Raw genomic sequence first — 55,771 nt, 5'->3', positions numbered from 1 at the left:
GTCCGCAACTCCCAGGTCACCGAGCACGCCGACGTCGTCTTCCCGGTGGTTCCGCCGGCGGAGAAGGACGGCACCTTCGTCAACTGGGAGGGTCGCGAGCGGCCGTTCCCGGTGGTGCTGAAGGTCCCGGCCGCGATGCCCGACGTCCGGGCGCTGGCCGCGCTGGCACAGGAGATGGACCGCTCGCTCGGGTTCACCACTCCGGCCGGGGCGAAGAAGGAGTTCGACGAGCTCGGCCGCTGGGACGGCGACCGCGCGCAGGAGCCGACGTACCAGGCCGGTCCGTCGCTCGGCGCCTTCGACTCCACCCGGCTGGCGACCTGGCGGATGCTGATCGACGACAGCCGCGCGAACGACGGCGAGCCGCACCTGACCGCGACGGCCCGGACGCCGGTCGCCCGGATCTCGCTCACCACCGCGCACCGGGTCGGTGTCGCCGACGGTGACGAGCTGGTGGTCAGCACCGACGCCGGGTCGATCCGGCTGCCGGTGGTGATCAGCCCGATGACCGACAACGTGGTGTGGCTGCCGACCAACTCGGCCGACTCGCACGTCCGCCGGTCGCTGCACGCCGACCATGGCTCGATCGTGACGATCGCCGGAGGGAACTCATGAACGAGCGAAGCGAGTTCATCATCAGGCGCAGCAGCCAAGGCTCATGCGCGCCCGCAGCGAAGCGAGGACGCGCATGAGCATGATCCCCCTCGCCACGCCGCCGGACGCAGGCTTCGGCAACGACCCGTGGTGGGTCATCGGCCTGAAGGTGCTGCTGGTCTTCGTCTTCCTGGTCGTGCTGACGCTGTTCAACATCTGGTGGGAGCGCCGGGTGGTGGCCCGGATGCAGCACCGGATCGGCCCGAACGTGCACGGCCCGCAGGGTCTGCTGCAGTCGCTCGCCGACGGCATGAAGCTGATGTTCAAGGAAGACCTGATGCCGAAGGGCGTCGACAAGCTCGTCTTCGTCGCCGCCCCGGTGATCGTGTCGATCCCGGCCTTCCTGACCTTCGCGGTGATCCCGTTCGGCCCGACGGTGAAGATCCCGTTCACCGACACCTACACCCGGCTGCAGATCACCGACCTGCCGGTCTCGGTGCTGTACGTGATGGCGGTCGCCTCGATCGGCATCTACGGCATCGTGCTCGGCGGCTGGTCGTCCAACTCGACGTACTCGCTGCTCGGCGGCCTGCGGTCCAGCGCCCAGATGATCTCCTACGAGGTCGGCATGGGCCTGGCGCTGGTGACGGTGTTCCTGTTCGCCGGCTCGATGTCCACCTCGGACATCGTCGCCGCGCAGGGCTCGAACCAGTCGATCAACCTGTTCGGGGCGGACATCCCGATCCCGGGCTGGTACGCGTTCCTGCTGTTCCCGTCGTTCGTGATCTACGTGATCTCGATGGTCGGCGAGACGAACCGGGCGCCGTTCGACCTGCCGGAGGCCGAGGGCGAGCTGGTGGCCGGCTTCCTGACCGAGTACTCGTCGATGAAGTACGCGATGTTCTTCCTGGCCGAGTACATCAACATGGCGACCGTGTCCGCGCTGGCGACCACGCTGTTCCTGGGCGGCTGGCGGGCGCCGTGGCCGATCTCGATCTGGGACGGCGCGAACTCCGGCTACTGGCCGGTGCTGTGGTTCGTCGGCAAGATGATGTGCTTCATCTTCTTCTACATCTGGCTGCGCGGAACGCTGCCGCGACTGCGCTACGACCAGTTCATGAAGCTGGGCTGGAAGATCCTGATCCCCGTCTCGCTGGGCTGGATCCTGCTGGTCGCCACCGTGCGCGCGGTCGGCCGGGAGACCACTTTCAGCAGGACGACGCTGCTGGTCGCGGCCGCCGTCGTGCTGGTGATCGCGGTCGTCACGATGTTCATCCCGCAGAAGCCGAAGCCCGAGAAGCTCACCGAGGACGACCGTGCGAAGGACTTCGACGCCTTCGCCGGTGGCTACCCGGTGCCCCCACCGCTCGTTCACACGGACAGCCGAAGCGAGTCTGACACCCGGAGCAAGGAAGGCAGCCGTGGCTAGTGTCAAAGAATCCCTCTGGGATCCGGTAGCCGGGTTCGGGGTCACCTTCCGGACGATGTTCCGCAAGGTGTTCACCGAGCAGTACCCGTTCGAGAAGAAGCCGACCGCACCGCGCTTCCACGGCCGCCACCAGCTGAACCGCTGGCCGGACGGCCTGGAGAAGTGCGTCGGCTGCGAGCTGTGCGCCTGGGCCTGTCCGGCGGACGCGATCTACGTCGAGGGCGCGGACAACACCGAGGGCGACCGCTTCTCCCCGGGTGAGCGCTACGGCCGCGTCTACCAGATCAACTACCTGCGCTGCATCCTCTGCGGTCTGTGCATCGAGGCCTGCCCGACCCGGGCGCTCACCATGACCAACGAGTACGAGCTGGCCGACCGCACCCGCGAGTCCCTCATCTACGAGAAGAAGGACCTGCTGGCGCCGCTGCTGCCCGGGATGCAGGAGCCGCCGCACGAGATGCAGCTCGGCAGCACCGAGAAGGACTACTACCTCGGGCTGACCGGCGCCGCCGCGCCGGCCGAGGGTGGTGACGCGAAATGATCGGCCTCGTCACCGGCGCCCAGGTGGCGTTCTGGATGCTGGCGCCGATCATGGTGCTGGCCGCGATCGGGATGGTGCTGGTCCGCAAGGCGGTGCACTCCGCGCTGCTGCTGGCCACCGTGATGGTCTGCCTGGCCGCGCAGTACGCCGCCCAGGACGCGCCGTTCCTGTTCGCCGTGCAGATCATCGTCTACACCGGCGCGATCCTGATGCTGTTCCTGTTCGTGCTGATGCTGGTCGGTGTCGACGCGAGCGACTCCCTGGTGGAGACGATCCGCGGACAGCGGCTGCTGGCCGGGCTGGCCTTCATCGGCTTCGGGGCGCTGCTGGTCGCCGCGGTCGGCAACGCGATCTACGGCAACCCGACCGGGCTGGCCGACGCGCAGCCGGACGGCAACCCGAAGGGGATCGCGCAGCTGCTGTTCGGCAAGTACGTGTTCGCCTTCGAGGTGACCTCGGCGCTGCTGATCACCGCGGCGCTCGGCGCGATGATGCTGGCGCACCGCGAGCGGCTGACCAAGAAGCGCACCCAGCGCGACCACGCCGAGGACCGGATCCGCAAGTACGCCGAGTCTGGCGTGCACCCGGGTCCGCTGCCGACGCCCGGCGTACTGGCCCGGCACAACGCCGTCGACACGCCGGCGCTGCTGCCGGACGGGTCGATCGCACCGACCTCGGTTTCGCGGGTGCTGCAGGCCCGTGGCACCGTGTTCCCCGAGTCCGAGGAGCGCGACGAGGTCCAGAAGGTCCGCGAGATCAGCGAGGGCGACCCGGGTGACCGGGTCCCGTCCGAGCCCGAGAGCACGGATCTCTCCGGATACGGCGAAGGAGACAAGCTGTGACCACCGAGCCGTACATCGTGCTTGCGGCGATCCTGTTCAGCATCGGCGCGCTCGGCGTGCTGGTGCGCCGTAACGCCATCGTCGTCTTCATGTGTATCGAGCTGATGCTGAACGCCTGCAACCTGGCGTTCGTCAGCTTCGCCCGCCAGCACGGCAACCTCGACGGCCAGATCGCCGCCTTCTTCGTGATGGTGGTGGCCGCGGCCGAGGTGGTCATCGGGCTGGCGATCATCATGGCCATCTTCCGCACCCGTCGCTCGGCCTCGGTCGACGACGCCAACCTGCTCAAGTACTGAGGTAATCACCGATGAGTCATGAGCTGATGTGGCTGCTGGTCGCGGTCCCGGCCGTGTCCGCGGCGATCCTGCTGCTCGGTGGCAAGGCCACCAACGCGTGGGGTCACCTGCTGGGGACGCTGGCGCCGCTGATCTCCTTCGCCTTCGGCGTCGTGCTGTTCTTCCAGATGCAGGGCCTGGGATCCGAGGAGCGGTCCGAGACGGTCCGGCTGTTCGAGTGGTTCTCGGTCGGCGGCATCACGGTGGACTTCTCGCTGCTGATCGACCCGCTGTCGATCCTGTTCGTGCTGCTGATCACCGGGGTTGGTTCGCTGATCCACATCTACTCGATCGGCTACATGGAGCACGACCCGCGGCGGCGCCGGTTCTTCGGGTACCTGAACCTGTTCATCGCGGCGATGCTGCTGCTGGTGCTCGCGGCCGACTACCTGCTGGTGTTCGTCGGCTGGGAGGGTGTCGGCCTGGCGTCGTACCTGCTGATCGGGTTCTGGCAGCACAAGGACTCGGCCGCGGTCGCCGCGAAGAAGGCGTTCGTGGCGAACCGGGTCGGTGACATCGGCCTCTCGCTCGCGGTGATGAGCATGTGGGCGCTGTTCGGCTCGTCCGCCTTCGTGACCGTCGACGCGGGCGCCGAGGGTCTGTCGAGCACCTGGGCCACGCTGCTCGGCCTGATGCTGCTGCTGGCGGCCTGTGGCAAGTCCGCGCAGGTTCCGCTGCAGTCCTGGCTGCTGGACGCGATGGAGGGCCCGACCCCGGTGTCGGCGCTGATCCACGCGGCGACCATGGTCACCGCCGGCGTCTACCTGGTGGTCCGCTCGAGCGCGATCTACGAGCACACCGAGGCCGCGTCAACCGCGGTCGTCATCGTCGGTACGGTGACCGCGCTGACCGGTGCGATCATCGGTTGCGCCAAGGACGACATCAAGAAGGCGCTGGCCGGTTCGACGATGAGCCAGATCGGCTACATGATGATCGCCGCCGGCCTCGGTCCGGTCGGTTACGCCTTCGCGATCTTCCACCTGCTCACGCACGGCTTCTTCAAGGCCAACATGTTCCTCGGCGCCGGCTCGGTGATGCACGGCATGAACGACGACGTGAACATGCGGCACTACGGGGCGCTGCGGAAGTACATGAAGGTCACCTACGTGACGTTCGCCTTCGGCTACCTGGCGATCCTCGGCATCCCGCCGTTCTCCGGCTTCTTCAGCAAGGACCACATCATCGAGGTCGCCTTCGCGGAGAACACCGTGGTCGGTGTGTGTGCGCTGCTCGGCGCCGGCATCACCGCGTTCTACATGACCCGGCTGATGATGATGACGTTCTTCGGCGAGAAGCGCTGGGAGAAGGACGTGCACCCGCACGAGTCGCCCAGCGTGATGACCGGTCCGCTGATCATCCTGGCGATCCTGTCGCTGGTCGGCGGTGCGCTCTACTTCGTCAACGACTGGATCGTCACCTGGCTGGAGCCGGTGACCGGATTCGAGGAAGCCCACCCGCCGATCAGCGCGCTGGCGATGACGGTGATCATCCTCGCGGTCGTGGTCGTCGGCGCTGCCATCGGCGTGCTGCTGTTCCGCCGCGACATCCCGCGGGAGGCGCCGGTCAAGGTCTCCCCGGCCACCACCTTCGCCCGTCGTGACCTGTACGGCGACGCGCTGAACGAGGCGGTCCTGATGCGTCCGGGCCAGTACCTCACCCGGACGCTGGTCTGGCTGGACAACCGCGGTGTGGACGGCCTGGTCAACGGGCTGGCCGCGTTGTTCGGCGGGCTGTCCGGCCGGCTCCGCCGGTTCCAGACGGGCTTCGTCCGTTCCTACGCACTCAGCATGGTCTTCGGCGCCGCATTCGTGGTCGTCGCCCTCCTCGCGGTGAGGTTGTCGTGAACATCGGTTGGCTGACCCTGTTACTGCTCCTGCCGTTCGTCGGGGCACTGGCGACGATGCTGGTGCCGGCGGCGAAGGCGCTGCTGGCCAAGCAGGTCGCGCTCGCGTTCTCGCTGGTCACGCTGGTGCTGACCGCGATCATCGCGATCGGCTACCAGCGCAACGGCGCCGCGGACTACGCCGAGACGCACACCTGGATCGAGCCGTTCGGCGCGCACTTCGCGCTCGGCCTCGACGGTGTCGGCATCGTCCTGGTGGTGCTGACCGCGCTGCTCACCCCCATCGTGATCATCGCGTCCTGGAACGACGCGCAGGACGGCCGCTGGTCGGAGAAGTCCTTCTTCGCCTGGATCCTCGGCCTGGAGGCGCTCTCGCTGGGCGTGTTCGCCGCCACCGACGTGTTCCTGTTCTACGTGCTGTTCGAGGCCACGCTGATCCCGATGTACTTCCTGATCGGCGGCTTCGGCGGGGCGCAGCGTTCGTACGCCGCGGTGAAGTTCCTGCTGTACTCGCTGCTCGGCGGTCTGCTGATGCTGGCCTCGGTGGTCGGGCTCTACGTGCTCTCGGCCCGCGCCGGCGACCCGTCGTACCTGCTCACCGACCTGATGAAGCTCGACATCAGCCAGAACACCGAGCGGTGGCTGTTCCTCGGCTTCTTCTTCGCGTTCGCGGTGAAGGCGCCGATGGTGCCGTTCCACACCTGGCTGCCGGACGCCGCCGCCGAGGCGACGCCGGGCACGTCGGTGCTGCTGGTCGGCATCCTGGACAAGATCGGCACCTTCGGGATGATCCGGTTCTGCCTGAGCCTGTTCCCGAACGCGTCCGAGTGGGCCACGCCGGTGGTGCTGGTGCTGGCGCTGATCTCGGTCCTGTACGGCGCCCTGGTGGCGATCGGCCAGACCGACATCAAGCGGCTGATCGCCTACACCTCGATCTCGCACTTCGGCTTCATCGTGATGGGCATCTTCGCGCTGACCTCGCAGGGCCTGACCGGGTCGACGCTCTACATGTTCAACCACGGCCTGTCCACGGCGGCGCTGTTCCTGGTCGCCGGGTACCTGATCTCGCGGCGCGGCTCGGCCCGGATCGCCGACTACGGCGGTGTCGAGAAGGTGGCCCCGGTGCTGGCCGGCACCTTCCTGTTCGCCGGCCTGTCCAGCCTGGCGCTCCCCGGCCTGTCGCCGTTCATCTCCGAGTTCATGGTGCTGGCCGGGACGTTCAGCCGGCACCGGGCGCTCGCGGTGATCGCGGTGCTCGGTATCGTGCTGGCCGCGCTCTACATCCTGATCATGTACCAACGCCTGATGACCGGGCCGGTCCGCGACGGGATCGAGAAGCTCAAGGACCTGAACGTGCGCGAGGTGGTCGCGATCGCGCCGCTCGCCGTACTGATCATCGGCCTGGGGATCTTCCCGAAGCCGGTGGTGGACATCATCAAGCCGGCGGTGGAGTCGACGATGCAGCACGTCGGCGTCACTGACCCGGCTCCGGAGATCCCCGTGACGGAGGGACAGAAGTGATCGCGCACGTGCTGCCGCTGGCGGACTTCACCGCGCCGAAGATCGAGTACGGCGAACTGATGCCACTGCTCGTCGTGTTCGGCGCAGCCTGCGCCGGTGTGGTCGCCGAGGCGTTCCTGCCCCGGCCGCTGCGGCACCTGGTCCAGCTGGCGATCACCGTCGTGGCGATCGTCGTGGCCGGGGTGCTGACCGCGATCCTGATGGCCGACAACACCGAACTGATCGCGGCGCAGGGTGAGATCTCGGTCGACGGCCCGGCGTTGTTCACCTGGGTCGTCCTGCTGGCGCTGACGCTGATCAGCGTGCTGCTGTTCGCCGAGCGGTCGGTCGACGGCGGACTGTCCGCGTTCGCCGGCCAGGCGGCCGCCGTACCGGGGTCCGAGGCCGAGCGTGAGGGTACGGCGGCCAGGGTCGAGCACACCGAGGTCTTCCCGCTGACGCTGTTCGCGGTCGGCGGCATGATGCTGTTCGCCGCGGCCAACGACCTGCTGCTGATGTTCGTCGCGCTCGAGGTGTTCTCGCTGCCGCTGTACCTGCTCTGCGGGCTGGCCCGGCGGCGCCGGCTGATCTCGCAGGAAGCGGCGATGAAGTACTTCCTGCTCGGCGCGTTCGCGTCGGCGTTCCTGCTGTTCGGGATCGCGCTGCTCTACGGGTACGCCGGGACGATGTCGCTCGGCGGGATCTCGGACGCGCTGGCGGCGCAGACCGGTGGCGACGCGATCCTGCTCGCCGGAACCGGCTTGCTCGGTGTCGGCCTGCTGTTCAAGGTCGGCGCTGTGCCGTTCCACTCCTGGACCCCGGACGTCTACCAGGGCGCGCCGACACCGGTCACCGGGTTCATGGCGGCCTGCACCAAGATCGCCGCGTTCATCGGGCTGATGCGGGTCTTCTACGTCGCCCTCGGCGGTACCCGCTGGGACTGGGCGCCGATGATGTGGATCGTCGCGATCCTGACCATGGTGGTCGGCTCGATCGTCGCGATCACCCAGACCGACGTGAAGCGGATGCTGGCCTACTCGTCGATCGCGCACGCAGGCTTCCTGCTGACCGCGTTCATCGGTCTGGCGCAGGCTGGGAACGGCGTCACCAGCGGGATCACCTCGACCCAGGCGGTGCTGTTCTACCTCGTCACCTACGGCTTCCCGACGGTCGGCGCGTTCGCCGTCGTCACGCTGGTGCGGGACGCCGGCGGTGAGGCGACGCACCTGTCCCGGTGGGCCGGGCTGGGCAAGAAGTCGCCGCTGCTGGCCGGCATCTTCGCGTTCTTCCTGCTGTCCTTCGCCGGGATCCCGCTGACCGCGGGCTTCACCGGGAAGTGGGCCGTGTTCAGCGCGGCCTGGGCCGGTGACGCGTGGCCGCTGGTGGTGGTCGCCGTACTGTGCAGCCTGGTCGCCGCGTTCTTCTACGTCCGGGTGATCGTGCTGATGTTCTTCTCCGACCTCCCGGCGGACGCGCCGGACGTGGCCCTGCCCGGGTGGCAGACCACGACCGCCGTCGCCCTCGGTCTCGCCGCCACGGTGGTTCTCGGCCTGGTCCCCGGACCGGTGCTCGAGCTGGCGGCCCGCGCGGGTGAGTTCATCCGTTGAGTCCGAAACCGCTGCCGGCCGAGAGCCTGGGCTTCGCGTTCGCCGACGAGGCGCTCGAAGCCCGGGTTCGTGCCGGGCTGGAGTCGGTCGAGCAGGCGCTGCGCGACTCGACCCAGTCCGAGGCGCCGTTCGTCACCGCGGCCGCGCAGCACGTCATGGTTGCCGGCGGCAAGCGGTTCCGGCCGCTGCTGGTGCTGCTGGCAGCCGAGTTCGGGCCGGAGCCGGCCGCTGACGACGTGGTGAAGGCGGCCGTCGTGGTCGAGCTGACCCACGTCGCGACGTTGCACCACGACGACGTGATGGACGAGGCGGCGCTGCGGCGTGGCTCGTCCACCGCGAACGCGGCCTGGGACAACTCGGTCGCGATCCTGTCCGGCGACTGGCTGTTCGCCCGGGCCTCCGACCTGGTCGCCGACCTCGGCCCGGAGGCGGTCCGGATCCAGGCCCGCACCTTCGGCCGGCTGGTAGAGGGCCAGATCCGGGAGACCCTCGGCGTCGCCGAGGGTCAGGACCCGCTGGCGCACTATCTGTCCGTCGTCGCCGACAAGACCGGCTCGCTGATCGCCACCTCCGCCCTCTTCGGCGCCCGGAACGCCGGTGCGCCCGACGAGGTCCAGGAGGCGCTGCGGGCCTTCGGCGAGGAGATCGGCGTCGCGTTCCAGCTGGCCGACGACATCCTCGACATCGCCTCGGAGTCCGGCCAGTCCGGCAAGACTCCCGGCACCGACCTGCGCGAGGGTGTGCCGACCCTGCCGGTGCTGATCTTCCGCGCCCAGGCCGACCCGTCCAACCCGACGGACGCCCGCCTGCTCGAGCTCCTCGACTCGGACCTGACCGACGACGCCCGCCTGGCCGAGACCCTCGAGCTGCTCCGCGCCCATCCGGCGTTCCGGCAGGCCGAGGACGACGTACGCCGCCGCGCGACCGACGCCCGCAAACTCCTCTCCCCGCTGCCCGAAGGCGCCGCCCGCGACGCCCTCGACTCCCTCTGCGACCTGGTAGTCACCCGCTCCGTCTGACCGACATGCGAACCGCCGGTCGGGGAACCCGCCCGCGGCTAGGGTCTGGTGGGTGAGCGAGCGCACCCTGGCCGGTGGCCGGTACCTGTTGAGTGATCGGCCGCTGGGCGTCGGTGGGATGGGGACGGTGTGGAAGGCGTTCGATCGCGTTCTGCAGCGTGAGGTCGCGGTCAAGGAGCTGCGGATTCCGGAGGGGTTGAACCCGGAGGAGCGCGAGAAGTTGCGGGCCCGGGCGCTGCGGGAGGCACGGGCCGCGGCGGGGCTGGACCATCCGGGGATCGTCACGATTCACGACGTGATCGACGAAGGTGGGCGGCCGTGGATCGTGATGCGGCTGCTGCCCGGGCAGTCGCTTGATCAGGGGGTGCGGGCCAACGGGCCTCTGAGCCCGCGGGGTGCGGCCGAGCTCGGGGTGCGGCTGGTCGAGGCGCTCGCCGCGGCGCATGCCAAGGGCGTGCTGCACCGGGACGTGAAGCCGCAGAACGTGATGCTGGGCGGCGACGGGCGCTGGATGCTGACCGACTTCGGCATCGCCTCGGTCGCAGGCGCCACGCGCACCCTGACCGGAACCGGGATCGTGACCGGCACGCTTGGGTACATCGCACCGGAGCGGTTGTCCGGCGGCGAGCCCGGCCCTGCGGCGGATCTGTGGGCGGTGGGTTCGACGCTGTACTTCGCCGTCGAAGGACAGCACGCGTACGACTACGACGACCTGCCCGCGATGATTGCCGCCGTACTGACCCGCGATCCCAACCCGCCGAAGCACGCCGGACCGCTCGCGCCGGTCATCGCCGGCCTGATGGAACGCGACCCGGCCAAGCGACTGGACACCGAGACGGCACGGAAACAACTACTCGCCATCGCCGGCGGCTACCCCACCTTCGAGAACCCGACTGCCCAGCTCCCCGACGCTGACAAACCCACCGAGAAGCACGCCCCCGGAGGCACCAGAGTGCTACCACCCGGCGGTGAGCCGGGGGCTGTTGTTGGTGGCGACCGTGTGGTGCGGGCGCTGACGTGGCTGCTGGGTGTGTTGAACGCCGCGATGGGGGCGCTACTGGCCCTGATCTTCTACGGTTTGTCGGACGGGATGCCGGTCTGGATTGCCGGCGCGCTGGCTGCGGCGATCGCGATCGGTGCAGGGATCGGAGCCTGGCTCGCGCCCGGCCTCGCGCGGCGGGTCGGTCTCCCCGCGGCATTGACCGGAAGCTCGGTGCTGATGGGCGAGTCGATCCTCGGCGCGGGCGCGTTGGCAGAGCCGGAACGGCCGATCGCCGCGGTCGTGCTGTCTGCGGTCGCCCTGGTGTCGTACACCGTCTGGCTTCGGCTGTCCCGGACTCTGCGACAGCGCATCGCGCCGACGGAGATGCTCAGCCGGGTGACCAAGATCTACCGAGCAACGGGCGTCGCCGGATTCCTGCTCGGCGCGGCCGCCGCGGTCGTCTACTTCTGGCTCGCCGAGACGCGGCACTTCGACGACAACTATGTCCTCAGGCTGCTCATCACGGCCGGCATCGTCGTGACCCTGGCCGCCCTGCTCGCGATCCCCGCCGTTCGATCCGCAGCGACCACCCCGGTGCGGCGGTCGACGCTCGCGGCCGCCGTCGTGGTCGCTCTCGTCATCCCGGTGGTCGTCGGCGTCCAGGCCACGGTGCGGTACCTCGACAGCCTGGACGACTTCACCGCCGTACCGGATGTCTGCGGGTCGTCCGTGCTGTCGGAGGACCGCGTCGCGGAGTTCGTCGCGGATCCTCCGGAGCCGGACAAGAACGCCTACGCTAACGAGATCTCCTGCCAGTGGCAGCGCCTCGACGACGAAGGTGAATACGGCAACGCCGCCGAGCTCTACATCAACGTCAAGAGGTACGACGACTCGAGCGCGGCCGCCGCCCGGCTGCAGGCCGAGCGCGACGACGCGGGTCGCGACGGCGACGCCGTCGACGAGGTGCAACTCGGCGACGACGCCGTTCGTACTACCGACGACGATGGCAGTGCCCCCGAGGACCTGGACGGCTACAGCTACCTGGTCCGCATCGACAACGTCGTAGTTCGAGCCGATGCCGATCAGGCGCAAGGGCTCGGACTCCCCGACTACGCCACCCTGGAAAAGCTGGCGACCGACCTAACCAGCGAGATCGAGAGCCGCCGGCCGAGCCGCTGAGAAATCCGGTGACGGCATCAATCCGGCACCAGCGCTATCAGGTCTGAGCTGACGGCCTGGGTTGGTGGCGCTGTGGCTCGTCGACCTGACGAGCTGGTGCCGAGCTCAGTGCCACGGTCCGACGGTTTCCGTGGGTGGACGGGGACGGGTGACTGGGCTTTCCCGCGCGCCCCAGATCGCCAGGCGGGCTACGCCTGGTGAGGTGACGGCGCCGAGGTCGGGCGCCCGGGTCGGGGATCGTGGCGCGGACGTGGCCGCGGAACTGATGTCATAGCGCGCCGGTTGGTAGTGGTCTCGGAGTACTTGTGCGGGAGTTGCCCAATCGGGACGGGACACGTGGACAACCTCGTCGACGATCTCGATGTGCCAGTGGCCGGAGTGCAGGTCGAGGTGGTGGCGCTTGCAGAGCAGGACGAGGTTGCCGACGGCCGTGTCACCTCCGTCGACCCAGTGAACGAGGTGGTGGGCTTCGCACTGGATGGGTGGTGCGCCACAGACGACGCAACCGCGATCACGGGCGTTCAACGCCAGTCGCATCGGACCGGTGACCAGACGCCTGGTGGTGCCGACATCGAGTGGTTGGGACTTCGAACCCAGCACCACCGGGATGACCTGGGCGTCACACGCGAGCCGACGGACAGTGGCCGCGGACAGCCCGTCGCCGAACACTGCGTCACCGATCGCACCGGCGGCCGCCGACCTGAGCGAGTCGTAGTCGATGGTGACGGTGAGGTGCGCTTTCGGTCCGTGCCCAGGGAAGTACCCACCGGCCGGATCGCCGCCCGTCGAGGTATCGCCGGTGCCGGGCCGGGGGCCGACTGTGCCGGCACCACTTCTCGGCATGCGGGCGGCTGTGGCGGGGGAGGTTGCCGCTTCGGCGTTGGTGGCTTCGCGGGTGATGGCGTCGGCGGCCTTCGCTTCGGTGGGTGCTGCGTTCAGGGCGTCGGCCGCGGTGGTTGTGGTGTGGTCAGCGCTGGTGCTGTCGGACGAGGTCGGCGTGCCGCCGCTGGTGTGGATGACGGCGGCCGCGGTGCTGAGGAGGTTGCTGAGGGCGTCGGCCTGGCGCTTGTCGCGGGAGCGCGGGTCCGGCTGGTCGTCGCAGGTCTTGCGAGGCTTGGCGCCCGCGTGGACGAGGGTGCGGAGGAGTTCCGCGTTCTCGTTGGCAAGGTAGCCACGGAATCGCACGCCCTTCTCGGCGGTGTGGAGGGTCAGTGACTCCCGGTGGTAGGCGCGCTGCTCGTCCGGTTCCGGGCCGTCGGTGTCGAGGACATTGCGCATCCGGTCGCCGGCGGCGCGGAGCTCCCTGGGGGTGAAGGTGCGGGCGAGCTTCACCAGTTGACGCGCGGCGGCCTGGACGTCCTCGACCGGGACAGAGGCCGAGACCTTCTCCAGGGCGGACACGATGGCCGCGGCCTGGGCCGGAGTCACCGGACGCTCGTGCCGCGGTCCCGGGCGATTGCTATCAGCAACCAACCCAGGGACCGTGGCCGTCTCGTCGGCAGCGGCCTCACCCGCGTCGACCTGGTCCTCGAAAGGGCGCGCCGGGTCTGCGAGGGCGTCGGCTACTGCGTCGTACTTGGGAAGGGTGGTCGCGAGTCGGAGGTCGTGGCGGGCCTGCGCGGAGTCGAGGCGATAGCGCGTCGACAGGAATCGGGCGGTGTCGCCGGCGCCGAGCTCCCTGGCGTACCCAGAGGCGTCGAGGTCGGCGATGAGCTGCAGGTAGTAGGTCTCCAGACGGTGGAGCTCGGCGACGGTCGCGTCGAGGCGCGACAGCTTCTCGCTGTCGGTCATCGACCAGGCGGGCTGTTCGCCGAGGATCTCCATGCCGACCACCCTAGACACATCGGCCGACACTTCTCAAAGCCAGAACTCCCTTATTTTGAAGGGATTCTTGTCCACAGGACATATCCCCAAGTTGTCCACAGAACTCAAGTCGCGTGCGCCGGCGGCCTGCTCGCTGGTAGCCGCTAGCGGTTCTGCCAGGTGGGGCTTTCGACGTAGTGGTTGTCGTAGAGGTTGCTGGTTTTGGCGAGCTCGGTTGGTGCGGTTTCACCGCGGTAGACCGACTCCAGCAGGCGGTAGTAGTCGAAGCGTGGCTTGGCGTGGGTGAGGACGAAGAGGACCTCGGCGTCCTCGGAGCCGGCTGCTTCGAAGGCGTGCGGTGTGTCCGGCGGTACGACGAGGAAGTCGCCCTGGGCCAGCGTGATCACGTCCTCGCCGGTGAGCACCCGGAGCGAGCCGGTCAGCACGAAGAACAGCTCGGCGGCCTCCTTGTGCAGGTGCGGGGGAGCACCTTCCTTGCCGGGCTTGAAGATCGACCGGTGGCTGGTCAGGTGCCCGTTCGTGTCGGGTACGTCGGCGAAGAGCGTGACACCGCTGGCGGACAGGACCTCGGCCTCGGCGGCGCGGATCAGGACAGGCTTCATGATGGTCTCCTACGAGTTAGTTGCTGACGGCATCGACGAGCGCCGGTGCCGGGTTCTTGCGGGCGGTGCGGGCGAGGAAGGCGGTCAGGACGACGCCGGCGGCGGCGATCAGTACGGCGACGCGCAGGCCGTGGGTGGTCGCCGTACGCAGGGCGTCGCCGCTGAGGCCGTCGACACCCCGATTGGCGATGGCCACGAGGACGGCGAGCCCGACCGCGTTGCCGACCTGTTGGCCGGTCGACGCGATCCCGGACCCGATGCCCTGGTACTCGGCGGCCACGCCCGTGGACGCGGCGGCGTACATCGTGGTGAACGCGCTGCCCTGGCCGAGCCCGAGGATCAACAGTGCCGGCACAAGGACGCCGTACGACGCCGTGGTGGAGATGACCAGGCCGAGGAGCGCGGTGCCGGTGCCGGCGACTGCGAGGCTGACGGCGAGCGTGCGGTGCAGGCCGAACCGGGTCGCCAGCCGCCCACCCAGGTTCGCGCCGATGAAGATCGCGACGGTGGGGACGAGGTACGCGAGGCCGGTCTCGAGCGCGCTGTAGCCGTGGATGTCCTGGAAGTAGACGGTCTCGAAGTACAGCAGCGGCCCGAGCGTCGCGGCGAACATCGTGATCACCAGGACGCCGGTGCGCAGGTTCCGCACCTTCAGCAATCCCAACGGCAGCAGGGGATCCGGCGACCGCAGTTCGATCACGACGAACGCCGTCAGCAGTACGGCGCCGACCGCAGCGGCGACCAGGCTGACGACGTCCCACCCCGTGGCCGGACCCTGAACCAGGGCGAACACGACTGCCGTGATCCCCGCCGTCGCCGTCACCGCACCCGGTACGTCGAACCTGCGGCCACTTCTCGCGGCAGCGTCAGCCGAAAGCAGGACGAACGCAGCGACCACTCCGAGACCGGCCAGCGGCACGTTCACGAAGAACACGGCCGGCCACCCGAAGGACTGCGTCAGCACACCGCCCAGCAGCGAGCCGAGCGCCATCCCGCTGCCCCCGGCCGCGCCCCAGATGGAGAAGGCCCGGTTGCGTTCCCGGCCCTCCTCGAAGAGCGTCCCGATCAGCGACAGTACGGCGGGAGCGAGGATCGCACCGCCGAAGCCTTGGACCGCGCGGGCCGTGACCAGCAGCCCGGGGTCCGTGGCGAACCCGCCGGCCAGCGACGAGACGCCGTACAGGAAGAGGCCGAGGATGAACATCCGGCGGCGGCCGAGCAGGTCGGACATCCGGCCGCCGAGCAGCAGGAAGCCGCCGAACGCGACCGCGTACCCGCTGACCACCCACTGCAGGTTGTGCGCGGCGAAGCCGAGCTCCCGGCCGATGTCCGGGACGGCGACGAACACGATGGTGTAGTCGATCGCGATGATCAGCTGCGCGAACGCGAGCAGAGCCAGCACAAAGGCCTTATTTTGGATATCAGACATCCAGAATCAACTCCGGCGGAAACGGTTGACGGCAAGGAAGGTTCAGGACTTGAGGTTGGCGAAGCGGGAGCGGGCGTTGCCGGGAGCCTCGGGGGACTGGCTCACCACCCGGTCGGCGATGTCCGCGATGCTCTGGCCGGCCAGCTCGCGGCGGTAGGCCAATTCGGCCGACCGCATCGCCTGCGAGACCAGGCAGACCTTCGTGTAGTCGGCCTTCGGGTCTGCGCCCGGACCGGCTTTCAGGATCTGCATGCACCGGAAGGCTTCGTCCGGCCCGTCGATGGCCACGACGATGTCGAGCAGCGAGATGTTGCGCGGGTCGCGGGCGAGCTGGAAGCCGCCCTTCGGCCCGGAGATCGAGGTGAGGATGCCGGCCCGGGTGAGCGCCTGGAGCTGCTTGTTCAGGTACGCCGTGGGAAGGTCGTAGAAGGCGGCGAGGTGCTTGGCGGTGACCGGCCGGCCGGGCAGCCAGCTGAGGTTCACGCAGCTGTGCATCGCCCATTCGACGCCCTCGTTCATCTTCATATCCTGGATACTAAATGTCCTGAATAGATGGAGTCAAGAGGCCCGGCGCCAGGACGCCGGGCCTCCTGGGCGTAGCTCAGCTACCCACGCGGCCGCCGTCGCGACGCCAGACGCAGGCGATCGCCGGGCGCGGGTAGTCGTGCGTGTGCGGCCAGGTCGAGGTCGGCTTCTCGAAGGTCGCGCCGTCGGTCTCGCCCGGGTGCTGGACGGCGACGAACGCGGTCTTGTCGTCCTCCGACACCAGCGGGCCGCAGGCCTCGGAAGCGAACGGCACGGACAGGAACTGCTTGACCTGGCCGCGGTTCGGGCCGGCCACCGGGACGGTGAAGATACCGTCGTTGGAGCCGAGCACGTTGCCGTCGGTGGAGATCCACAGGTTGCCGGAGCCATCGAAGGTGACGTTGTCCGGGCAGGAGATCGGGCTGACCTTGGACTTGTCGAAGCCGCCGAAGTAAGTCTCCTGCGCGGCCGGGTCGCCGCAGACCAGGAACAGGGTCCAGAAGAAGCCGGTCTTGGCCGCGTCGTCGGCCTCCTCGGTCATCTCCAGGATGTACCCGTTCCGGTTGCCGGACTGCTCCACCAGCGGAGCGCCGAGGCTCGGGCGGGTGTGCGACTTCGCCAGCGGGTTGGCCTCGTCGACCGGGAAGGTGCCGCCGCGGTTGGAGTTGTTCGTCAGCGCGGCGTAGATCCGGCCGTTCTTCGGGTTGCGCTCGATGTCCTCGGGCCGGTCCATCCGGGTGGCGCCGACCTTGTCGGCCGCGGTCCGGACGTCGATCAGCACGTCGGCCACGCTCATGCCGTCGATGAACGACTTCTTGTCCGTGGTCAGCGGGATCCACTGGCCGGTGCCGTCGTACACGCCGTCCGCGGCGCCGTCACCGGTGAACTTGGCGACGTACAGGGTGCCCTCGTCGAGCAGGCCGAAGTTCTTCTTCCGGTCGTTCTCGTCGTACTTGCCGGTCGAGACGAACTTGTAGATGTACTCGCCGCGCTCGTCGTCGCCGAGGTACGCCGCGATCCGCCCGTCGGCGGTGATCGTGATGGTCGCGCCCTCGTGCTTCATCCGGCCGAGCATGGTGCGCTTCTTCGGGGTCGACTTCGGGTCGTACGGGTCGACCTCGACGATCCAGCCGGCCCGGAAGACCTCGGTCGGCGTCTTGGTCAGGTCCCACCGCGGGTCGACAGTGCTCCACTCGCGGGCGGTCTTGGTCACCGTGGTCGGGACGCCGTACCGCTTGTAGCTGTCGACGTACTGCGCCGGGATCGCGCCGGTCACGTCGTAGTAGCCGTTGAAGTTCTCCTCGCCGGACAAGATGGTGCCCCACGGGGTGACGCCGCCGGCGCAGTTGCCGAAGGTGCCGTAGGCAACCTTCCCGACGCGCGGGTCGGCGGCGGCCGGGCCGGTGACCTCGAACTTGGAGTTCGCGGTGATCCGGCGGTTGTACTTCGAGCCCTGCTTGTCCAGGCGCCACTCGCCGCTGCGGCCGACCCGCTCGATCTGGACCACGGCCATGCCGTGCGCGGCCAGGCCGATCTTCGCGATCGTCTTCTGGTCGTACTTGCCGGTCGGGAACATCAGGTTCTCGTCGGTGTACTCGTGGTTGCACACGAGCAGCGCCTTCCGCTCGTCGCGGAGCGGCACGATCATCGTGTAGTCGTTGTTGTAGCCGAACTGCTTGGCCTGCGCCTCGGGGGTCTGCTTGTAGACGTCGAACTTCGGCGCACCGGCCTCGACCGGGTCGCCCCAGCCGATGATCACGGACTGCTCGTAGCCGCGCGGGATGACGATGTCGTCCTTGCGGTTCGGCGGTACGACGTCGTGCGTCAGCGCACCGGGCTTGCCGAAGCCGGGGAACGCGCCGTTGCCCGAGTCGCCGAAGCCGGCGCCGGCCGACTGGTCGGCGGCCGCGGGGGTCAGGTTGGCGGCGAGTGTCCCTACACCGGCGGCCGCGACTCCGGCGGCGCCGACCTTGAGGACGTTGCGGCGGGAGAACGCCGACCGCATCACGCTCTGGATGTGCTCGTTGCCGGAGGTGTTCGGCTCCGGGTGGTCACACTGGTTGGCGCACTTGAGCTCGCAGGTGCGGAAGCTTCGGGACCCGTGGCGGGTGCCGATCTGGCTGATCAGCGGCAGGAACTTGGTCACGCCCGGGACCCTAGGGAGGTCAGGCGGTGACTGAGTGAAGGTCAGGTGAACGTCGCAAGGCTTAGGTTGCCCTAAGTAGCAAGGAGAAGCCGAACAGTCACACTGCGGAAGCAGTCAGCGCGGTCCGCTCCAGCGACTGGATCCGGCGCCGGTGCATCATGCTGTCCCAGGTGAACAGCGCCAGCGCGAACCAGACCAGCCCGAACCCGGCCCAGCGCATCGGCGACATCGCCTCGTGGTACAGCAGCACCGCGAGCGCGAACTGCATGCTCGGCGTGATGTAGTTCAGCAGCCCGAGCGTCGTCATCGACACCCGGGTCGAGGCCGCGCCGAACAGCATCAGCGGGATCGACGTGATCGGCCCCGCCAGCATCACCACGATCAGGTACCAGGCGCCGTGGTCCGCGACCGTCGACTGGCCCTGCAGCCCCAGTACGACAATCGCCCCCAGCGCGACCGGTGCGACGGTCGCGGTCTCGATCGCCATCCCCTCGATCGCCCCGGCGCCGGCCTTCTTCTTCGCCAGCCCGTACAGGCCGAACGAGAACGTCAGGATGATCGCCACCCACGGCGGCCGCCCGTTCTCGATGGTCAGCCCGACGACCGCGAGGAAGGCGATCGTGAGCGCGGTCCACTGCCACCCGCGCAGCTTCTCCTGCAGCACCAGGACGCCGAGCAGCACGGTGAACAGCGGAGTGATGAAGTAGCCGAGGGACGTCTCCACGATCCGGTCGTTGTGCACACCCCAGATGTAGGTGCCCCAGTTGACCGAGATCAGCACCGCCGCCCCGATCAGCGGCCACCGCCGCCGCGGCTCCCGCAGCAACGCCTTCACCTGGCCGAACTTCCGCAGTACGACGACCAGCAGCGCGATGGTCACCATCGACCAGAGCACGCGGTGGGAGAGCACCTCGATCGCGCCGGAGTTGCCCAGGAGCTTCCAGTACAGCGGGAACAGGCCCCAGACCAGATAGGCGGTGAGGCCGTAGACGAACCCTCTCCGCTGCTCTGGCACGTGCTACACCCTATGCCTGCAGTCAGTGGCATCCAAACGGTTTGCTCATGACGTGAGACGGGGTGGCCGTGATCGGCCGCCGTCGCTGCGGACCGGCTGGCGTGATGGGGTTGGATAGAGAGGTGAACACGAGGAGGCACGCGTGGGTGTGAGGACCGGTCTGGTCTCGGTGACGTTCCGCCAGTTGCCGGCCGACGAGGTGGTGGAGGTCGCAGCCGGCGCCGGGCTGGCGGCCATCGAGTGGGGTGGCGACGTGCACGTGCCGCTCGGGAACCTGGTGACCGCCAAGCGGGTGAAGGCGCTGTGTGACGACCGTGGGCTCGCGATCGCGGCGTACGGGTCCTACCTGCGGGCCGGCAGCGTCGACCGCGAGGAGATGCGGTCCGCCGTCGCCACCGCCGAGGCGCTCGGCGCACCCCGGATCCGGGTCTGGGCCGGCAACGTCGGTACGGCGGACGCGGGGGTCGGCGACCGGATGGCGGTGACCCGCGGCCTGGCCGAGCTCGCGGACATGGCGGCCGGCTCCGGGATCGACATCGCGATGGAGTTCCACCGCAACACGCTGACCGACGAGGTCGACTCGACCATCACGCTGCTGCTCGACGTCGGCGCGCCGAACCTCAAGACCTACTGGCAGCCGCCGGTCGACCTGTCCGACGCCGCGTGCCTCGAGCAGCTCGAAGCACTCATGCCGTGGCTGACCACCGTGCACGTCTTCTCCTGGTGGCCGTCCAACAACCGCCTCCCGCTGTCCGGCCGCGAGTCCCTCTGGCGCCCGGTCCTCCACCGCCTCGCCGCCGAGGACCGCGAGATCAACGCCCTCCTGGAATTCGTCGCCGACGATTCCCCCGACCGATTGGCCAAAGACGCGGCAGACCTGCACTCCTGGATCTGAAAGGAAAGAAAGGGGTGTGCTCGACCGGCTGGTCACCACATTTGGTTGCCTGGGGTTTGTCAGAAAGTTTCGCTGAGGGGTGGTCAAGGGGTGGATTGTGCCGTAATGCTGGGCGCGACAGGTTCCTTCACCGCCCCGGAGGTGTCCGATGTCCCGACTCTTCAGCAAACCCCTGCCGCGGATCGCGGCGATCCTGATGTTGTTCGCGGCGATGCTGGCCGCGACGGTGACCACGCAGATGGTGACCGCCACCAAGGCCCATGCGGACGGTTGTTACACGTGGGGTCGCACGTTGTCGCAGGGGATGAGTGGCGAGGACGTGCGGCAGCTGCAGATCCGCGTGGCCGGCTGGCCCGGGTACGGCGGTCATCTGGCGACGGACGGTGCTTTCGGGCCGGCCACGAAGGCGGCGGTGCAGCGGTTCCAGTCGGCGTACGGGCTCGGTGCGGACGGGATCGCCGGGTCGGCCACGTTCAGCAAGATCTACTCGTTGCAGGACGACGACTGCACGCCGATCCACTTCACGTACTCCGAGCTGGACGACGGCTGCGGCGGATCCGGGTTCGACGGCGGGCCGCTGAGCGAGGCGGCGACCAAGGCCAACGCGCTTCAGACCATGTGGCAGCTCGAGGCGATGCGGCACGCGCTCGGCGACGCGCCGCTGAACGTCAGTAGCGGGTTCCGCAGCATCGCGTGCAACAACGCGGTCGGTGGCGCGAGCAACAGCCAGCACCTGTACGGCCGGTCGGCCGACCTGGTCGGCTCGCACTCGCTGTGCACGCTGGCCAAGCAGGCCCGCTACCACGGTTTCGGCGGCATCTTCGGCCCGGGCTACCCGGGTCACAACGACCACACGCACGTCGACATCCGCACGTCGAATGTCTGGGACGCGCCTAACTGCGGAGTTTGAGCAGATCCAGGAGTGAAACGCCGGCGGCCCGGTCCAGGTGGTGGGCAGTCAGCCCCACCTGCCGGGCCGCCAGCACATCCAGCTCGAGGTTGTCGCCGATCATCACCGTGTCGGCGGGCTCGACGCCCAGCGCCTGGCAGGTCTGGAGGTAGGCCTGCGGATCGGGCTTACTGACCCCGAGGCTCTCCGACGTGCAGACGACGTCGATCAGGTCGGCCAGCCCGATCGCGGTCAGCTTCGCGTTCTGCTGTTTCGTGGACCCGTTCGTCAGGATCCCGATGCGCATTCCGTTGCTGCGGGCAACCTCCAGTGCCGGCCTGGCGTCCGGGTAGGCGGCCCAGCTTGCCTGGTAGTGACGTAGGTATCCGGTGTAGATCAGGTCCAGCTCGTCGTCGAGCGCCGGGACCGGATGCCCGACCAACGGCAGGAAGTCGCGCAACCGCCCGCGGCGCTGACCCTGATGGGTGACCGTCCCGCTCAGCCACTGGCTGAAGTTGCGTTCCTCGACGACGAACCACTGCGCGACCAACTCGTCCGACGGAGTCCCGCCGAGCTCGGGCACCCAGCTGTTGATCGCCGCCGTGGACGACGCCGTGTGGTCGAAGAGTGTGTTGTCGAGGTCGAAGACGACCGCCTTCATGCCCGGACCAGGGAGTCGCGGTTGAGCTCGCGATGATTCGCGTACCCGGACAACGCCAAGGTGAGGTCGAGCTCGGCCAGGAAGCACCGCAGGACGTGCTCCACACCCGCCTGCCCGGCCAGCGCGAGCCCGTACAGCAGCGGTCGCCCGAGCAGCACCGCCTTCGCGCCGAGGGCGAGCGCCTTCGCTGCGTCCGCGCCAGTTCGGACACCGGAATCGAACAGCACGGTCAGTTGCTCGCCCACCGCTTCGGCGATCGCCGGCAGCGCGTCGAGTGAAGCAATCGCGCCGTCGACCTGGCGGCCGCCGTGGTTCGACACCACGATGCCGTCGACACCGTTCTCGGCCGCGAGCTTCGCGTCGTCGACCGCGGTGATGCCCTTGAGCACGATCGGGCCGTCCCAGTTGTCGCGCAGGAACGACAGTTCGTCCCAGCTCAGCCCGACGTTCGGGAACATCTGGGCCCAGTGCATGACCGCCGCGGCCGGGTCCTCGGCGACCGGCTTCACCAGCTTGGCCTGGAAGGCAGGGTCGCTGAAGTAGTTCGCCAGCCCCTCACCCTTGAGGAACGGCAGGAATCCGCGGTCCAGGTCGGCCGGGCGCCAGCCGAGGGTCCCGGTGTCCAGGGTGACGACCAGTACGGCGTACCCGCTGGCTTTCGCGCGCTCCAGGAAGCTCAGGCAGACGTCGCGATCGGTCGGCCAGTAGAGCTGGTACCACTTGCTGCTCGCCTCGATCTGCTCGAACGCGTGACTCGCCTGCGTCGAGTGCGTGTAGGTGAGCCCGAGCGCGTCGGCCGCCCGCGCGGTCGCCAGCTCACCGTCCGGGTGGGCCAGCGTCTGTACGCCGATCGGCGCGACCAGCACCGGCGCCGGCATCGCGGTACCGAGGATGGTGCAGGACAGGTCGCGCTCGGTGCTGCCGCGGAGCATCCGCGGCACCAGCCGCCAGCGCTCGAACGCGGCCTGGTTCGCCCGCGCGGTCGCGCCGCTGCCCGCGCTCGGCACGATGTACCCCATCGCCTCGGCGGACAGCTTCCCCGCGGCCTGGGACTCCAGCCGGGCCAGGTCCGTGGTGATCTCCGGCGTGATGCCTTGCAGCATGCCCTGCAGGTAGATGCCCAGCTGATGGTCTCCGAAGTTGCCCATGCCGGATCCTTGCATGGCCGGGCGGTCCGCACCACATGCGACAATCACGTGTGAACAGCTTGGTGACTCCTGACAGTCGTACGACGACGCGGCACGTCGGGCCGGCGTTGTTCGCGCTGGCGACCGGCGGGTTCGCGATCGGGACCACCGAGTTCGTCACGATGGGGCTGCTGCCGCAGATCGCCGACGGGATGAACATCTCGATCCCGACGGCCGGGCACGTCATCTCGGCGTACGCGCTCGGGGTCGTGGTCGGCGCGCCGGTGATCGCGGCGCTGGGCGCGCGGACCGGGCGGAAGCGGCTGCTGCTCGGGCTGATGGCGGTGTTCGTGCTCGGCAACGTGCTGTCCGCCGTTGCCTCCAGCTACGAGTTCCTGATGGCCGCGCGGTTCCTGACCGGGGTGCCGCACGGAGCGTTCTTCGGGATCGGCGCGGTGGTCGGCGCCTCGCTGGTGCCCACCCGGCGCGCCTGGGCGGTCTCGATGACCATGGTCGGCCTGCCGGTGTCGAACATCATCGGCGTCCCGGTGACCACGCTGATGGGGCAGAAACTCGGCTGGCAGGCGCCGTTTCTGGCCGTCGGTGTGCTCGGGCTGCTGACGCTGGTGGCGGTGTGGTTCTGGGTGGCGCCGCAGCCGATCGGCAGTGACGTCAACATCCGCAGCGAGCTCAGCGCGCTGGCCCGGCCGCAGGTGTGGATGGCGCTGCTGGTCGGCATGGTCGGGTTCGGCGGCATGTTCGCGACGTACTCCTACATCACCCCGACGATGACGGAACTGGCCGGTTTCTCCGCGGCCGCGGTCACCATCGTGCTGGCCGTGTACGGCGTCGGCATGACGTGCGGCACCGTGGTCGGCGGCCGGCTCGCCGACCGGGCGCTGATGCCGAGCCTGTACGGCGGCCTGATCGCGATCATGGTCGTGCTCGGCACGTTCGGCTGGCTCGCGCAGAGCAAGCCGGGCGCACTCGCCGGGGTGTTCGCGATGGGGTTCTCGGCGAGCATCCTGGTCCCCGCGCTGCAGACCCGGCTGATGGACGTCGCCCACGAAGGACAGTCACTGGCCGCCTCGCTCAACCACTCGACGCTGAACATCGCGAACGCGCTCGGCGCCTGGCTCGGCAGCGTCGTACTGGCTGCCGGCTACGGCTACGAGTGGCCCAGCCGCCTCGGCGCCGCCCTCGCCCTGGCCGGCCTGGTCCTCGCCCTGATCTCGGGTTTCATGGACCGACAGGGGACTCGCCTGAGGGCCTGATCACCAGCGACTTGGTTGAATCGGGGTATGGCGACCTTGGCGTTGAGCGCGGCCGACGAGGTACGGCGGCGCGGACTGCAGCAGATGCGGTCGGTGGCGTTGTCGTTGCTGGTGCTGGCCGCGGTGATCTACCTGGTCACGCTGCACCGCGACGGCGGCTGGGGCTACGTGAACGCGGCCGCCGAGGCCGCGATGGTGGGCGCGCTGGCGGACTGGTTCGCGGTCACCGCGCTGTTCCGCCGGCCGCTCGGGCTGCCGATCCCGCACACCGCGATCGTGCCGACCCGCAAGGACAGCCTGGCCGAGAGCCTCGAGCAGTTCGTCACCGAGAACTTCCTGTCCGAGGAGGTGGTGGCGGAGAAGATGCGCACCGCCGAGGTGAGCCGCCGGGCCGGTGAGTGGCTTGCCTCCGGCAACCATGCGGAGCGGATCGTGGCCGAGGGCGCGCGGACCATCGGCGCGGCACTGCCGAGGCTCGAGGACGAGGACGTCACCGCGTTCGTGCGCGGGTCGCTGCTGCCGCGGTTCGTGAAGGAGCCGCTGAGCCCGATCGCCGGCCACTTCCTGGAGTCGGTCGTCGACGACGGCGCGCACCACGCGCTGTTCGACCTGCTGATCGTCGAGGCGCACGACTGGCTGCGCGACAACCGGGACCTGCTGGCCGAGGTGGTCGGGCCGCGCGCGCCGCGCTGGTCGCCGCAGTGGGTCGACCGGCTGGTGATCGACCGGATCCACCGCGAGGCGCTGGCCTGGCTGACCGACGTACGGGACGACCAGTCGCACGCGGCGCGGAAGGCGATCGACCGGCTGCTCGGCCAGCTCGCCGACGACCTGCAGCACGACCCGGAGGTGATGGGTCGCTTCGAGGCGTTCAAGGCCCGGATGCTGACCCATCCCGACATGGGGTCGAGCCTGACTGCGGTGTGGGACGCCGTACGGACTGCGCTGATCGACTCGATCGCGGATCCCGCGAGCACGCTGCGGGTCCGCGGTACCAAGGCCCTGCAGGACCTGGGCGCACGGCTCCAGGAGGACGAGGCGCTGCGGTCGAAGGTGGACGACCGCGCGGCCGAGGCGGTCGGGTACGTGATCCGCACTTACGGCAGCGAGATCGTCTCGGTCATCTCCGACACCATCGAACGCTGGGACGGCCGCGAGGCCGCCGCCCGGATCGAGCTCCACGTCGGCCGCGACCTGCAGTTCATCCGCATCAACGGCACCGTGGTCGGCGCCTTGGTCGGACTGATCATCCACACAGTCAGTGAGCTGCTGTGACCTTCATCCCCGACTTCGGGGATTTTGAGGTTGCGTTCCTCGGTGTCGGTCATTGGGTGGCGGCGACGACGAGAAGGGAGGCGCCGACGGCGAGGTCGATGACGCCGCAGTACTCCGACCACGAGCGGTTGACCACCTTGTTGATGCGGAAGTGGTACGCGTCCCAGGCGCCATGACAGAGCCAGCCGAGGCCGGCCAGGAGGACTGAGCCGGTGGCGACGGTGAGGATCGTCATCGCGCCGAAGAACAGCATGCCGGCGGTCTCGAGTGTGAAGGTTGGCTCGGCGTAGCGGCGCCGTACGATCGCCCACACCCACAGCACGCCCAGCACGACCGTCATGCCGACACCAGGCGCGACCGCCCACACGTCCAACCGATCCAGTGTGTGGAAGACCGACGCCACCACACTCAGTACGGCGAAAGCGACCCAGGCGGTCCACGGACGCCCGATCGCGTACGCGAAGAGGTAGATCCCGGCCATGGTCGCGACGGCCGGCCCGAAGAACTCCGCCTCCCGATCCGTCACGATGATCAGCGCGAGTGCTCCGGCGATGGTGACCAAGGCCAGCGCGGTCGGCCACCTGGCCGTCAGCCCCCTGTTCGTCATGGCCCGATCCTCCGGAACACCCCCGGTCAAGGTGTCCGGCCCGCGTCGATCAGGTCCGGATCCCTGCGGAAACGGACCGGAATCCTGCGGTCAGCCGGCCCGCTCCCGCCGGTACGTCGACGGAGGTACGCCGTACCGGTCGAGGAACGCCTGGCGCAACGACTCGGTCGACCCGAACCCGCACTGCCGCGCGACCGCCGCGAGCGAAAGCTCCGCCGACACCACGAGCTGCGCGGCCGCCTCGGTCCGGACGCCGCGCACGTACTGCGCCGGCGTCCGCTCCACGTGGGTGAGGAACAACCGCGACAGATGCCGCTCGCTGACTCCGGCGAACCGGGCCAGCGCCGGCGTGCTCAGGTCGGTGCCGAGATGGCTGACGATATGGTCCCGGATCCGCCGTACCAGCAGGTCCCCGCTCAGCCGGGTCGCGACGAACATGCTCATCTGCGACTGCCCACCCGGCCTCTGGAGGTAGGCGACCGTGCCCATCGCGACCCCGCGGGCCAGCGCCTCGCCGTGGTCCTCCTCGATGAACGCCAGCGTCAGGTCCAGTGCACTCGTGACGCCGCCGGATGTCGCGACGTGGCCGTCTCGGACGTAGATGGGGTCGGCGTCGACCTGGACCTCCGGGTAGTTCGCGGCGAGGTGGTCGGCGTACATCCAGTGCGTAGTCGCGCGTCGCCCGGTCAGCAGGCCGGCCTCGGCCAGCACGGTCGCGCCGGTGCATGCTGACGAGACCCGACGGGCCAGCGCAGCAAGACGCCGTACGTGCCCGACCAGGCGGCGATCCGCCGCAGCCTTCTCATGCCCGAGCCCACCGGACACCAGCAACGTGTCGAAGGGTTCCTTGAACCGCTCGAGCGCCGCGTCGGCCTGCAGCCGCAGCCCCGAGTCACACGTGACCGCCTGCCCGCCCAACGTCAACAGCACAGCCTGGTACGGCGGACTCGCGCCGATCCGGTTGGCGATGTCCAGACACGACGTCACGCAGGCGATGTCCAGCAGTTCGACACCGTCGTACCCCACCACCAGCACCACACGCTGATCCACCCAGCCACGCTAGCCTGCACATTGCTCAGTAACAGTCATTTCAGATAGCGTCTCGCTTGAAGTATTCGTTACAAGGAGGCCGGGATGCAGCGGGTGTCGGACCTGGTACGGCGGTACGTCGAGGCGGGCCGGTATCCGGGGGCGGTGACCGTGGTGGCGCGGCGGGACCGCGTCGAGCTGTTCGACGTGTGTGGCGTGATGGATGCTGAGCGCGGGATCGCGATGCGGCCGGACACGATCTTCCGGATCTACTCGATGACGAAGCCGATCGTGAGCCTCGGGCTGATGCAGCTCTACGCGGAGGGCCGGTTCCAGCTGAACGATCCGGTGGTGAAGTTCCTGCCTGACCTCGGCCGGCCCAAGGTGTACGAGCTGGGGGAGTCGACGCGCGAGATGACGGTCCGGGACCTGCTGATGCACACGTCCGGGTTGGCGGCGCCGAACGGCGAGCATCCGGTCAGCCGGATGTACCAGGATGCTGAGCTGCCCGGGATGGACTCGGATGTGCCGTTGTCGGAGCTGCCCGCGCGGCTGGCCGGCCTGCCGCTGCAGGTCGATCCGGGGACGCGGTGGATCTACGGCATCTCGACCGATCTGGTCGGGTTGTTGTGCGAGGTGCTGAGCGGGCTGCCGCTCGACCGCTACCTGTCGGAGCGGATCTTCGAGCCGCTCGTCATGGTGGACACCGGGTTTTCGGTGCCTGAGGCAAGTATCGATCGGCTGGCCGCTGGTTACTCCTTTGCTGATGGAGGCTTCACGCTCGCCGACGATCCGCGGACCAGTGCGTACACGCGGCCGCGGACGTTCCTGTCCGGGATCGCCGGACTGGTGTCGACGGCGGGGGACTACCTGCGGTTCGGCCGGATGCTGGCGGGTGGCGGTTCGCTGGACGGTGTCCGGATCATCGGTCCGCGGACGCTGCGGTTCATGACCACCAACCACCTGCCGGACGGCCGTGACCTGGCGTCGATGGCGGACTTCGGCGGCGAGACCCGTCGGGAGGGACAAGGTTTCGGTTTGGGGTTCGGCGTACTTCTGGGGCGGCGCGGCCTCGACCGCCTTCTTCGTCTCACCCGCGGACGACCTGGTCGTCATCTTCCTCACTCAACTACGCCCCTCGTCCAGCTACCCGATCCGCCGCGAGCTCCGAGCCGCCGTCTATGCCTCACTCGACGACTGACGACGGGTGCCGGCTGTGGACATCGGTCGGCGGTGACGGCCCGCCTGTCGTCCTGGTGCACGGCGGCCCCGGCTGGTGGGACACCTTCGGCGACCTGTCCCTCCCCGGTTTCACTCTCCACCGCTGGGACCAGCGAGGCGCCGGCCGCTCCGACCCGCGCGGCCCCTACACGCTCACCCGCTTCGTAGCCGACCTGGAAACAATCCGCGCCAACACCGGCCACGAACAGGTCGCCCTCCTGGGCCACTCCTGGGGCGCCGCATTAGCCCTCGAGTACGCCGTAACCCACCAGCGCCACCTGACCCACCTGATCCTGGTCTCCAGCACCGGCCTCGACGGCCCGCCCTCCACCTACCACCAACGCGTAGCCGAACGCCTGGCCGAGCTGCCGACCGACGACCCCTGGCTGTCCCGCATAGCCGCCAACCTCCACCACCGCCCCACCGCCCGCCACCTCACCACCCCCCGCTTCACCCCCAACCCCCAAGCCGCCAACTCCCTCAAAGCCGACCTCCACACCCTCCCCAACCGAGCAGTCTCCTACCGCTCCATCACCACCCCCACCCTCCTAATCCACGGCGCCCAAGACCTCCGCCCACCCACGGTCACCAACACCCTCCTGAAGGCCCTCCCCAACGCAGAACGCACAGTCCTCGACGAGGTAGTCCACTACCCGTGGATCGAGGCCCCAGAGGCCTTCCGCGCCGCCGCCTTGAAGTTCCTCCTCCGGTGAAGCAATGCGCGCGAACCCGGCCTGATGTTCGACAACCGCCGGTAGTTCCATCGCCGACAACCCCCGGTCGTCCCGTCGCGACAACCGCCGGTCGGGCGATGCCCAGCCAATTGCGTTGGCTTCGGCGAGAGCATCCGCACACGACCGCGTGACGTGGTCGACGGTGGGCGGCAGCCCGACAATCAGGCGGCGATAGCCGACTCACACGGCGATGAGCCGAGAATCCCGGCGATAAGCCGGTGATCGGGCGGTAGCCCGCACTCCCGGCGGTTATCCGGAAGATGCGGGCGGTAGCGCGCGGGGAGGAATGGGTGGGTGGGAGCGGGTGCGAGGGCGCGACGGAGGAGCGTCCGTAGCGCCCGCGCGGGGATGAATTAGCTGACTGTCCAGGTGTCGGAGCCGGTTACGAGGGCTTGCAGGTCGCCGGGGCCTTGGGCTTCTTGGGCGGTGGTGATCTGCTGGCGGACCATGTCGTCGTACGCGGGCCGGTCTACCTTGCGGAAGACGCCGATCGGGGCGCGGTGCAGGACGCCGGCGTCGGTGAGGCGGGAGAGGGCGAAGGCGTAGGCCGGGTCATCGGTGTGGGCGTCGTGGACGACCAGGTCGGCCTCGCCGCCGGGGAGGTCCGCGACCTCGCGTACGGCGAGGGAGGCGAAGCCGTCGCGAACGACGCCGAGGTGGCCGTCCTTGCCGAAGCGGATCGGTTCGCCGTGCACGAGCGGGATGATCGCGTCGTCGCGGGTCTCCGGGTCCTTGAAGGCCTCGAACGCGTTGTCGTTGAAGATCGGGCAGTTCTGGTAGATCTCCACGAACGCCGTCCCCCGGTGCTCCGCGGCTTCCCGCAGTACCGAGGTCAGGTGCTTGCGGTCGGAGTCGACCGTCCGCGCCACGAAGGTCGCCTCCGCGCCGAGCGCCAGCGAGACCGGGTTGAACGGGTTGTCCACCGAGCCCATCGGGGTCGACTTGGTGACCTTGCCGGGCTCCGAGGTCGGCGAGTACTGACCCTTGGTGAGGCCGTAGATCCGGTTGTTGAACAGCAGGATCTTCAGGTTCACGTTCCGCCGCAGCGTGTGGATCAGGTGGTTGCCGCCGATCGACAGCGCGTCGCCGTCACCGGTCACCACCCACACGCTCAGGTCCGGCCGCGCGGTCGCGAGACCGGTCGCGATCGCCGGCGCGCGCCCGTGGATGGAGTGCATGCCGTACGTCGACAGGTAGTACGGGAACCGCGACGAGCAGCCGATGCCGGACACCATCGCCACGTTCTCGCGCTTGATCCCGAGCTCCGGCAGGAACCCCTGGAAAGCGGCCAGTACGGCGTAGTCGCCACAACCGGGGCACCAGCGGACCTCCTGGTCCGACACGTACTCCTTGCGGTTCTGCGGCTCGGTCGCGGCGGGAACCCCGCGCAGACCGTTCGGCAGGCTCGGCATGCCGAGCTCGACCGTGCTCATCGTGCTCCCCTTGTCTTCAGCTCCGTCTTGACGTGGCCGTTCGAGCCGTTGGAGTCGGCCAGGGCCTCTCCGTGCTTCAGGGCGGCCGCGGCCTCACCCAGGTGGCGGGCGTCGTCGTCGATGCCCTCGGTCTCCTCGACCAGGTTGCCGATCACCTCGGCCAGCTCGGCCGCACCCAGCGGCATACCGCGGACCTGGGCGTAGGACACGACGTCGATCAGGTACTTGGCCCGCAGCAGCAGCGCCAGCTGGCCCAGGTTCATCTCCGGGACCAGGACCTTCTCGTAGCGGCCGAGCACCTCGCCGAGGTTCGGCGGGAACGGGTTCAGGTGCCGCAGGTGGGCCTGCGCGACCTTGCCGCCGACCTTGCGGACCCGGCGGACGCCGGCGCCGATCGGGCCGTACGTCGAACCCCAGCCGAGCACCAGCACCTTCGCCGCACCGTCCGGGTCGTCGACCTCGACCGGCGGGACCGTGATGCCGTCCACCTTCGCCTGCCGGGTGCGGATCATCAGGTCGTGGTTGGCCGGGTCGTAGGAGATGTTGCCGGTCTTGTCCTCCTTCTCCAGACCGCCGATCCGGTGGTCCAGGCCCGCCGTACCCGGGATCGCCCAGGCGCGGGCCAGGGTCTCCGGGTCGCGCAGGTAGGGGAGGTACGTCGACTTGCCGTCGGCGGCGGTCGCGTTCGGCTCGAGCGTGAAGTTCGGGTCGATCGTCGGCAGGTCCTCGATCACCGGGATCTGCCACGGCTCGGAGCCGTTGGCCAGGTAGCCGTCGGACAGCACGATCACCGGCGTCCGGTAGGTGACGGCGATCCGGGCCGCCTCGACCGCGATCGTGAAGCAGTCCGCGGGGGACTGGGCCGCGAGCACCGGCAGCGGCGCCTCGCCGTTCCGCCCGAACATCGTCTGCAGCAGGTCGGCCTGCTCGGTCTTGGTCGGCATACCGGTCGAGGGACCGGCGCGCTGGATGTCGCAGACCACCAGCGGTAGCTCGAGCATCACGCCGAGGCCGATCGTCTCCGACTTCAGGCTGATGCCCGGGCCGGACGACGTGGTGACGCCGAGCGCGCCGCCGAAGGAGGCGCCGAGCGCGGCGCCGACACCGGCGATCTCGTCCTCGGCCTGGATCGTGGTGACGTTGAACCGCTTGAGCTTGGACAGCTCGTGCAGTACGTCGGAGGCCGGGGTGATCGGGTACGCGCCGAGCACCAGCGGCAGCCCGGCTCGCTGGGCGCCCGCCACCAGGCCGTACGCCAGCGCCAGGTTGCCGGAGATGTTCCGGTAGGTGCCGGTCGCCATGCTGGCCGGCTTCACCTCGTACCGGACCGAGAACTCCTCGGCGGTCTCGCCGAAGTTGTAGCCGGCCCGGAAGGCCGCGATGTTGGCGTCGCGGATGTCCGGCTTGGAGGCGAACTTGGTCTCCAGGAACGTGATCGTCGACTCGACCGGTCGCTGGAACAGCCAGGACACCAGGCCGAGGGCGTACATGTTCTTCGCCCGGGACGCGTCCTTGCGGGTCAGCCCGAACTCCTTGACCGACTCGACCGTCATGCCGGTCAGGTTCAGCGGGACCACGTGGTACGCCTCGAGCTCGCCGGTCTCCAGCGGGTTCTCTTCGTACCCGATCCGCTTCAGGTTGCGGGCGGTGAAGTCGGCGGTGTCGACGATCAGGGTGGCGCCGCGCGGCACGTCGCGCAGGTTCGCCTTGAGTGCGGCGGGGTTCATCGCGATCAGCACATCGGGCGCATCACCAGGCGTCAGGATGTCGTGGTCGGCGAAGTGGAGCTGGAACGACGACACCCCCGGCAGTGTTCCGGCTGGTGCCCGGATCTCTGCTGGGAAGTTGGGCAACGTCGACAGGTCATTGCCGAACGATGCTGTTTCCGCTGTGAACCGGTCCCCCGTGAGCTGCATCCCGTCGCCGGAGTCGCCGGCGAAGCGGATCACCACGCGGTCGAGCTGCTTGACCTCGATGGTCACTGTTCTGTTCATCTCCAAGTCGACACTTGGGTCGGCCGGCCGCTTCGTGGACGACAGGTCGATCCCCCCAGTCAGGGCGATAACCCCAATATTAGTTCGCCCTTAGAACAGAACCATGCGGAAGCCCCGGTGGTCCACAGCCTGGGACGTGGTGTTAGGGACTGAACATCGTGGGCTAAGACGAAACCCTCCAGCATTACACTCCGCAGCGGCTCGCTTGCGATCCGAAGCGAGGACCGGCAGGGTGTCGTCATCAAGTTGTGATCCACGTGGTTGGAGTTCCCATGGGCCGTCGCCCTATGCGCGTTGTTGCCGGACTGTTGCTGTCGGCGCTGACCGGATGCGCCGCTCCGGTGGCACCCGCGGACAGCGCGCTGAGTCTCGGCAGTACGGCGACAGCCGCAGCCGCACCGGCCTCGGTCAAGGCCACGCGGACGGCGAAGATCTACAGCATCCGGACCACCGACGCGACCAAGGGCGTGATCACGGTGATCGGCACGTTGTCGCCGGCGCCGAAGGCGGGCACCCGGATCCCGCTACACCAGTGGATCCCGTCCGAGCGTCGCTGGCAGGAGATCGCGCACGGGTACTCGTCCGGGACCGGCGTGACGATCAGGACCGTGCAGCCGGGATCGGTCCGGACGTACCGGATCGCGGTCGGCCCGCAGGCGCCGTACCCGACGGCGATCTCGCCGATGATCAGCTTCAAGCACTACGTCTGGCGCGGGATCTTCAAGAAGGGCCTGCTCGCGGCGGGCGGCGCCCGCACCCCGCAGTTCAACGTCGTCCCGCCGAAGGAAGGACCGCGCCGGGCCGAGGCGGACCTGATGGCCGACAAGGGCGGGTACGTCTGGGGTGACGTGAACTCGACCGGCTGCAGTTACGTGCGCAACTGGCTGGGCAACCTGACCGACGGGACGGTGCGGACGTCGCTGCACAACGGGACCAAGGCGATGACGTCGGTGCTGCAGAAGCAGGAGACCGAGACCTGGCTCAACTACAAGATCCTCGGCGTCACCCGGCTCCGGCTGCAGGTCGCGGACGTGGCCTCCGGCTACGGCCCGTACGTTGCGGTCGACTCGATCATGCTCTGTACGAACTAAGCTGAGGCCTGTGTCGGAGAGCTATGGCGTCATCGCGGCGGTCGTCGTCCTCGGCCTCGCCGGGCTGATCGGCGCGTTCGCGCTGAACAAGGCGCTCACCGTCACCTATCCGACCGAGGGCAAGCTCAAGACGTACGAGTCCGGTGTCGACCCGGTCGGCGAGGGCTGGGCGCAGGTCCACATCCGGTACTACCTGTTCGCGTACCTCTACGTGATCTTCGCGGTCGACGCGATCTACCTGTTCCCGTGGGCGACCGTCTTCGCCACGCTCGGCTTCGCGACGCTGGTCGAGATGTTCGTCTTCCTGGCCTTCGTCGCGGTCGGCCTCCTCTACGCCTACCGCAAGGGTGTTCTGCGCTGGACCTAGGCCCTAGGTCCGGGCGAGGGCGGCGGCGATGGCCCAGTCCTGAGGGCCGATGCCGACGGACTTGAAGACCGTGCGGCCGGTGGGGGCGAGGGTCTGTGACAGGGCCGGGCCGAGCTCGACGAGGTCGGTGACCGCGCCGGAGTCGATCGCGTCGATGATCTCGCCGGACTCCTCCAGGGCGGCTTCGCGTTGGTCGACCATGACGATCGAGGCGTCTGCGAGCAGGTCGCGGGGAAGCTCGCGCATGGTCGGGCGGAAGGCGCCGATCGCGTTCACGTGGACGCGTTCCGGGAGGGCGTCCGCGTCGAAGAGCGGGGTGGACGACGAGGTCGCACAGCAGACGATGTCGGTGTCGGCGATCGCGTCGCCGATCGATGTGCTGGGGGTGAACTTAACGTCCGGGAACTCGTCGGCCAAGCTCGCGCTGAGTGCCTCCGCGCGGTCGGCCGAGCGGCCGGTGACGGTGACGGCGGCGATGCGTCGTACGGCGAGAACCGCGCGGACCTGGTCAGGGGCCTGAGCGCCCGTCCCGATCAGCGTGAGCCGGGACGTGTCGGTCGGGGCGAGCAGGTCGGTGGCGACCCCGACGACGGCACCGGTGCGCAGGGTCGTGATCGACGTGCCGTCGGCGACGAGCTGGTCGCCGCCGCCGGTCCAGATCAGCGTGGCGCGGATCGCCGGCACCTGGTCGAGCGCGATGCCGATCTTCTTCACCACCGCGGTTCCGGTCGGCGAGTGGTACGCCGACATCACCAGCACCGCCCCGTCCCCGAAGATCTGCCGAGCCGGCAGCACGAAGTTCCCCGCCGCCAGCTCCCGGAACGCGTCCCGTACGGCGTCGATCGCCGTACTCATCGGAACCAGCCGGCGGACATCCTCAGCGCTCAGAACTCTCACCGCCCCGAGGCTACTCTGGACCCCGCCGATCGAAGGGGAGCCGATGACCGACCTGCACCGGAGCGCGGTGGTGGCGGATGCGCACAACGATCTGTTGATGCTGGTGGCGCGGAGGCCGAAGGCGGCCTGGGCGGAGTACTTCCGGGAGCGGTGGATCCCGCAGTTGCGCGAGGGCGGGATCGACGTCCAGGTGCTGCCGGTGTTCATCGACGACGAGTTCCGGCCGGAGGGCGCGCTGCGCGAGACGCTGCGGATGATCGAGGCCGCGCACCGCGTCGCCGAGGCCAACGCCGACGAGGTCGTGCTGTGTACGACGCCCGCCGACCTCGCCGGCCGGGACGGCCGGATCGCGCTGGTCCTCGCCCTCGAAGGCTGCCCGCAGATCGACAACGACCTCGAGCTGCTGCAGACCCTGCACCGGCTCGGCGTCCGGATGGTGTCGTTCACGCACTTCGGCCGCAGCGCGCTCGGCGACGGATCGGGTGAGGACGCCACCGGCAGCCGGCTCACCCACGCCGGGGTCGAGGCGATCGGGCTGCTCGAGGAGCTCGGCGTACTGATCGACGTCTCGCACGTCGGCCGCGGCGGCGTCGAGCACATCCTCGAGCTCGCGACCAAGCCGGTCGTCGCCTCGCACTCCAGCGCGTTCGCGCTCCGCGAGCACCACCGCAACCTGACCGACGAGCAGCTCCGCGCCATCGCCGCGACCGGCGGCGTCGTCTGCATCAACTTCTTCGCCGGCTTCCTCACCGACGCCGAGAAGCCGACCGTCGACCACCTCGCCGACCACATCGAGTACGTCGTCGACGTCGCCGGCGAGGACCATGTCGGGCTGGGCAGTGACTTCGTCGCCGAGGTGTTCGCCGAGAAGATCCCGGCCTGCGACCGGCCGGTGGTCATCCAGGGCCTGGACGCCGAGGTGTACGTGCCCGGCCTGGAGGGACCGGCCGGGATGCCGCTGGTGACCGATGCCCTGCTCCGCCGCGGCATGCCGGAGGACACCATCCGCAAGGTCCTCGGCGCCAACCTGATCCGCGTTCTGTCGAAGGAGTGAACCCCGTGCAGACCTGGCTCGACGAAAACCTCGCCCGCCTGATCACCAAGTACGACGTCCCGGCCGCGTCGATCGCGGTCCTGGCCGACGGGGTGGTGAGCGAGGCGGCGGCCGGGGTGCTGAACCGGAACACCGGCGTCGAGGCGACCACCGACGCGATCTTCCAGGTCGGCTCGATCACCAAGCTGTGGACGACCACGCTGATCATGCAGCTGGTTGCCGAGGGCAAGGTCGAGCTGGACCGGCCGGTGCGCGACTACCTGCCGGAGTTCAAGCTGGTCGACGAGGTCGCGTCCGCCGCGGTCACGCCTCGGCACCTGCTGACCCACACCGGCGGGTTCTCCGGCGACGCCTTCACGCCGACGTCCCGTGGTGACGACGGTGTCGAGTTGTACGTGCGCGACGTCGTACCCGGGCTGGCCCAGGAGGTCCCGCTCGGGGCGGGCTTCTCCTACAACAACGCCGGCTTCGTCATCCTCGGCCGGATCGCGGAGGTGCTGCGCGGGAAGCCGTACCACGAGCTGCTGCGCGAGCACATCGCCGTACCGCTGGAGCTGAAGCACGTGGCGACGCTCCCGGACGAGGCGCTGCTGTACCGGGCGGCGCTCGGGCACATCTCGCCGACGCCGGGTGCGCCGCTGCAGGCGGCGCCGCAGTGGAGTCTCGTGCACGCGATGGCGCCGGCCGGGTCATTGCTCGCGATGACCGCGCGTGACCTGGTCGCGTTCGGCCGGGCGTACCTGGACGCGACGCTGCTCGACCGGGCTGCCGTCGACAGTCTGTGGGAGCCGCAGGTCGACGTACCGCGGATCGGCGCGATGGCCGAGCAGTGGGGCCTCGGCTGGGTGATCTTTGACGGCTCGCTCTACGGCCACGACGGCGGCACGCTCGGCCAGTCCGCGTACTTCCGGCTCGTCCCCGGCAAGGGTGTCGCGGTCGCGCTGCTCACCAACGGCGGCGACACCCCGGCCCTGTACGACGAGCTCGTCGGGCACGTACTGCGTGAGACAGCCGGCGTGGAGCTCTCGAAGCGACCGACCCCACCGTCGGAGCCGGCCGAGATCTCGCCGGAGCTCGTCACCGGGCGGTACGACGGGGTCCTGCTGCGCGCCACGGTCTCCGTCGAGGACGGCGAGCTCTGGGTGCTGGACGAGGCCGCGAGCGAGGAGGCGAAGGTGCTGCTGCCCGAGCCCCGGCGGACCCGGTTCGTGGCGCTGGACGAGTCCCGGCTGATCGCGGCCGAGCCGGAGCGCGGAGTACACGACGTGATCGCGTTCCGGGAACCGGTCGACGGCCGGGCGGCGTATCTCTTCCGAGGCGGCCGGCTCACGCCTCGTGGTGACTGAACGTAGTTTCCGGCCAGTCGGTCGTCAAGTTGCCTGATCACCCTTTGTGATTGCGTCCAGCAACGAAAGTCACGATGCGGACGGCGGGTATAACAGAATGCGCACACACGGTCGCCAATCGCTGAGATCGCAGCTATGGTGATTACGCGGGGGAACGGGGTAGGCACAGGGCGGTGAGGCTATGTCGTGGCAACTCTGGGTGGTGACCGCGCTGATCGCTGCCGGGGTCGTGATACTGGCCGTGACCAGGATGCGACACGCGCAGCACGTCTTCGACGACATCACCCGGCTGGACAGCCCGACGGAGAGTAGCCGGTCAGGTCTTTCCGGTGACGAGATCGCCCGTGCCAGAGCCCGCGCCATGGCCCGGACCGGCTGGTCCGAGCCGGAGGCGAGCCCGCGCCGCGGCCACGGCTGACCCCAGAACCTTAGGCGCCCGGGCCCCACACCCGGGTTCCGCCCAAACACCGATCGCTCACGTTCGGCGGACACGCACAGCGCCGAACGTGAGCGACCCGGTGATCAGACGTCTCAGTCGAGCAGTCCGTCGCGGCGGGCGACCGCCGCGGCCTCGGTCCGGGAGCGGACGCCGAGCTTGGCCAGGATGTTGGAGACGTGCACGCTGACCGTCTTCTCGCTGATGTACAGCTCCCGCGCCAACTGCCGGTTGGTCCGCCCTTCCGCGAGCAGCGCCAGCACCTCGGTCTCCCGCGACGTCAGGCTGCCCGCTCCGCCACCGGACTCCACGCCGCCGATCTCGTCGAGCAGCGGCTTCGCCCCCAGTTCACGGCCGACGTCGGCGGCCAGCGCAGCCTGCTCGTTCGCCTCCGCGACCCGGCCGGCCGCCCGCAGCGCGGCCGACAACCGCACCCGCGACCACGCCTGCTCGAACGTGTACCCGTACCCGAAAGCGTCCACCGTCCGCTCCCAGACGGAGACGTGCTCCTCCGGCGTCGGCGGATCGATCCCGGCCAGCCACCGCAGCCGCTCCCACTCCGCCTCCAGCCGCGCCAGCCAGGCCAGACCTTCGGTACCCATCAACCGCCCGGGTGGCAGCCCCTTCTCGGCCGTCGCGTGCCCGGCCTCGAGCAACGCCGCGCCCTTGGTCACCAACTCCTTCGCCGCGGACGGCTCACCCACGGCCCGATCGCAGTACACCTGCAACCCGAGCGTCGAGAACCGGATCCGCGCCATGAACCACTCGCTCTGGAACACGTCGGCCAACAGTGCCGACACGTCGGCGATCAGCTTCTCCGCCTCGGCGTACTGGCCCAGCTGCCGGTAGGCGTCCACGGCCGGCTGCATGCCGATGATCGGCAGCATCACGTCCAGCTCCCACCACTTGCGCAGCCCCTCCATCTCCTCCGCGACCGCGGTGTCACCGCGTCCGCTCCGGACGGAGAACTCCAGCGACCGCATCGCCGCCGCCGAGGCCTTCGGCGTCATCGAGTCGGTCCGGGCGGTCGCTGCCGCCTCGTCCCACTCGCCGAGGATGAACTGGGTCAGCCCGAGCAACCGCCGCGCGTCGAACCCGTACGCGGCCCACTGCCGGCCGAGCTCGCCCGCCCGCTTCATCGCGAAGGTCAGCGCCGACTTCGCGCTCTGCAGGTCGCCCTGCTCGTAGTGCGTCGAGCCGAGCAGGAACCGGCTGCGGATCTCCGCCGCCGCATCGCCCGCCAACTGAGCCCGTACGGCGGCTTCCTCCAGTTGACGTACTGCGCCGACCGGGTCACCGGCCCGCCGGCGCAGCACGGCAAGGGTGATCCCGGCGTCGCCCATCGCGGACTCCTGCCCGGCCTCGCGAGCGATCTCCAGCGCCCGCAGCGCCCAGCGCTCGGCTTCCATCGGCCGGCCCAACGCGTCGGAGACCCGGGCGTAGAGCGAGGCGACGTGCGCCTTGAACACGCTGGCCGGCTCGTCGTTGACCAGCTTCAGCGCCTGCGAGATCGCCTCGTTCGCCTCTTGGTCCTGGTCGATGATCAGCGCGATGTCGGCCAGCGGCAGCAGCAGTTGGGCGCGCTGCAGCTTCGGTGCATCCGCGGGCAGCTCGGCGAGCGACTTGCGCAGGAGCTTCACGGCCCGCAGGTGCTGCGAGGACAGGGTCGCGGCGGTCGCGGTCTGCACGATCAGCCAGATCTTGTCGATGGTGCTGTCGGGCGCCCGGTTCGGGAACAGCTCCAAGGCCAACTCGTAGTGCTTCAGCGCCTCCTGCGGCGCGGCGACCGAGATGGCCTCCTCACCGGCCCGGACCCGCGCGTCGAACGCCTCGGCCAGGTTGTGCGACCGCGTGGCGTGTCCGGCGAGCTCCGCCGCCGTCCCGGAGACGGTCTGGTCCTTCAGCGCCTGCACGTACGCCGCGTGCTGCCGGACTCGCTCGCCTGGCAGCAGGTCGTCGTACACGGCCTCGGCCAGCAGCGCGTGGCGGAAGTAGTAGCGGTCGCTGGCCGGTATGTCGATGATGTGCGCGTCGATGAGCTCACGCAGCGCAGTGTCGAGCTCCCGCTCGGGCAGCCCAGCGACAGCTGTGAGCAGGTCGTGGGGGACCCGCCGACCGGCCACGGCGATCACCCGGGCCACCTGGCGGGCGTCGTCCGACAGCGGATCGAGCCGGACCAGCAGGAGGTCGGCCAGGTCCGGCGGCACGGCCTCGCCGTCGCCCATCGAGGCGGCGGCGACCAGCTCCTCGGTGAAGAACGCGTTCCCGCCGGCGCGGTCGAGGATCCGCCGGACTTCGGTCTCCGGCAGCGGCTGGGTGAGTAGCGAGTTCAGCAGGGTGCGGGACTCGTCTGCGTCCAGGGGCAGCAGGCTGACCCGGCGGACGCGGGGGTTGCGGGACCACTCGGCGATCGGTCGGCGCAGCGGATGCCGCCGGTGCAGGTCGTCACTGCGATACGAGACCACCAGGGTCAGCCGTTGTGCGGTCAGCCGGGTGATCAGGAAACCGATCAGGTCCCGGGTCGAGTCGTCGGCCCAGTGCGCGTCCTCGATGATCACCAGCAGCGGCTCGCTGGTCGACAAGGCGGTGAATGCGCCCAGCACGGCGTCGAAGAGGGCCGCCCGGTCCAGTTGGCCCTCCTGCGGCGCGGGCTGGGCGCCGAGCAGGCGGTGCGTGGGCAGCAGCCGGCCGATCGCCGGGAAGTTGGTGAGCACGCTCTCGACCAGGTCAGGCCGGTCGCCGGCCAGCCGGCCGAAGATCTCCGTGAACGGCAGGTACGGCAGGCCGGCGTCGCCGAAGTCGGTGCAGTGCCCGACCAGGACGCCGAAGCCACGCTCGTGGGCCCCGGTGGCCACCTCGTCCAGCAGCCGGGTCTTCCCCACACCGGCGTCGCCGGACAGCAGTACGGCGCCGGCGCGACGCGTCTTGGCGTCGTCGACGGAGCTGAGCAGGGCGGCCATCTCGGCAGAGCGGCCGACGAGAGGTGTCGAAGTCCAGGGCACGTCGTCCATCTTCGCCCCTGGAGCCGACACAAATCGACGGCATCCCTTCCGCCGGTCGCCACCGGCAACGAAAACGCCGTCCCTGGTCGATGATCTCGAGTCAGGGACGGCGGTCTCGGCGGTCATGCCGCGGTGGTGGGTCGGAGGGCCTGGCGAGCGCGCCGCGGCTCCGGCCGCTGCTGCTCACGGCGCTCCCGGCGGGTGGTCCGGCGGAACTCGCGGGTGATCCGCTCCTGCCGGTAGGCGGTCTCCGCCTGGATCGATTCCGGTGTCATGAACATGGACATGGTGTGTGCCTCCCCTCAAGCCTTCTTGCCGAACAGGTGCCGGCGGGTGCGGGTGGTCCGGGTCTTGCGGAAGTCGCGGCTCAGGCGCTCCTTGCGGTAGTCGACCTCTGCCTTGAGCGAGTCGTTCGTGAACATCGGTTCCTCCTGGTTGTCACCGGCTCTCTGCCGATGTCTTAAATCTGCTTGTCTGAGGTGGTCCGGCACATCGGAACTCCTCCCTATCCGGGGGACCTGAGTGGCCTTAGGAGGTCCTAGGGGTGCCTAGTGGGATGCCTAGGGGGGCCGGATCCGGCTACATCGCGGGGCGGGCGCGGAGCTCCGGCGCGCAGGGCTCGGGGGCCTGCTGCTTGGGCTTGCGCCGGAACCAAAGCGGGCGCTGGAAGTCGCGCTTGACCCGGTCCTGGCGGTACTTGATCTCGGCCTGAACCGAGTCGGGGGAGTACAGGAACATGGTGTCCTCCGGGAGCTTGTCGATGGCACGACAGTGCTCCTGTGAGGTAGGCCGCCACATCGGCACAACTCCCTAGTGCCGTGGGCCCGGGCGCCTTAGATGCCGAAGCTCAGACTCAGTTCGAAGTGCTCGGGGTCCAGCAGGCTGTCGGCGTACTCGGCGAACCGGTCGTCGGCGGTCCAGCTGGTCCGCTCGGAGTGCAGGAACCAGGTCCCCTCCGGGCGACCGAGCAGCCCGGCCTCGACGGGGTCCAACGGGCGGCCACGGAGTCGTTGCTCACAGTGGTCGAGGTGCAACCCGGCGCTGTGCAGCGTGGCCGCGATCGAGTCGTTCTCGAGCCCGCGTTCGGGCAGTTCGCGCAGCGAATCCAGCGCGGGCAGCCGGCTGCGTTCGATCGAGATCGCCGCGCCGTCCGCGAGCTGCCGCAGCCGCTCGATCACGATCACGTACGGCGACGGGAGTCCGAGCCGACCGGCCAGCTCCGGGTCCTGCTCGAGCGCGATCTTCAGCGTCCGCAGTCGGGTCTCGACCCCCTGCTCGGCGAGCGCATGCGTCCACCCCAGGCGGCCGTCCAGCGGCCGCCCGTCGAACAGCACGAACGACCCCTTGCCGATCCGGGTGGTGATCAGCCCGTCCTCGGCCAGTACGGCGAGCGCCGAGCGGATCGTGTTCCGGCTGACCGCGAAGCGCCGGGCCAGCTCGACCTCACCCGGCAGCTGCGCGCCCCGCCGTACCAGGCCGGACCGGATCTCCCGGGCCAGCACGGCGGCGACGCGTTCGTGCTTCAGCGAGATCCCGGCCATCGGCGGCTCATTGGTTCAGGGTGCGGACTTGCTCGACGGTGACGATCTCCAGCATCGGCGAGTACAGCCGCATGATGTCGATCGCGTTCCGGTGGCTCACCTCGTCGGCGCCGGCGCACGCGTCCTCGACCACCTGGACGTACACGCCGGCGTCGACCGCGGCCAGCGCCGTGGTCAGCACGCAGCAGTCGGTCGTCACGCCGGCGACGACCAGGTGACCACCCGGGCCGACCCGCTCGGCGAGCTCGGGCCCCCACGCGCCGAAGGTGGTCTTGTCCAGCGTCGGCGCACCCTTGAACTCGTCGACCAGCTGGTAGTCGTCCGCGTCGGGCGGCTGCAGCGCGAACGGGTAGAGCTCGTAGTACGTGGCCCAGGAGCCGACTGGTTTCTCGGGCGCGACGAACCGGGTGAAGATCACCTCCGGCGACAGGATCCCGATCAGCTGCTCGGTGGGTTCCAGCACCCGCCGGAAATCCGGCGCGGCCCAGCCGGAGGCCGGGTCGGCGAAGATCTTCTGCAGGTCGATCAGCGCGAGCACCGGCGCCATCAAGCCATCCTCTCCTGCTTGCGGACGGCGGACGTCCCGCCGGCCAGCTGGACCACGAAGCCGGCGACCAGGGCGAACAGCACACCCAGGTTCGCGAACGCCCAGTCGCCTTCCTTGCCGCCCAGGCCGAACGGCTCGAGCAGGTAGCCCTGCCAGGTCAGCCAGGAGGCCAGCGAGTTCGTGACCAGGCCCCAGCCGATGCCGGTGGCAACGATCATGGTGAGCACAGGCAGCCAGCGGACGTCGCCGTACCGGCCGTGGCGGTCGAACAGGTCGGCGTCGGCGTAGTCGCGGCGGCGGGACGCGATGTCGGCCAGCATGATCCCGCACCAGGCGGCGACCGGGACGCCGAGCGTGATCAGGAAGCCCTGGAACTCGCCGAGGAACTCGTCGCCGTAGAAGACCACGTAGACGGTGCCCGCGATCATCACCACGCCGTCGATGAGCGCGGCGACGTACCGGGGTGCGGGCAGGCCGACCGACAGCAGGGCAAGGCCGGACGAGTAGATGTCGAGGACGGCGCCGCCGACCAGGCCGAGGACGGCGACGATCACGAACGGCACCAGGAACCAGGTCGGCAACGCCTCCGCCAGGGCGCCGATCGGGTCGGCGGCGATCGCCTCGCTCAGGTCCGTCGACGAGCCGGCCAGCAGCAGACCGAAGCCGAACAGGATCAGTGGTGCGATCGAGGCGCCGAACGTGGTCCAGCCGACCACGCCGACGCCGGACGAGTTGCGCGGCAGGTAGCGGGAGTAGTCCGCGGCCAGGTTCACCCAGCCGAGGCCGAAGCCGGTCATCAGGAACACCAGCGCGCCGATCAGTTGCTGGCTCGACCCGCTCGGCAAGCCGGACACCGTGCTCCAGCTGATCTGGTCGGCGACCAGCACGATGTAGACGACCGTGAGGACGCCGGTGACGACGGTGATCACGGTCTGCGCCCGCATGATCAGGTCGAACCCGAGCACCCCGCAGGCGACGATCAGCACACCGACGACGATCAGCGCGACCACCTTCGTCACGGTGCCGCCGCCCCAGCCGAGGCGCTCGAACACGGTCGCGGTGGCCAGCGTCGCGAGGATGGTCAGCACGGTCTCCCAGCCGACGGTCAGCAGCCACGAGACGAGCGACGGCAGCTTGTTGCCCCGGACACCGAACGCGGCCCGGCTGAGCGCCATCGTCGGCGCCGAACCGCGTTTGCCGGCCAGCGAGACCAGCCCGCAGAGCAGGAACGAGAACACGATGCCGACCACGCCGGCCACCAGTGCCTGCCAGAACGAGATGCCGAAACCGAGCGCGAACGCGCCGTAGCTCAGCCCGAGCACCGACACGTTCGCCCCGAACCACGGCCAGAACAGCTGGCTGGGCCGGCCCTTCCGCTCCTCGTCCGCGATCACGTTCAGCCCGTTGCTCTCCACCGCGAGCGCCCGCGACTCCGGTCCCCGCACCTCAAGCTGATCGGCCATGCCGTCTCCAACCCGAACGAACCTGTTCAGTCCTGTTCAATCACGGTAGGACCGCGCTCACCGGCCGGTCAACGGGGTTTGCGCGCGATCCCCGCCATGGCGCACTAGGCTTACAGCCATGGCCCAGATCGACCTGCCGTTGCCGACCGTGCGGCCGGACGTGGGCGCGCTGGCCAAGCTCGCGCCCGAGCCGGTCCGGTACCTGCTGAACTGGGGCCGCAAGTACTCGCTCTGGGTGTTCAACTTCGGCCTCGCCTGCTGCGCGATCGAGTTCATCGCCGCGTCGATGGGCCGGCACGACTTCATCCGGCTCGGCGTGATCCCGTTCGCGCCCGGGCCGCGGCAGGCCGACCTGATGGTGGTGTCCGGCACCGTCACGGACAAGATGGCGCCGGCCATCAAGCGACTCTACGACCAGATGCCGGAGCCGAAGTACGTGATCTCGTTCGGCTCCTGCTCGAACTCCGGCGGCCCGTACTGGGACTCGTACTGCGTGACCAAGGGCGTCGACCAGATCATCCCGGTCGACGTCTACGTGCCCGGCTGTCCGCCGCGGCCGGAGGCGCTGCTGCAGGGCATCCTCAAGCTCCAGGAGAAGATCGCCGGCGAGAACATGCCGAGCCGGTACGACGAGCCGTCCGCGGCGGCGCTGACCCGCGGCCTGGTGACGCCTTGAGCCCGGAGTCGAACCTCGACGCCCTGGAGACGCTGACCGGGGCCGGGATCGCGGCGACCCAGGCGGACAGCTTCGGCCCGACGGCGATCGACGTACCGGCGGAGTCGTGGGTGGCGGCGCACGAGGTGCTGCGGGACGCGGTCGGGCTGACGTTCTTCGACTTCCTGACCGCGAGCGACGAGCTCACCGACGGGTTCCGGGTGGTGTCGCACCTGGCCGACTTCTGGGGCGGGTCGCACGTCGAGCACGTGCTGGTGCGGACGCTCATCCCGCGGGACCAGCCGACCCTCGCGTCCTTGTCCGACCTGTACGCCGGGGCCAACTGGCACGAGCGTGAGACGCACGAGATGTTCGGCATCACGTTCACCGGCCACCCCAACCTGGTCCCCCTGCTGCTGCCCGACGGCTTCGAGGGCAACCCGCTGCGCAAGGAGTTCGTCCTCGCCTCCCGCGTCGCCAAGCCGTGGCCGGGCGCCAAGGAGCCCGGCGAGTCCGACCACGCCCCCTCGCACGGCGCCCCGAGCCGCCGCCGCACACTGCCGCCCGGCGTCCCCGACCCCGAAACCTGGGGCCCACGCCAGCCCGGCTCCCCCGACCCAGACCCCCTCGCCCCCGCCCAGGCCGCCTCCACCCCAGCCCGCCCCCGCCGAGCCGCGGGCGAACGCCGCACCCGAAAGCAGACCGAAGCCCCGCCGGCCGAGCCCGAGTCGTGATACCACCCCGTCGGAGGTGGCGGGTGGTTCAGTTGCCGTCAGGCCTGAGCGAGTCGCTCAGCTGGTTGTCCGGTGAGGTTGGCGATGAGTTCGAAGTCCTTGTCCACGTGAAGTAGGACCAAGCCGGTCTGCTCTGCCGTGGCGGCGATCAGCAGGTCTGCGACTGACGGCGCTCGATGCTGGCCGGCGGACGCGAGTTGCGACTGGACGACGACAGCGCGGCGCTCGATCGCAGGGGTCGCGTTTTCCACCGGCATCGCGGCGATGGGCGGCTGCTGCACGAGAGACCGGTGCTCGTCTGCGGATCGGGCCGAAAAGCCGACCTCGAGCAGGGTCACGGTGGTGATGTGCACGAGCCCGCGGTTGATGCGGTTCGCCCACTCCTCCCGATCGGGAGCAGTGCTCAGGCGCACCAAGGCCGACTTGTCGATCAGCCAGCGCCGGGAGTCGACGGCCGGCGTCATGACCAGGCCTGGTCCATGATGTCAGGGTCGTCCAGATCGCGGGCCAGGTTCGAGAATCGCTCCAGATCGGCAACGGTCACGGCAACCTCCGAGCGCCCGGCCTCCTGGCTGAGCAGTCGGCGCAGATACTCGCTCCTGGACAGCCCCAGGTCGGCGGCTCGGTGGTCGACAACCGCCAGCACTTCGTCGGGGACATCGCGAATGAGAACGTCACTCATGGCGTTACCTCCTACCTGATATCCGATGATATCAGCGCCGGAACTCGGCGGCGTGTTCTTCGGACCACTGGGCGAAGGTTAGGGCGGGGCGGCCGGTGAGTTGGGGGACTGTGGGGGTTACGGGCTCGGGGTTGTTGATGAGGGAGGCCCAGTAGGTGAGGGCGGAGTCGGCGAGGGTTGGGTCGGCGCCTTGGGCGAGCATGGCCTGGCGGGCGTCCGCGGCTGAGAGCTCCTCGACTCGCATTTCCTTGCCGATGGTGCGCGCGATGGTCTGCACCTGCTCGGCCTGGGTGAGGACCTCGGGGCCGGTCACTTCGTAGGTCTGCCCGATGTGGTGGTCGCTCAGCAGACTGAGTACGGCGACCGCGGCGATGTCACGCTCGTGGATCAGGGAACGCCCGGCCTGCGGCGACGGCAGCCGTACGACGTCGCCACTCCGGAACTGGTCCGCCCACGTCTGCGCGTTCACCGCGAACCCGCCCGGCCGGACGAACGTCCAGTCCTTGCCCGCCTTCCGCAACAGCTCCTCGACATCGCCCCACATGCCACCGGACGCCGCGTTCAACGACGACAGGAATGCCACGCGTTGCGGGAGCTCTGCGACGATCGGCTCCGCTCCCTCGGAGCTGTACGACGGCCACAGGAGGAAGGCGGCGTCCGCGCCGGCCGCGGCACGCCGTACTGCTGATGGGTCGTAGATGTCGCCTTGGACGAGCTCGACGTCCGGCGGGAGATTGGCGGCTTCCGGCGTACGGACCAGGGCCCGGACGTGGACGCCGGCGGCTTGCAGCCCGGCGACGACATGACGGCCGACGCGGCCGGTGGCTCCGGTGACGAGAATGTTGGTCATGTCCACAGCCTTTGACCTCAACGTTGGTTGAGGTCAAGCCGAACTCGGTAGGGTGCCGTCATGGTCGAGTTCGTGGTGCGGGTGGTCGGCGTCATCGTCGCCTTCCTGGTGGCGCCCTTGCTGGTCGGTCAGGCCGAGCACAAGGTGATGGCGCACATGCAGTCGCGGCTCGGCCCGATGTACGCCGGCGCCTTCCACGGCTGGGCGCAGCTGGTCGCGGACGGCGTGAAGTTTGTCCAGAAGGAGAGCGTGGTCCCGGCCGCCGCGGATCGGCGGGTTTTCGAGTGGGCCCCGATCGTCGCGATCCTGCCGTACCTGGCCGCGATCGCCGCGATCCCGCTGGCGCCCGGCATCGTCGGCGCCGACCTCGACTCGGGGCTGTTCTTCGTGCTCGCCGTGATGAGCATCGGCGTTCTCGGCTCGCTGATGGCGGGCTGGGGCAGCGGCAACAAGTACAGCTTGCTCGGCGGGCTGCGGGTCGCCGCCCAGCTGATGAGCTACGAGCTGCCGTTCGTGCTGTCCGCGGCGAGCGTCGCGGTCGCGGCGGGTTCGCTGAGCCTGACCGGGATCGCGGAGGCGTGGAACCCGTGGTGGCTGCTCTGGCAGCTGCCCGGCCTGGTCGTGTTCTTCATCGCCGGCCTGGCCGAGCTCCAGCGGCCGCCGTTCGACATGCCGGTCGCCGACTCCGAGGTGATCTTCGGCCCGTACACCGAGTACACCGGCCTGCGGTTCGCGATGTTCCTGCTCGCCGAGTACGCCGGCATCGTCATCCTGGCCAGCCTCACCACGGTGCTGTTCCTCGGCGGCTGGAGCGGGCCGGGCCCGGACTCGATCGGCTGGATCTGGTCGATCCTGAAGATCGCGTTCGTGTCGGTGGTGGTGATCTGGGTGCGGGTCTCGTTCCCGCGGCTGCGCGCCGACCAGCTCCAGAAGCTGGCCTGGCAGGGCCTCGTGCCGGTGGCGCTGCTCCAGCTCGCGCTCACCGGCATCGGGGTCACCATCTTCTAAGGAGTTGCCAGCGCTTCGGTCGGCGAGAGCCGGGAAGCGCGGATCGCCGGGTAGAGACCGGCAAGCCCGCCGATCACCAGCGTGGCCGCGACGCCGCCGGCCAGCGCCCACAGTGGGATCACCGTGAGCCAGTTCTGGTACGACGCATATCCCGCACTGACTGCAGATCCGAGCAGCGCCCCGCCGACGCCCCCGAGCGCGGACAGCAGCAGCGACTCGGTCAGGAACTGGGTCCGGATCTGACCGCGGGTCGCGCCGAGCGACCGCCGCAAGCCGATCTCCGCCCGGCGTTCCAGCACCGAGATCACCATGATGTTCGCAACGCCGACCCCGCCGACGAGCAGGGCGACCCCACCGAGGCCGAGCAGCAGCCCGGTGAACGCCTCACCCGCGGCCTGCTTGGCGGCCAGCGCGTCCGACGGCCGCGACACCTCGACCTCGTTCGGCGCCTCCGGGTTGGCCGTTGCCCCGAGCACCGACCGGACCGACTCCACCTGCGCGTCGTCCGACCGGGTGTAGATGGTCGTGGGATGCCCGTCGAAGGCGAGCGTGGCGTCCGCGGCCGGCCAGCCCATCAGCGCGGCACTGTCCAGCTCAGGCGCCAGCGCTGCCGGCTCGAGGATGCCGAGCACCGTGAACCACTTGTTGCCGATCAGCACCTGGGTGTCCGGGCTCGCCCTGGTGATGCCGAGCCGCTCAGCGGCGCTCGCCCCGAGCACGGTCGCCGGGTAGCGGCCGGTCGCCGCGTCGAGCCACTTGCCGCTCCGGACAGTCGCGCCGATCGTGTCGAGGAGGTTGGCGCGGGCGGCGTACGCGATGATCCCGTTGGTCTCGACGTCCGGGATCTTGTCGCTGCGGTACACCGGCACGTCGTCGACCCGGCCGACCGCCGACTGCGCGCGGACCGGGCGGATCCGGCCGACCATCGCCTCCGCGGTCAGCGGCAGTTGTGCCTGCTCGCCGGTCAGCCGGGTGCCCGGTGCGACCGTGAGCAGGTTGGTGCCGAGGGCATCGAGTTGGTTGTCCAGCTCGGCCCGCGACGAGGACGAGATGCCGACCACCGCGACCATCGCGGCGATCCCGATCGCGATCCCCAGCGCGGACAGGAAGGCCCGCATCGGCCGGGTGCGCAACCCGACCGCCCCGACCCGGACGACGTCCCGCGGCCAGAGCTTCGCCGGCTTCAATTCGCTCATGCGTGCACCTCCTCGATGATCCGGCCGTCCCGCATCCGAACCTGGCGGGGGAGTGATGCCGCGATGTCGCGGTCGTGCGTGATGATGACGACCGTCGTACCGCTCGCGTGCAGGTCGCGCAGCAACTGCATCACCCCGGCGCCGGACGCCGAGTCCAGCGCCCCGGTCGGCTCGTCGGCCAGCAGTACCGCGGGTTCGCCGGCGACGGCCCGGGCCACGGCGACCCGTTGCCGTTCGCCACCGGAGAGCTCGTGCGGTTCGTGGTCCATCCGGTGGCCGAGGCCGACCCGCTCCAGGGCTGCCGCTGCGCGCTTCCGCCGTACCGACGGTCGGAGTCCGGAGTAGAGGAGTCCGTCGGCGACGTTGTCGAGGGCGCGTACGCCGGAGGCCAGGTGGAACTGCTGGAAGACGAAGCCGATCCGGGTGGCCCGCAGCGCGGACAGACCCGAGTCGGACAGCCGCGCCACGTCGTACTTGTCGATCCGGACGGTGCCGGAGGTCGGCCGGTCCAGCGTGCCGAGGACGTTGAGCATCGTCGACTTGCCCGAACCGGACGGCCCGACGATCGCGACCAGCTCGCCGCGGGCAATCCGCAGGCTGACCCCGCCGAGGGCCGCGACCCCGCCCGAGTACACCTTGGTCACCTCGGTCAGCTCGATCACTTCGGGATCCCCACCACGGTGCCGGCCTTGATCCCGGCGCCGCTGACCTCGACCTGGCCGTTCGCGAACAGGCCGGTCTTGACCGGCAGGTAGCTGGACGCCGTACCGTCGGTGACTTCGAGGCCGAAGCCGCCTTCGCGCAGTGCGACCAGGGCAGCGACCGGGACGGTCAGCACGTTCTTTCGCTCGGAGGCGGTGAACGTGACGTCGACCGACGCCAGCCCCCAGGCGGCCACCGCCTTCTGGTCGTCGACGGCAACGATCACCTCGACCTTGGTCTCCGGGTCCTTGTCCTGGCTCTCGGCCGGGATGATCACCGTCGATACCTTCTCCACCCGGCCCGGCACGACCTTGCCGTCGGGCAGGGTGATGTCGACCTTCGACTTCGGTTTCGCCAACCGCTGGTCCGCGGCGTCGAGCTGAACCGTGACGGCCTTCGTCGTGCCGGTGTAGGTGAGGACGTTCTGGTTCGGCCCGAGCGGCGAGCCCTCCTGTGCCGCGACGCTGTCCACCCGGATGTGGCCCGGTGCGAACAGCACACTGCCGAGCTCGACGACCCCGGTCTCGTCCAGCCCGAGGTCCTCCTGCCACTCCTCCACAGCCTCGGCTGTGGCGTCGGTGTACTCGTCGTCGACGGTGAAGCCGGTGTAGCCCATCGCACTGAGGTTCTGCTCGAGCTGCAGGACGTCCTGCCCTTCGCTGCCATCCAGCAGTCGCCTGTAGGCCGGCAGAGCGCCGTACAGGAGCGTCGTGGGCTTGTTGTCCACGCTGTAGACGGTCTCGCCGCGCTTCAGCTCCTGCCCACTGTCCGGTACGGCGGTGATCGTGCCGGCGGCGCGGTTGACCGCGGCGGACGTCGTACCGAAGCCGAGCTCGCCGTCGGCTGTCTCGGTGTCCTTCAGCGTCTGCTGGGTGACCTTGGTGGTGTTGACGGGGAGTGCGACGGCGGCCTGGTCTGCTGCCTGGCTGGTGTCGCCCCGGTTCACCAGAAAGGCGCTTGCTGCCCCTCCGGCGGCCAGGACGACCACAGCGGTCAGTGCTCGGCGCATCACTTACCCGCCAGGATGCTCTGGCAGGCGTCCTGCGCCTTCTGGAAGTCGGGGTCGTCGGCCACGCCCGGGCCGATCATGATGCCGCGCTGGCCCGGCTTCGGGTCCGGGAACTTCTCCACGCCGTTCTCCCGCATGCAAACGGCGTACTTGCGGCCGTTCTCCTCCTGCTGCGGGTTCGATCCGGCCTGGCCCTGCGGGTTGAGCTCCTTGCACGCCTCCATCGCCTGCTGGACCTTCTCCTGCGTCACGCCGGAGTTCCGGTCGAACTTCAGCATCGGGCCCTTGCCCGGCTCGGGGTCCGGCACGTTCAGGCCCTGCTCGCGCAGGCACTGGGTGAACTTGATCGCCATCTCGTCCCGGCTCAGGCTCGGCGTGTTGCTCGGCGCGGTCGCCTGCGCCTGGGCCCCGGTGCCGGACGCCACCTGGTTGTCGGGCTCCTCCGAGCCGCAGCCGGTCAGCAGTACGACGGCCGCCAGCGCTGCCGCGGCCAGAGTGGTCTTGCGCATCACACATCTCCTCGGTGTCGGTTCTGGCCGCCCAGCCTTCGCCGCGAGCCGTTTCCCTGCCGTTTCCGAGCCCGATAACACGGAGGAAACACGCGCGTCGGGGATCATGGGAGGCGTGCGTGTGCTGGTGGTCGAGGACGAACCGTTGCTGGCGGCAGCGATCGCGGAGTGGTTGCGCGACGACTCCCATGCTGTCGACGTGGCCGGCGACGGCGGCTCCGCGCTGGAACGGCTGACAGTGAACGAGTACGACGTACTCGTGCTGGACCGCGACATCCCGGTCGTCCACGGCGACGAGGTGTGCCGGCGGCTGGTGGAGTCCGGGTCGGCCACGCGGGTGCTGATGCTGACGGCCGCGGCTGCTGTCACGGACCGGGTCTTCGGGCTCGGGCTGGGTGCGGACGACTACCTGACGAAGCCGTTCGCGTTTGCCGAGCTGGCGGCCCGGGTGCTCGCGTTGGGGCGCCGGAGTCGGCCGGCTGATCCGCCCGTCCTGCGTCGTGCCGGGGTGACGCTGGACCCGGCTCGGCACGAGGTGTTCCGGGACGGTCGGTACGTACCACTGTCGAAGAAGGAGTTCGCCGTACTGGCGGAACTGCTGCGAGCCGACGGCGCGACCGTCTCGGCCGAACAACTGCTGGAGAAGGCATGGGACGAGCACGTGGATCCGTTCACCGGGGCGGTCCGGCTGACCATCCTGAAGCTACGGCGGAAGCTGGGGGAGCCGGGGCTGGTGGAGACCGTCACTGGCGTCGGCTACCGCATCCCATGAAGCGGCTGACGCTGCGAGGACGGCTGACCCTGATCTACGGCGGTCTGTTCCTGGTCGCTGGGGTGCTGCTGCTCGGGGTGACGTATGTGCTCTTCAGCAACAACCTCACCGGCGGCTACCGCGTGCTGGTGCAGGGGACGTACGTCAGCACTCCCGGAGCCACGCCGAAGTCGCCGAACCAGTTGTTCGTGCTGAACAAGAACGGCGACTCGCTGGCGGGTGACGCCGCGGAGAAGGTCATCCAGGAGCAGCGGGAACAGGTCCGGCAGGCGGCGATCAAGTCCTTGCTTACCCAGGGCAGCATCGCGCTGGTCGTGGTCGGCGGACTGGCCGCCGGCTTTGGCTGGCTGGTCGCGGGACGCGTGCTGGCGCCCCTGCACCGAGTCACCGACACCGCACGCCGCATCGCCGCGTCACCAGCGGCCCTGCACGAGCGGATCGCGCTACGCGGGCCTGACGACGAGGTGAAGAACCTGGCCGACGCCTTCGACACCATGGTCGAGCGGCTGGACCACTCCTTCGACGGCCAGCGCCGATTCGTCGCCAACGCCTCCCACGAGCTGCGTACGCCGCTCACCCTCGGGCGGGCCCTGGTCGAGGTGGCGATGCACCGCCGTACCGCGTCCGCGGACGTGCAGGAACTCGGCGAGAGCCTGCTCACGATCAACGCCCGGCACGAGCAACTCATCGACGGCCTGCTGATCCTGGCCGACTCCGAGAAACAACTCACCACCGTCTACCCGGTCAACCTCGGCGACATCGTCACCCACGTCGCCGGCCAACTCTCCGCCGAGGCATCATCCGCCGGCGTCGAGCTGATCCGCGGCCCCGGCGACGCCCCTACCCGCGGCGACGCCCTCCTCCTCGAACGCCTCGTCCACAACCTCGTGGAGAACGGCATCCGCCACAACGCGGACCGCCCTGCCTCAGCGGACCGCCTGACCTCAGCGGATCGCCCGACCTCAGCGGACCGGCACGCGACAGCCGACCGCCGGGCCTCAGGGGACCGCCAGGCCATCACAACCGAGCCGCGACCGGACGACCAGGCGGGCGGCGGCGGGACATCATCGAATGTGATGGCGTGGCGGTCCGAGCCGGCGGCCGACCGCTGGGTCCGCGTCGTCAGCAAGACGGTCGGCGACCATGCCGTGGTCACTGTCACCAACACTGGCCCCGACATCCCGCCGTACGAAGTCGAATCCCTCTTCAAACCCTTCTACCGCCTGGGCGCCGAACGCCTGGTAGGCGGCAAAGGCGCCGGCCTGGGCCTCTCGATCGTCCGCTCAGTAGCCGAAGCCCACCACGGAACCGTCACCGCCACCCCCCGCCCAGGCGGCGGGCTGGAAATCACCGTGCGCCTACCTGCCGACCCGGCCTAACCACGACACCGCTCCCGTCCGCCTGACACGAGCAAGGACACCGCTACGCGGCGGCTGCCCTTCGGCCGCCTGCGGCGGCGCCGCGAACTGTGATCCCGGCTGCTGTGCTCGGCGAACAATTGTCGACGGTGGGTGCGTCGGTACGCGGGATCTGCCGCGGTGCCTCCTCCAGGATCAAGCGGGGCCGACGCCGCGTAGAGGACATCGGTACGCGGCGGCTGTTGCCGGTGCCATACGCGGGTGCTGCGAAGTGTCGTACCGACCGCTGTAGTCGGCGAACAAGCTGGCGAGGAGGCGCTCGTCAGGCCGACTCGAGCACGGGGCAGGTTGACCGGCGTCAGCTCGGCCGGATCGCGAGCCGGTGGCGGAGTTGATCCCGGCTGGGGATGCGCGGGCTGCTGTCGGGCGGGGGTGGTTGGAAATAGTGTGTTGTTGCCTGTCGATGGGAGGTGTGGGTGTTCGTGTAGGGGGTGGAAGGACTCTCGTCGGAGGTGGGTATGAATCAGTATTTGCTCAGCATTTATCAGCCGGATGGGCCGGCGCCGGAGCCGGAGTTTCTGGAGCCGGTGATGCGGGAGTTGGGGGCGTTGAACGAGGAGATGCAGGCGGCGGGCGTGTGGGTGTTCGCGGCCGGGTTGCACCCGCCGGAGACTGCGACCGTGCTGAAGGCGTCGGGGGACGAGGTGCTGGTGACCGACGGGCCGTTCACCGAGGGGAAGGAGCATCTGGGCGGGTTCACCGTGATCGAGGTGGAGGACCTGGATGCGGCGCTGAGCTGGGGACGGCGGCTGGCGCAGGTGCTGACGAACCTGTCCATCGAGGTTCGGCCGTTCGTGACGTGACCGTCGACGTCGCGGGGGTGTTCCGGGCCGAGCACGGGCGGGCGGTCGCCGTACTGACGCGTGTGTTCGGCGACCTGGAGATCGCGGAGGACGCGGTCCAGGACGCGTTCGCGGCGGCGGTGGAGAAGTGGCCGGCGAACGGCGTACCGCCGAGTCCGGCCGGCTGGATCATCACCACCGCCCGCAACCGTGCCATCGACCGGCTGCGGCGTGAGTCGGTGCGGGAGGACAAGCACGCCCAGGCGGCGCTGCTGCATGCCGAGGCCGAGCTCGTGGAGGAGGGCGCCGTGCACGACGACCGCCTCCGGCTGATCTTCACCTGCTGCCACCCGGCGCTCGCCCTCAACGTCCGGGTCGCGCTCACCCTGCGGATGCTCGGCGGCCTGACCACGGCCGAGATTGCCCACGCGTTCCTGGTCCCGGAGCCGACGATGGCGCAGCGCCTGGTCCGCGCCAAGGCGAAGATCCGCGCGGCCCGCATCCCGTACCGCGTCCCGTACGAAGCCGACCTCCCCGAACGCGTCCGCGGCGTCCTCGCCGTCGTCTACCTGATCTTCAACGAGGGGTACGCCGCCTCGTCCGGCGAGACCCTCGTCCGCGACGACCTGTGCGCCGAGGCGATCCGCCTTGGCCGCCTCCTCGTCGAGCTCATGCCCGACGAGCCGGAGGCCGTCGGCCTCCTCGCCCTGATGCTCCTCCAAGCCTCCCGCCGTCCCGCCCGAGTCGCTGCGGACGGCTCCCTCGTCCGCCTGTCGGACCAGGACCGCCTGCTGTGGGACCGGTCTTTGATCGCTGAAGGCCACGAGTTGGTACGGCGCTGCCTCCGCCGCAACCAGCCCGGTCCGTACCAGCTCCAGGCGGCGATCAACGCCGTACACACCGACGCCCCGACCGCCGCGGCCACCGACTGGCCCCAGATCCTCCAGCTCTACGACCACCTGCTCACCCTCGATCCCACTCCCGTCGTAGCCCTCAACCGAGCCGTGGCCGTCGCCGAAGTCCACGGCCCCGCCGAAGCCCTCACGTTGATCGAAGACCTCGACCTAGGAGGGCGCTGAATTAGGGCGGGTTCTGGGGTTGGTCGCTGTGTGGGCTGTAGCGCGGATGCTGTCGGGGCGGGTGCGTGTGAAGGCTGGCC

The 55,771-nt window shown here is 69.4% G+C and carries 54 protein-coding genes (1 of these 54 cut by a window edge); 28 read left to right on the top strand and 26 right to left on the bottom strand.

The annotated features are described in order from the left end of the window. From AB0H36_RS21160 to AB0H36_RS21115, 10 genes are all read left to right on the top strand, one after another. Positions 1–615: the final stretch of an NADH-quinone oxidoreductase subunit G gene (locus AB0H36_RS21160; RefSeq protein ID WP_360525689.1), read on the top strand. The gene continues 1,830 nt to the left of window position 1, outside the view; 615 of the gene's 2,445 nt are visible here — the last part of the coding sequence; its start codon lies beyond the left edge, outside the window; its stop codon occupies positions 613–615. A gap of 73 nt (positions 616–688) precedes the next feature. Next, positions 689–2,023: an NADH-quinone oxidoreductase subunit NuoH gene (nuoH, locus tag AB0H36_RS21155; RefSeq protein WP_360525686.1), complete on the top strand. Its 1,335-nt coding sequence runs from the start codon at positions 689–691 to the stop codon at positions 2,021–2,023. Further along, on the top strand, positions 2,016–2,564 hold the full coding sequence (gene nuoI, locus AB0H36_RS21150; RefSeq protein WP_360525683.1) for an NADH-quinone oxidoreductase subunit NuoI: 549 nt from the start codon (positions 2,016–2,018) through the stop codon (positions 2,562–2,564). The genes nuoH and nuoI overlap by 8 nt, the downstream gene beginning before the upstream one ends. Continuing rightward, on the top strand, positions 2,561–3,406 hold the full coding sequence (locus AB0H36_RS21145; RefSeq protein WP_360525680.1) for an NADH-quinone oxidoreductase subunit J: 846 nt from the start codon (positions 2,561–2,563) through the stop codon (positions 3,404–3,406). Before nuoI ends, AB0H36_RS21145 begins: the two co-directional genes overlap by 4 nt. Next, on the top strand, positions 3,403–3,702 hold the full coding sequence (gene nuoK, locus AB0H36_RS21140; RefSeq protein WP_360525677.1) for an NADH-quinone oxidoreductase subunit NuoK: 300 nt from the start codon (positions 3,403–3,405) through the stop codon (positions 3,700–3,702). The genes AB0H36_RS21145 and nuoK overlap by 4 nt, the downstream gene beginning before the upstream one ends. 11 nt (positions 3,703–3,713) lie before the next feature. Then, positions 3,714–5,585, top strand: a complete 1,872-nt coding sequence (gene nuoL, locus AB0H36_RS21135) for an NADH-quinone oxidoreductase subunit L (protein ID WP_360525674.1) — start codon at positions 3,714–3,716, stop codon at positions 5,583–5,585. Further along, positions 5,582–7,105: an NADH-quinone oxidoreductase subunit M gene (locus AB0H36_RS21130; RefSeq protein WP_360525671.1), complete on the top strand. Its 1,524-nt coding sequence runs from the start codon at positions 5,582–5,584 to the stop codon at positions 7,103–7,105. The genes nuoL and AB0H36_RS21130 overlap by 4 nt, the downstream gene beginning before the upstream one ends. Before the next feature lie 59 nt (positions 7,106–7,164). Then, a complete protein-coding gene (gene nuoN / locus AB0H36_RS21125; RefSeq protein WP_360525806.1) occupies positions 7,165–8,691 on the top strand; it encodes an NADH-quinone oxidoreductase subunit NuoN in 1,527 nt (508 codons plus the stop codon). Next, complete coding sequence (locus tag AB0H36_RS21120; RefSeq protein WP_360525668.1) at positions 8,688–9,710, top strand: polyprenyl synthetase family protein; 1,023 nt, start codon at positions 8,688–8,690, stop codon at positions 9,708–9,710. The genes nuoN and AB0H36_RS21120 overlap by 4 nt, the downstream gene beginning before the upstream one ends. A 52-nt stretch (positions 9,711–9,762) precedes the next feature. Beyond that, positions 9,763–11,871 carry a serine/threonine-protein kinase gene (locus tag AB0H36_RS21115; RefSeq protein WP_360525665.1) on the top strand — a complete coding sequence of 703 codons (2,109 nt, stop codon included), beginning with the start codon at positions 9,763–9,765 and terminating at the stop codon, positions 11,869–11,871. Positions 11,872–11,976: 105 nt separating this feature from the next. On the opposite strand, the gene AB0H36_RS21110 is transcribed toward AB0H36_RS21115, so the two are convergent. The 6 genes from AB0H36_RS21110 to rarD all read right to left on the bottom strand — a co-directional run bounded on the left by AB0H36_RS21110 (position 11,977) and on the right by rarD (position 19,412). Continuing rightward, positions 11,977–13,695, bottom strand: a complete 1,719-nt coding sequence (locus AB0H36_RS21110) for a DUF222 domain-containing protein (RefSeq protein ID WP_360525662.1) — start codon at positions 13,693–13,695, stop codon at positions 11,977–11,979. A 143-nt stretch (positions 13,696–13,838) separates the two neighbouring features. Then, positions 13,839–14,297, bottom strand: coding sequence for a cupin domain-containing protein (locus tag AB0H36_RS21105; protein ID WP_360525659.1), 459 nt, complete (start codon positions 14,295–14,297; stop codon positions 13,839–13,841). A gap of 16 nt (positions 14,298–14,313) precedes the next feature. Then, complete coding sequence (locus AB0H36_RS21100; protein ID WP_360525656.1) at positions 14,314–15,726, bottom strand: MFS transporter; 1,413 nt, start codon at positions 15,724–15,726, stop codon at positions 14,314–14,316. A gap of 42 nt (positions 15,727–15,768) precedes the next feature. Next, entirely contained in the window at positions 15,769–16,251 is a 483-nt protein-coding gene (locus tag AB0H36_RS21095) for an Rrf2 family transcriptional regulator (protein WP_360525653.1), read from the bottom strand. A gap of 76 nt (positions 16,252–16,327) precedes the next feature. Further along, positions 16,328–18,397 carry a PhoX family phosphatase gene (locus AB0H36_RS21090; protein ID WP_360525650.1) on the bottom strand — a complete coding sequence of 690 codons (2,070 nt, stop codon included), beginning with the start codon at positions 18,395–18,397 and terminating at the stop codon, positions 16,328–16,330. 97 nt (positions 18,398–18,494) lie between these two features. Beyond that, positions 18,495–19,412, bottom strand: a complete 918-nt coding sequence (rarD, locus tag AB0H36_RS21085; RefSeq protein ID WP_360525647.1) for an EamA family transporter RarD — start codon at positions 19,410–19,412, stop codon at positions 18,495–18,497. 142 nt (positions 19,413–19,554) lie between these two features. On the opposite strand from rarD, the gene AB0H36_RS21080 reads away from it, so the two are divergent. Both AB0H36_RS21080 and AB0H36_RS21075 read left to right on the top strand, forming a co-directional pair. Beyond that, on the top strand, positions 19,555–20,307 hold the full coding sequence (locus AB0H36_RS21080) for a TIM barrel protein (RefSeq protein WP_360525644.1): 753 nt from the start codon (positions 19,555–19,557) through the stop codon (positions 20,305–20,307). A gap of 148 nt (positions 20,308–20,455) precedes the next feature. Continuing rightward, positions 20,456–21,217, top strand: coding sequence for a D-Ala-D-Ala carboxypeptidase family metallohydrolase (locus AB0H36_RS21075; protein WP_360525641.1), 762 nt, complete (start codon positions 20,456–20,458; stop codon positions 21,215–21,217). Here AB0H36_RS21075 and AB0H36_RS21070 read toward each other — a convergent pair. Together AB0H36_RS21070 and AB0H36_RS21065 are read right to left on the bottom strand one after the other, a co-directional pair. After that, entirely contained in the window at positions 21,201–21,857 is a 657-nt protein-coding gene (locus tag AB0H36_RS21070) for an HAD family hydrolase (protein WP_360525638.1), read from the bottom strand. The genes AB0H36_RS21075 and AB0H36_RS21070 overlap by 17 nt on opposite strands. Next, complete coding sequence (locus AB0H36_RS21065; RefSeq protein ID WP_360525634.1) at positions 21,854–23,005, bottom strand: alpha-hydroxy-acid oxidizing protein; 1,152 nt, start codon at positions 23,003–23,005, stop codon at positions 21,854–21,856. Before AB0H36_RS21065 ends, AB0H36_RS21070 begins: the two co-directional genes overlap by 4 nt. 50 nt (positions 23,006–23,055) lie before the next feature. Here AB0H36_RS21065 and AB0H36_RS21060 point away from each other — a divergent pair, with 50 nt between their 5' ends. Then, complete coding sequence (locus tag AB0H36_RS21060) at positions 23,056–24,258, top strand: MFS transporter (protein ID WP_360525631.1); 1,203 nt, start codon at positions 23,056–23,058, stop codon at positions 24,256–24,258. A gap of 27 nt (positions 24,259–24,285) precedes the next feature. Further along, positions 24,286–25,533 carry a DUF445 domain-containing protein gene (locus AB0H36_RS21055; RefSeq protein WP_360525628.1) on the top strand — a complete coding sequence of 416 codons (1,248 nt, stop codon included), beginning with the start codon at positions 24,286–24,288 and terminating at the stop codon, positions 25,531–25,533. Positions 25,534–25,582: 49 nt separating this feature from the next. On the opposite strand, the gene AB0H36_RS21050 is transcribed toward AB0H36_RS21055, so the two are convergent. Together AB0H36_RS21050 and AB0H36_RS21045 are read right to left on the bottom strand one after the other, a co-directional pair. After that, positions 25,583–26,140: a hypothetical protein gene (locus AB0H36_RS21050; RefSeq protein ID WP_360525625.1), complete on the bottom strand. Its 558-nt coding sequence runs from the start codon at positions 26,138–26,140 to the stop codon at positions 25,583–25,585. A gap of 90 nt (positions 26,141–26,230) precedes the next feature. Then, positions 26,231–27,190: a DJ-1/PfpI family protein gene (locus AB0H36_RS21045; RefSeq protein WP_360525622.1), complete on the bottom strand. Its 960-nt coding sequence runs from the start codon at positions 27,188–27,190 to the stop codon at positions 26,231–26,233. Positions 27,191–27,274: 84 nt separating this feature from the next. Here AB0H36_RS21045 and AB0H36_RS21040 point away from each other — a divergent pair, with 84 nt between their 5' ends. Both AB0H36_RS21040 and AB0H36_RS21035 read left to right on the top strand, forming a co-directional pair. Beyond that, positions 27,275–28,558, top strand: coding sequence for a serine hydrolase domain-containing protein (locus AB0H36_RS21040; protein ID WP_360525619.1), 1,284 nt, complete (start codon positions 27,275–27,277; stop codon positions 28,556–28,558). Next, positions 28,465–29,103, top strand: a complete 639-nt coding sequence (locus AB0H36_RS21035) for an alpha/beta fold hydrolase (RefSeq protein ID WP_360525803.1) — start codon at positions 28,465–28,467, stop codon at positions 29,101–29,103. The genes AB0H36_RS21040 and AB0H36_RS21035 overlap by 94 nt, the downstream gene beginning before the upstream one ends. A gap of 374 nt (positions 29,104–29,477) precedes the next feature. Here AB0H36_RS21035 and AB0H36_RS21030 read toward each other — a convergent pair whose 3' ends face one another. Together AB0H36_RS21030 and AB0H36_RS21025 are read right to left on the bottom strand one after the other, a co-directional pair. Further along, complete coding sequence (locus AB0H36_RS21030; protein ID WP_360525616.1) at positions 29,478–30,557, bottom strand: 2-oxoacid:ferredoxin oxidoreductase subunit beta; 1,080 nt, start codon at positions 30,555–30,557, stop codon at positions 29,478–29,480. Then, positions 30,554–32,551: a 2-oxoacid:acceptor oxidoreductase subunit alpha gene (locus AB0H36_RS21025; protein ID WP_360525613.1), complete on the bottom strand. Its 1,998-nt coding sequence runs from the start codon at positions 32,549–32,551 to the stop codon at positions 30,554–30,556. The genes AB0H36_RS21030 and AB0H36_RS21025 overlap by 4 nt, the downstream gene beginning before the upstream one ends. Positions 32,552–32,823: 272 nt before the next feature. Here AB0H36_RS21025 and AB0H36_RS21020 point away from each other — a divergent pair, with 272 nt between their 5' ends. Both AB0H36_RS21020 and AB0H36_RS21015 read left to right on the top strand, forming a co-directional pair. Next, positions 32,824–33,642, top strand: a complete 819-nt coding sequence (locus AB0H36_RS21020; RefSeq protein WP_360525610.1) for a hypothetical protein — start codon at positions 32,824–32,826, stop codon at positions 33,640–33,642. Positions 33,643–33,652: 10 nt separating this feature from the next. Continuing rightward, positions 33,653–34,009, top strand: coding sequence for an NADH-quinone oxidoreductase subunit A (locus AB0H36_RS21015; protein WP_360525607.1), 357 nt, complete (start codon positions 33,653–33,655; stop codon positions 34,007–34,009). 3 nt (positions 34,010–34,012) lie between these two features. On the opposite strand, the gene AB0H36_RS21010 is transcribed toward AB0H36_RS21015, so the two are convergent. Next, positions 34,013–34,906, bottom strand: a complete 894-nt coding sequence (locus tag AB0H36_RS21010; RefSeq protein ID WP_360525605.1) for an ornithine cyclodeaminase family protein — start codon at positions 34,904–34,906, stop codon at positions 34,013–34,015. Positions 34,907–34,949: 43 nt separating this feature from the next. Between AB0H36_RS21010 and AB0H36_RS21005 the strand changes: the two genes are divergently transcribed. The 3 genes from AB0H36_RS21005 to AB0H36_RS20995 all read left to right on the top strand — a co-directional run bounded on the left by AB0H36_RS21005 (position 34,950) and on the right by AB0H36_RS20995 (position 37,724). Then, positions 34,950–35,960, top strand: coding sequence for a dipeptidase (locus AB0H36_RS21005; protein WP_360525602.1), 1,011 nt, complete (start codon positions 34,950–34,952; stop codon positions 35,958–35,960). A gap of 5 nt (positions 35,961–35,965) precedes the next feature. After that, entirely contained in the window at positions 35,966–37,306 is a 1,341-nt protein-coding gene (locus AB0H36_RS21000; protein ID WP_360525599.1) for a serine hydrolase domain-containing protein, read from the top strand. Positions 37,307–37,487: 181 nt separating this feature from the next. Beyond that, on the top strand, positions 37,488–37,724 hold the full coding sequence (locus AB0H36_RS20995) for a hypothetical protein (RefSeq protein ID WP_360525597.1): 237 nt from the start codon (positions 37,488–37,490) through the stop codon (positions 37,722–37,724). 113 nt (positions 37,725–37,837) lie between these two features. On the opposite strand, the gene AB0H36_RS20990 is transcribed toward AB0H36_RS20995, so the two are convergent. The 6 genes from AB0H36_RS20990 to AB0H36_RS20965 form a co-directional block, all read right to left on the bottom strand. Beyond that, a complete protein-coding gene (locus AB0H36_RS20990; RefSeq protein ID WP_360525594.1) occupies positions 37,838–40,753 on the bottom strand; it encodes an AAA family ATPase in 2,916 nt (971 codons plus the stop codon). Between the two features lie 113 nt (positions 40,754–40,866). Continuing rightward, positions 40,867–41,031, bottom strand: a complete 165-nt coding sequence (locus tag AB0H36_RS20985; RefSeq protein WP_360525591.1) for a hypothetical protein — start codon at positions 41,029–41,031, stop codon at positions 40,867–40,869. A 292-nt stretch (positions 41,032–41,323) separates the two neighbouring features. Beyond that, entirely contained in the window at positions 41,324–41,542 is a 219-nt protein-coding gene (locus AB0H36_RS20980; RefSeq protein WP_360525588.1) for a hypothetical protein, read from the bottom strand. A 35-nt stretch (positions 41,543–41,577) separates the two neighbouring features. Then, positions 41,578–42,285 carry a GntR family transcriptional regulator gene (locus AB0H36_RS20975; RefSeq protein WP_360525585.1) on the bottom strand — a complete coding sequence of 236 codons (708 nt, stop codon included), beginning with the start codon at positions 42,283–42,285 and terminating at the stop codon, positions 41,578–41,580. A gap of 7 nt (positions 42,286–42,292) precedes the next feature. Then, the gene (locus tag AB0H36_RS20970; protein WP_360525582.1) at positions 42,293–42,832 is read right to left on the bottom strand and encodes a cysteine hydrolase; all 540 of its coding nucleotides are present in this window, start codon (positions 42,830–42,832) and stop codon (positions 42,293–42,295) included. After that, complete coding sequence (locus AB0H36_RS20965) at positions 42,832–44,295, bottom strand: cytosine permease (protein WP_360525579.1); 1,464 nt, start codon at positions 44,293–44,295, stop codon at positions 42,832–42,834. The genes AB0H36_RS20970 and AB0H36_RS20965 overlap by 1 nt, the downstream gene beginning before the upstream one ends. A gap of 118 nt (positions 44,296–44,413) precedes the next feature. Between AB0H36_RS20965 and AB0H36_RS20960 the strand changes: the two genes are divergently transcribed. Then, entirely contained in the window at positions 44,414–44,971 is a 558-nt protein-coding gene (locus tag AB0H36_RS20960; RefSeq protein WP_360525576.1) for an NADH-quinone oxidoreductase subunit B family protein, read from the top strand. Continuing rightward, a complete protein-coding gene (locus tag AB0H36_RS20955; RefSeq protein ID WP_360525573.1) occupies positions 44,968–45,684 on the top strand; it encodes an NADH-quinone oxidoreductase subunit C in 717 nt (238 codons plus the stop codon). Before AB0H36_RS20960 ends, AB0H36_RS20955 begins: the two co-directional genes overlap by 4 nt. A 38-nt stretch (positions 45,685–45,722) precedes the next feature. On the opposite strand, the gene AB0H36_RS20950 is transcribed toward AB0H36_RS20955, so the two are convergent. The 3 genes from AB0H36_RS20950 to AB0H36_RS20940 are packed head-to-tail and all read right to left on the bottom strand — an operon-like array spanning position 45,723 to position 47,216. Then, positions 45,723–46,148, bottom strand: a complete 426-nt coding sequence (locus AB0H36_RS20950; RefSeq protein ID WP_360525570.1) for a PIN domain nuclease — start codon at positions 46,146–46,148, stop codon at positions 45,723–45,725. Continuing rightward, positions 46,145–46,366 (bottom strand): ribbon-helix-helix protein, CopG family, encoded by a 222-nt coding sequence (locus AB0H36_RS20945; protein ID WP_360525567.1) that lies wholly within the window; start codon positions 46,364–46,366, stop codon positions 46,145–46,147. Before AB0H36_RS20945 ends, AB0H36_RS20950 begins: the two co-directional genes overlap by 4 nt. A gap of 31 nt (positions 46,367–46,397) precedes the next feature. After that, positions 46,398–47,216, bottom strand: coding sequence for an NAD(P)H-binding protein (locus AB0H36_RS20940; RefSeq protein WP_360525564.1), 819 nt, complete (start codon positions 47,214–47,216; stop codon positions 46,398–46,400). A 60-nt stretch (positions 47,217–47,276) separates the two neighbouring features. Here AB0H36_RS20940 and AB0H36_RS20935 point away from each other — a divergent pair, with 60 nt between their 5' ends. Further along, on the top strand, positions 47,277–48,224 hold the full coding sequence (locus AB0H36_RS20935; protein ID WP_360525561.1) for a complex I subunit 1 family protein: 948 nt from the start codon (positions 47,277–47,279) through the stop codon (positions 48,222–48,224). Here the strand turns inward: AB0H36_RS20935 and AB0H36_RS20930 are convergent. From AB0H36_RS20930 to AB0H36_RS20915, 4 genes are read right to left on the bottom strand one after another with little or no spacing between them, the layout of a single operon-like run. Further along, on the bottom strand, positions 48,221–49,420 hold the full coding sequence (locus AB0H36_RS20930) for an ABC transporter permease (protein ID WP_360525558.1): 1,200 nt from the start codon (positions 49,418–49,420) through the stop codon (positions 48,221–48,223). The two genes, AB0H36_RS20935 and AB0H36_RS20930, sit on opposite strands and share 4 nt — an antisense overlap. Continuing rightward, positions 49,417–50,082, bottom strand: a complete 666-nt coding sequence (locus AB0H36_RS20925; RefSeq protein ID WP_360525555.1) for an ABC transporter ATP-binding protein — start codon at positions 50,080–50,082, stop codon at positions 49,417–49,419. Before AB0H36_RS20925 ends, AB0H36_RS20930 begins: the two co-directional genes overlap by 4 nt. Then, positions 50,079–51,131, bottom strand: a complete 1,053-nt coding sequence (locus tag AB0H36_RS20920; protein ID WP_360525552.1) for a peptidoglycan-binding protein — start codon at positions 51,129–51,131, stop codon at positions 50,079–50,081. Before AB0H36_RS20920 ends, AB0H36_RS20925 begins: the two co-directional genes overlap by 4 nt. Further along, entirely contained in the window at positions 51,131–51,640 is a 510-nt protein-coding gene (locus AB0H36_RS20915; protein WP_360525549.1) for a hypothetical protein, read from the bottom strand. Before AB0H36_RS20915 ends, AB0H36_RS20920 begins: the two co-directional genes overlap by 1 nt. Before the next feature lie 115 nt (positions 51,641–51,755). Between AB0H36_RS20915 and AB0H36_RS20910 the strand changes: the two genes are divergently transcribed. The 4 genes from AB0H36_RS20910 to AB0H36_RS20895 all read left to right on the top strand — a co-directional run bounded on the left by AB0H36_RS20910 (position 51,756) and on the right by AB0H36_RS20895 (position 55,691). Further along, positions 51,756–52,412 (top strand): response regulator transcription factor, encoded by a 657-nt coding sequence (locus AB0H36_RS20910; protein ID WP_360525546.1) that lies wholly within the window; start codon positions 51,756–51,758, stop codon positions 52,410–52,412. Further along, positions 52,409–53,791: a HAMP domain-containing sensor histidine kinase gene (locus AB0H36_RS20905; RefSeq protein ID WP_360525543.1), complete on the top strand. Its 1,383-nt coding sequence runs from the start codon at positions 52,409–52,411 to the stop codon at positions 53,789–53,791. Before AB0H36_RS20910 ends, AB0H36_RS20905 begins: the two co-directional genes overlap by 4 nt. A gap of 497 nt (positions 53,792–54,288) precedes the next feature. Next, positions 54,289–54,633: a YciI family protein gene (locus AB0H36_RS20900; RefSeq protein WP_360525540.1), complete on the top strand. Its 345-nt coding sequence runs from the start codon at positions 54,289–54,291 to the stop codon at positions 54,631–54,633. Further along, on the top strand, positions 54,630–55,691 hold the full coding sequence (locus AB0H36_RS20895) for an RNA polymerase sigma factor (RefSeq protein ID WP_360525537.1): 1,062 nt from the start codon (positions 54,630–54,632) through the stop codon (positions 55,689–55,691). Before AB0H36_RS20900 ends, AB0H36_RS20895 begins: the two co-directional genes overlap by 4 nt. Positions 55,692–55,771: the final 80 nt, after the last annotated feature.

Origin of the sequence: Kribbella sp. NPDC050820 (genome assembly GCF_040653975.1) — a bacterium.
Classification (GTDB): Bacteria; Actinomycetota; Actinomycetes; order Propionibacteriales; family Kribbellaceae; genus Kribbella.
This window is presented reverse-complemented; position numbering and strand designations above follow the sequence as displayed.

Excerpts from the sequence above, each read along its gene's own strand:
- AB0H36_RS21065 (WP_360525634.1), bottom strand. The coding sequence starts at position 23,005 with ATGGGCAACTTCGGAGACCATCAGCTGGGCATCTACCTGCAGGGCATG.
- AB0H36_RS20915 (WP_360525549.1), bottom strand. The coding sequence starts at position 51,640 with ATGCGCAAGACCACTCTGGCCGCGGCAGCGCTGGCGGCCGTCGTACTG.
- AB0H36_RS21055 (WP_360525628.1), top strand. The coding sequence starts at position 24,286 with ATGGCGACCTTGGCGTTGAGCGCGGCCGACGAGGTACGGCGGCGCGGA.
- AB0H36_RS20995 (WP_360525597.1), top strand. The coding sequence starts at position 37,488 with ATGTCGTGGCAACTCTGGGTGGTGACCGCGCTGATCGCTGCCGGGGTC.
- AB0H36_RS20975 (WP_360525585.1), bottom strand. The coding sequence starts at position 42,285 with ATGGCCGGGATCTCGCTGAAGCACGAACGCGTCGCCGCCGTGCTGGCC.
- AB0H36_RS20940 (WP_360525564.1), bottom strand. The coding sequence starts at position 47,216 with ATGACCAACATTCTCGTCACCGGAGCCACCGGCCGCGTCGGCCGTCAT.
- AB0H36_RS21040 (WP_360525619.1), top strand. The coding sequence starts at position 27,275 with ATGCAGCGGGTGTCGGACCTGGTACGGCGGTACGTCGAGGCGGGCCGG.
- nuoH (WP_360525686.1), top strand. The coding sequence starts at position 689 with ATGAGCATGATCCCCCTCGCCACGCCGCCGGACGCAGGCTTCGGCAAC.
- AB0H36_RS21100 (WP_360525656.1), bottom strand. The coding sequence starts at position 15,726 with ATGTCTGATATCCAAAATAAGGCCTTTGTGCTGGCTCTGCTCGCGTTC.
- nuoN (WP_360525806.1), top strand. The coding sequence starts at position 7,165 with ATGCCACTGCTCGTCGTGTTCGGCGCAGCCTGCGCCGGTGTGGTCGCC.
- AB0H36_RS21070 (WP_360525638.1), bottom strand. The coding sequence starts at position 21,857 with ATGAAGGCGGTCGTCTTCGACCTCGACAACACACTCTTCGACCACACG.
- AB0H36_RS21050 (WP_360525625.1), bottom strand. The coding sequence starts at position 26,140 with ATGACGAACAGGGGGCTGACGGCCAGGTGGCCGACCGCGCTGGCCTTG.
- AB0H36_RS21030 (WP_360525616.1), bottom strand. The coding sequence starts at position 30,557 with ATGAGCACGGTCGAGCTCGGCATGCCGAGCCTGCCGAACGGTCTGCGC.
- AB0H36_RS21025 (WP_360525613.1), bottom strand. The coding sequence starts at position 32,551 with ATGAACAGAACAGTGACCATCGAGGTCAAGCAGCTCGACCGCGTGGTG.
- AB0H36_RS20990 (WP_360525594.1), bottom strand. The coding sequence starts at position 40,753 with ATGGACGACGTGCCCTGGACTTCGACACCTCTCGTCGGCCGCTCTGCC.
- AB0H36_RS21105 (WP_360525659.1), bottom strand. The coding sequence starts at position 14,297 with ATGAAGCCTGTCCTGATCCGCGCCGCCGAGGCCGAGGTCCTGTCCGCC.
- AB0H36_RS20965 (WP_360525579.1), bottom strand. The coding sequence starts at position 44,295 with ATGGCCGATCAGCTTGAGGTGCGGGGACCGGAGTCGCGGGCGCTCGCG.
- AB0H36_RS21095 (WP_360525653.1), bottom strand. The coding sequence starts at position 16,251 with ATGAAGATGAACGAGGGCGTCGAATGGGCGATGCACAGCTGCGTGAAC.
- AB0H36_RS21145 (WP_360525680.1), top strand. The coding sequence starts at position 2,561 with ATGATCGGCCTCGTCACCGGCGCCCAGGTGGCGTTCTGGATGCTGGCG.
- AB0H36_RS21005 (WP_360525602.1), top strand. The coding sequence starts at position 34,950 with ATGACCGACCTGCACCGGAGCGCGGTGGTGGCGGATGCGCACAACGAT.
- AB0H36_RS20935 (WP_360525561.1), top strand. The coding sequence starts at position 47,277 with ATGGTCGAGTTCGTGGTGCGGGTGGTCGGCGTCATCGTCGCCTTCCTG.
- AB0H36_RS20950 (WP_360525570.1), bottom strand. The coding sequence starts at position 46,148 with ATGACGCCGGCCGTCGACTCCCGGCGCTGGCTGATCGACAAGTCGGCC.
- AB0H36_RS20930 (WP_360525558.1), bottom strand. The coding sequence starts at position 49,420 with ATGAGCGAATTGAAGCCGGCGAAGCTCTGGCCGCGGGACGTCGTCCGG.
- AB0H36_RS20920 (WP_360525552.1), bottom strand. The coding sequence starts at position 51,131 with ATGCGCCGAGCACTGACCGCTGTGGTCGTCCTGGCCGCCGGAGGGGCA.
- AB0H36_RS20900 (WP_360525540.1), top strand. The coding sequence starts at position 54,289 with ATGAATCAGTATTTGCTCAGCATTTATCAGCCGGATGGGCCGGCGCCG.
- nuoL (WP_360525674.1), top strand. The coding sequence starts at position 3,714 with ATGAGTCATGAGCTGATGTGGCTGCTGGTCGCGGTCCCGGCCGTGTCC.
- AB0H36_RS20945 (WP_360525567.1), bottom strand. The coding sequence starts at position 46,366 with ATGAGTGACGTTCTCATTCGCGATGTCCCCGACGAAGTGCTGGCGGTT.
- AB0H36_RS21075 (WP_360525641.1), top strand. The coding sequence starts at position 20,456 with ATGTCCCGACTCTTCAGCAAACCCCTGCCGCGGATCGCGGCGATCCTG.
- AB0H36_RS20905 (WP_360525543.1), top strand. The coding sequence starts at position 52,409 with ATGAAGCGGCTGACGCTGCGAGGACGGCTGACCCTGATCTACGGCGGT.
- AB0H36_RS20985 (WP_360525591.1), bottom strand. The coding sequence starts at position 41,031 with ATGTCCATGTTCATGACACCGGAATCGATCCAGGCGGAGACCGCCTAC.
- AB0H36_RS21110 (WP_360525662.1), bottom strand. The coding sequence starts at position 13,695 with ATGGAGATCCTCGGCGAACAGCCCGCCTGGTCGATGACCGACAGCGAG.
- AB0H36_RS20980 (WP_360525588.1), bottom strand. The coding sequence starts at position 41,542 with ATGTGGCGGCCTACCTCACAGGAGCACTGTCGTGCCATCGACAAGCTC.
- AB0H36_RS20960 (WP_360525576.1), top strand. The coding sequence starts at position 44,414 with ATGGCCCAGATCGACCTGCCGTTGCCGACCGTGCGGCCGGACGTGGGC.
- AB0H36_RS21020 (WP_360525610.1), top strand. The coding sequence starts at position 32,824 with ATGGGCCGTCGCCCTATGCGCGTTGTTGCCGGACTGTTGCTGTCGGCG.
- AB0H36_RS20970 (WP_360525582.1), bottom strand. The coding sequence starts at position 42,832 with ATGGCGCCGGTGCTCGCGCTGATCGACCTGCAGAAGATCTTCGCCGAC.